The organism is Paenibacillus sp. LT-B23, assembly GCF_059417685.1.
The window spans coordinates 115,344-173,014 of record NZ_JBSQBM010000013.1 but is presented as its reverse complement, the minus strand read 5'-3'; the positions used below and the strand labels follow the sequence as shown (position 1 = coordinate 173,014).

Here is a 57,671-nt window from a genome sequence, read left to right as displayed (position 1 = left end):
ACAGCGATTGCCCCATTATCAGCAGCTTTGGGTGCAATTTCCACTCCTTTGAGGCTTAGCGCAAATGGCTGTGTTATATTCCCTTGAATTGGCGGAGAACCCTTGCGGACTGCGTTCACCTTGTGTGTTTCAGGCTCCTCTCCAAAGATCGGTAAGAAGGATGGGGTCCCATCAAAATAAGTTTCATACCATTGTCCGGCGGCTGCAAAATCCATATCCTTATTTAAGGCATCCGCGATAAACATTCTTAAATTGACCGCATAGGGAACATCCCAGCGAAATAATCCCCACACCAATCCAAACAGCACAGTAGCAAACACAGACCTGCGCCAAAAAGAAACCCAAAAAGACGGACGCCGGTTCTCCCCAAAAGATTGCTGCCAGCGTTGTCGTTCATTTTTCCATTCGGTTTCCGGGTCTCTGGGCCGGATCACTGCTGGCACCGGCTTCATTTCCCTGTTCCCGTGCCTGTCCTGATGCATGCCTGAGGAATATTCTTCAGCTTTGTTTCTCGCGATCAGCTGCTGTATGCGTTCTTCTCTGCGCTGCTTGATTCCGGAGTTTTTATTCATCCTGTTTCAGCCCCCCAGCGAGGTATGTTTGGTACATCTTATGAGGACGGGCTTCAACTTATGTTGTCCGGTTCGGGATTACGTATCTGAAAATGAAAAAAACCGGCGCAAGCGCACCGGATGTGATTGAATATATAGCAGCTATGTAGTGAGCATTATATTAAGAACTAGGAATTATAGAAGTCAAAAAGACAAGCCAAAAACACTTAAATAAGTTTATTACTTATTTAAGTGTTCGTAATTAAGATGAAAGGACTAAGAAGTTTTAAAAAAGCCTGCAATTCTTCGTACGTATCTTTCCTCTACATCCATTCTCTCACTTAAAAATAGTTTAGGAATTTTGCGCTGGCAGTAGCGAAGCGGGTGATTTGAATCTGAAGAAGCGAAGCGTTCGCCTTTGCCACGGGATTCTTACCACTAAATGTTTTACAAATAAAGAATCCCGTGGCAACAGCGATCATAGATCAAATCACACGCGGAGCCGTCTCCCAGCCATAATTCACTGTTTTCTTCATCCACCCATACCAAAGAATTTCTTAAACCGTGTCATCACGCTTTTCTTCTGATCCAGTTGCATGAGTGGCACTGTATCACCCAGAATCCGTCTAGCAATGTTACGGTAGGCAATCGCTGCCTGTGAATCCGGATTCATGACGGTAGGCTCTCCTGTATTGGCTGCCTTGATTACCATTTCATCGTCCGGCACAATCCCGATAAGGTCTATGCTAAGCACTTGTAAAATGCCGTCAATATCCAGCATATCCCCGGATTTGACCATGCTGTTGCGGATGCGATTAACCACCAGTTTTGGTGAAATCACATGCGAGCTTTCCAGCAATCCGATAACCCGGTCAGCATCGCGCACAGCAGCATTTTCCGGTGTCGTTACGACAATCGCCTGATCCGCTCCAGCAATAGCATTTTTGAAGCCCTGCTCAATACCCGCAGGACAATCAATCAATATATATTCAAAATCCTTTTTAAGCTCCAAAATAATATCCTTAACCTGCTCCGGCGTTACGGCACTCTTGTCCTTAGTTTGAGCAGCAGGCAGCATATACAGCTCCTCAAAGCGCTTATCCTTGACCAAAGCCTGATTTAAACGGCAACGACCTTCCGCTACATCGACCAGATCATAGATAATCCGGTTTTCCAAACCCATAACAACATCCAGATTACGCAAGCCGATATCCGTATCCACTAAGCACACCTTTTTGCCGAGCAGTGCCAGCGCTGTTCCTATATTGGCTGACGTCGTCGTTTTGCCGACGCCGCCTTTTCCTGAAGTGACGACGATAGCCTCTCCCATGTGCTACACCCCTTTGAACACGTTAAAATCGCGGCCCAGACGCACAATATTACTCATTTTATCTATTTGCATGGCGCCGTCCTTGAGATACGCAAATTCCATTCCGGATTCACGCGTCTCCCATTCATCGGGCGGACGACTGATCATTTCGGAAATTCGCAGCTGTGTTGGTGCAAAATAGGAGGCCGCGATAATTGCCTCGCCATTTCCCTCCATCCCCGCATGCGCCATACCCCGCAGGGCACCGAGCACGTAGATATCACCAGTACACGTTATAATCCCACCGGGGTTCACATCTCCCAAAAAGAGTAAATTCCCGTTATGATGAAGCACCTGGCCTGAACGGATAATCCCTGTCACGGTGTGAATGGGAGCTTTCCCCTGCACCTCCGAAGGCAGTCCGGGCGATTCGACGGACCGTATGAGCAGATTCCCCTTCTGTCTCAAAATATCCAGAATACTTTCCTTTTGTTCCTCCGTCACTTCCCGGCTTCCCAGCTTAATATCCACATGAATAATCGGTCCGGTTAAAATATTTTGATGACTGTGCTCCAGCTTGAAACGCAGCTCGCCCAGCAAATCCTCAAACTCACATTGATCGTCCAGAAGGAATACCAGGCCGTCTTTGATGCCTTTAATCGTGACATGATTCGATTTCACCGCCATTAGCCTGTCCCTCCTATCTCAATCATTTCGTCCCCGGAACGTGAAATCCCTGCTAACCCGGACAAAATGTGTGTAAAAAGACCTAGACTTTCTCTTCCTTTTTCACACGAATACCCAAACGCTGCAATTGCTTGCGAACGGGGACGTAAATGATGAGGGCGAACAGAAAATGGATAAATAAATCAGGGATCATATATTGAGCCAACGCCCAGTCGAAAGTCTGATGGTTCAACTGGAACAGATGATCAATGGCAAAAAGCATCGAATCCAGCAGAAAACTGCCGATCAGCACAGCTCCCATCATAATAGGCATCGGCGCACGTCGAGCTGTAAATACCAGCCCCAGCAAATAAGCCGACAATCCCATTGCAAAAGAGTAAGGTCCGATAATAAACCCGTAATACACAACGTCATGAATAAGTCCAAAAACAACACCCAGTACCAATGCCGTATGGCGACTATAATACACGGATACAAACAAAATGACGACATACACGAGATTCGGAACCATTCTTGGATGCCAACTATCCGGAAGAAGCCACGGAAGAATCGTTCCTTCAGCTATAAACAGTACAAACAGCAGCAGTATTAAAACCTGACCGCGTATCTTCATTATTCCGGTACCTCAGGAGTGTAAAGAACGAGCAATTCTTTCCAATCCACGAAGCTGGCTGCGGGTTTGATAATCGCTGTACGTGTTTGTCCGAACTCGCCAACCTGGATTTTTTCTACCGTACCGATCAACAGATTTTTACGGAACTTCCCGCCTGCTCCGGACGTAATGATCTGATCACCTTTTGCGATTGGATCATTTTCCTCAATGCGAGTCATTTGAAATCTGTTCGTAGCCGGATCATAGCTTTCAATCATACCGAACGAATTATTTTCCTTGCCCAGTGCTGTCGCTGCGATAGCATAAGAATTTGGATTTTTAGGGTCTAATGTAGTCAATAGCGTAACCGTAGAAGTGAAATTCGCTGTGCGACTAATAACCCCCACAAACCCTTCAAGTGATCTGACTTCCTGACCAACCTTGGCCCCGTCCTTTTCACCAATATCAATGACAAGCGTTTTGGAATCATTACTGACGCTATTTACCTGTGCAATACGATAATCATATTGATTTTTGGACTTTTGCGTTTGGGTGAATTTCAGTTCTTGCTCCAGTCTGGCGTTTGTCTCTTTCAAGTTAGAAGTCTGAATCTGCTCAGCGGTTAACTGCGCTACGGCAATTTTCAACCGTTCATTTTCACTATAAATGCTCCGCATATTCCCGATATCTTCAAAGAAGCCCGCTATTGCTGAAGCGGGCCTGTAGAAGATACCTTGCACAAAGCCAATTGAATCTCTGGCGAACTTTTCCGGCCAGGTTAAGGAATTTCTCTGTCCAAGTGTGATCCCCATAAGGGCAATAAACAGAACGATTCCGATCAATAGAATAAATAGTCTTTTATTGCCAAACAGCTTAAACAGTTCCTACACCCCCGATTCAACGTTTGGAACGGACGGCAGAACTGCTGCGCGATTTGAACAAATGGATATTTTCCAGCGCTCTGCCTGTACCGATTGCCACGCAATCCAGAGGATTTTCCGCTACGATAACCGGCATCCCGGTTTCAGCCGCCAACAACTTGTCCAAGTTGCGCAAAAGTGCTCCGCCACCAGTCAATACAATACCTCTGTCCATAATGTCTGCCGCCAGCTCGGGAGGACATTTTTCCAGTGTCACTTTGACTGCTTCCACAATTGCATTCACTGTATCGGACAATGCTTCACTGATTTCATCTGACGTAATCGTAATCGTCTTCGGCAAACCTGTTACCAGATCACGTCCACGAATTTCCGACGTCTCCACTTGTTCCAGCGGCATTGCAGAACCGACTTCCATTTTCAACTGTTCCGAAGTCCGCTCACCAATCATCAGATTGTATTGACGCTTCACGTATTGGATGATGGACTCGTCCATTTCATCACCAGCCACACGCACGGAACGGCTCGTCACAATCCCGCCCAGGGAAATAACCGCTACCTCCGTTGTACCTCCGCCGATATCGACAACCATGCTGCCCGTTGGCTCCCATACGGGAAGATCAGCGCCGATTGCAGCCGCAAACGGCTCCTCAATCGTGTACGCTTCCCGCGCGCCCGCTTGCTTTGTTGCATCTTCAACAGCACGCTGCTCCACCGCAGTAATTCCTGAAGGCACACAAACCATCACATTGGGATGACGCGGAAACAAAGAACGTTGAGCTTGCGCCTGACGGATAAAATATTTGATCATCGTTGCTGTCGTATCAAAATCCGCAATAACGCCATCCTTCATCGGACGGATCGCACGGATATTCCCCGGTGTGCGACCGATCATTTTTTTTGCAGATTCACCAACAGCTTCAATGGTTTTTGTGTCTGTACGCAAAGCCACTACAGAAGGTTCACGAACCACAATCCCTTTTCCTCTTACGTATACCAGCGTGTTTGCCGTCCCCAAGTCAATTCCTAAATCTTTTGTAAAGCCACCCAGCATGATGTTAATCTCCTTTTCTCTTCCCTGAAATCTGTTATCCATGTATAAACGGTTTATTCAGGCCGGCCTAGCCGGTCGGATTTAAATGTTTGATTTAAATAGTATATTATATCAGACCTTGTTCCTTCAAACTTACGAAGGTTCCGTCCCCGATCACGATATGATCGAGCACGTCGATGCCCACGATGTTGCCCGCTTCCATCAGGCGACGGGTCAACTGGACATCCTCCGGGCTTGGCTTCGGATCACCGCTCGGATGGTTATGAGCGCAAATGATCGAAGCACTGCTGCATTTGATCGCTGCCCGAAATACTTCACGAGGATGTACGATGGCGGAATTCAGGCTGCCCATGGATAGCGTTTCCTGGGCAATGACATGATTTTTAGTATTGAGAAACAGGCATACAAAATGCTCCTTCTGCAAATAACGAAGCTGCTCAAACAGCAGATCTGCCACGTCCCGCGGGCAACTGATCACCGGGGTCTCCAAATGGCGTGACAATGCCAGCCGTCGCCCAAGTTCAATACCCGCTTTGAGCTGTATCGCCTTGGCATTGCCAATGCCTTTAATCTGGGTCAATTCGGTCAGACTCATATCCACCAGTTGGCGCAAGTTCCCCGCCTGCTGCAAAATACGCTGCGCTAAATGCACCGATGACTCATTTTGTGTTCCCGTACGCAGCAATATTGCCAGCAACTCCGCGTTGCTTAAAGCTTCTGCCCCATATGTCATCATGCGCTCTCTTGGTCGTTCTTCATGAGGGAGGTCGCGAAGCATCAGTGTTGGCGACTCTAACATATGTTTATCCCCTTTAAGGTTGCAACACGCTCACTCCGAATTCGGACAACATGTCCGACAGCAGGGAAAGCGGCAATCCTACGACGTTAAAATAACAACCCTGAATAGATTCCACCAGCGTAGCACCCAAACCCTGAATGCCGTACGCTCCCGCTTTGTCAGAAGGTTCACCCGTATTCACATATGCCACAATTTGCTCATGGCTCAGAGGCTTCATCGTAACCTCCGTTTGGCGGTGTCTGACAAGCGTTTTGCCGGTTACGGTATGTATGCAGGCCACCCCGGTGAATACACGGTGGGTTCTTCCCTGCAATGCTGTCAGCATGCGAACCGCGTCCGCATGGTCGGCAGGCTTACCCAGTACCAAACCATCCAGCACGACTATGGTATCACTGCCAATTACCAATCCATCTTCTTCGGACTGGCTGGCAATGTTCACGACCGCTTCGGCTTTGCGTACCGCAAGGGCCTCCACAATTTGCTGAGGCGTCCAGCTCTCAGGCGTGCTTTCATCCGCATGACTCGGCATCACGTCAAAGGGCAGTCTAAGAAATGAAAGCAATTCCTTCCTTCTCGGTGAAGTCGATGCCAGAATAATGCGGGGCGTAATTTTCCCGTCCATAAGGGAAGCTCCTTTTCATCAGTTAGAGCCTGCGGTACAGCCAGAACGCGGCGATGATGCCGATCAGACTAAGCAGGCTCAATTCAAAATTTATCGTTATGTTGTAGCTGATAATATCCAGATCCGCTCTCGGCGACCAGGATATCGTAGTGGGGTGGGTCAGAAAGGAAAGGAACTTGATCGATTGAAGAGCTTTGGCAATCCATGCACCCAAGAGCCAACCGAGCAACAAAAACAGTATAAGCATTCCTACATTTTTTTTCATCCTGATCTTCCCTCGCCATTTTTTGACACCTTCATTATTATACGGTGATTTCAACCGCAATACAAACAGAAATCCGGCATGGGGAACTATTTCCAGTTCCTTGCCGGAAAACATTGAGAATCTATTGTTTTATGAATTGTATAAATTCCTTCTCATGCAAAACATATTCCATCATCGAAGACTGAATTTCCCAAATGTGCTCCTTGGCTGTGTTCTTGTTATATTCTCCAAGTGCCGAGACTGCACTGTTCATCGCCTTTTCCAGCGTGGATACGGAATCAGCCGCTTCCTTCGGCAGACCGGAGGGAAGCGCTGCGATATTTTGCGTCCACTGCTGGTGAAGATCGTTCAGTTCCTTCATTTCGGCGGCATTCGCCTTACCTGATCCGTCTGCTTCAAGCAAGGATGAGGAAAGCCCGCTCAGCTTGCCGACCAATGTGCTGCTTAGGTGAAAAAAGGTAGTGAGCTTTTCACCTTCGCCCCCATAAGCTGCTTTTTCGAATCCAGGTAGTTGGAGCTCACGGACATACAACTCGACTCCTTGTGTTTTCAGTTGATTGCTGAGCAACTTGGCCTGTTCCCTGTCCGGCGATATCCCTGCATAGACTCGGTTCTGATCCTCTGTGTCCCCACCAGCGGCAATGCCTGCCTTCAACAGCTCTTCCTTTGCTTGCAAAGCCCGTTCAGGGGTACTGAATACTCCGTATTGCAGCAGGTAATAGGTTTGGGAAGGGACCTGAGCCGATACAACTGTGACAGGAGCAGAATTCTCTTTTACAGATGGTGTATCTGTACTAACAGATTCTTTAAAGACCGGAATAGCCTCCTCTGTTGACGGAACTGATCCCGGGACAGCTCCACCTCCGTTAAAAAGCAACAACATGATATATCCAAACATTCCCCCGGTCATCAACGCACTGGCTACTGAGCCAATCAGCTTCCATCTGGAGGGATGGGGCGGGCGCTTTCGGTACTCTTGACTGGAACGATGAGTTTCTTCTTCATCCTCTTCCGTACCATCTGGGAGAAAATCCGTATCTGACCAGGAAGCTGCTGACCGCCCAAACGGATCATCCCATCCTTCCTGCACGATGGGAGCGGGAGCAAAACGCCGCCTCGTGCCAGGTCTATTCACGCCCGGTGGCTCGTTAATTTCTGAAATTCGTTCAGTCCCGCTGTTTGCACCTATGCCGCTAATTCTTTCTGTTCTTTCATGCTGGTTAGCAGCTTGAGGCTGTTTCTCGCTTTCATACTGTTCCGCTTCTTTATTTGTTTCACGCTGCTGGCTAGTTATCGGCCCGGTTTTGTACGGAAGCACCTGTAGCCTTGCCTCCGACGTCTGTTGATCGAACCGGAATGTCATCTTTGCTTTGTTCACGGATGCACTCCCTCCTTGTCCCATACTTCCTCATAATCTGTTGTATGAGTCAGGAAGTGAAAATATGCCCCGGGCACTACAAAAAAGGGTATCCCGAGGACACGTTTCGTGTTCGGGATACTCTTGAATGGTTGTATTTCATAGGCATAACCTTATGGATACTTATTAAACTTGCCGTTCGCGCAGATGGCGTGCCAGTGTGTCGCCCACTTTCCAGATATCTCCCGCGCCCATTGTCAGCACAAGATCACCCGGCTGAAGGCGATCCTTCAACTCATTGATAACAGCTTCCTTGGTTGGCAGATAAATGGCATTCGCGTTGCTGTTCTGGACGATTAAATCCACGAGCTTGGAAGAATGCACACCTTCAATTTGTTTTTCTCCCGCCGGAGAATAAATGTCGGTAATAATGACTTCATTCGCCTCGCTGAAAGCACGACTAAACGCATCCAGCAGGAAAAAAGTACGGCTGTAGCGTTGCGGCTGGAACACGGCAATAATACGCTTGCCAGTCACTGTAGCTGCACTAATCGTCGCCTCAATCTCTGTTGGATGATGGGCATAATCATCAATAACAAGAATGTCATTGCTTTCGCCAAGCACCTGAAAACGACGCTTTGCTCCGTGAAACTCCACAATAGCTGCAGCAATTTGCTCAAATGGGATGCCTGCTTCCAAGCAAGAAATCACACTAGCCATAGCGTTGTACAGATTATGTTTACCCGGTACAGACAATTCGATGGTTCCAAGCGCCGTCCCTTTGCGGTTCATGGTAAAGCTTAATCGACGGTCGCCCAACTGGATATCCGTTGCCGTATAATCTGCTTCATGCTCGACTCCATAGGTAATGACTCGAGTCTGAATCTGAGGCAGCATTTCCCGTACGTTCTGATCATCAGCACATACGATAGCCGCGCCATCCGGCCGGATTTGGCTCAAGAACTGTACATAGGCACTTTTCAGACGATTAAAGTCGCCATCATAATTTTCCAAATGGTCGGCTTCAATGTTGGTCACGATACCTTGCCAAGGATGATATTGCAGGAAAGAACCATCGCTCTCATCCGCCTCGGCAACGACAAACTCGCTTTTGCCTGCTTTGGCATTCGTCCCCAAATTCGTGATTTCGCCGCCAATAATGTATGTTGGATCGACATTACATCTCTCCATGACCAGAGCGATCATCGAGGAGGTTGTCGTTTTGCCGTGCGCTCCCGCAACAGCTACTCCCTTACGCTCGTTAAGCAACCTTGCGAGCATCTGGGAACGATGCAGGGTCGGAATATTCAATTCCTCTGCTGCCACCCGCTCCACATTGTCACGGGACAGTGCCGTCGAATAAACGACGATGTCCGCCCCTGTAACGTGCTCAGGCGTGTGCCCGAGGTATATTTTTGCGCCTTTTGCCGCCAGTTTTTCTGTCAGCTCCTGTGATGCCACATCTGAGCCTGTCACGGTATATCCCATCTCCAGCATAACCCGAGCAATCGCACTCATCCCGTAACCGCCGATACCGATAAAATGAACATGTTCCGAAGTAATCAACAAATTTCACCAACCTTTTTCCGAATCGGTTTGATACATAAGGGTAGCCCGTACATCCGCAATGAGATACAGTGTTCCGGACACCACCCCCAGATCCTCCGCTTCCGTATGTGACTGAAGCAGGCGAAGAGCCTTTTTCCAGTCACCTTCTACAATAATTTTTAAATCCGTTTTGGCATAGGACGGCCGCAGCTTCTCCACGAGATGAGCCAGTTCAGCGGCATTCATTTTGCGGCGGAAATCGGGCTCGGTCAGGATAAGCGTATCCACTAGTGGCAGTATATGCTGCAAGTATGCTTCATGATGCTTGTTTGACAGCATACCCATCATTAAAACCATTTTTCGGTACGAATACAGTTGGGGAAGACTCTTTGCCAGCGTCTGCGCCCCTTCTGGATTATGAGCACCGTCAATAACAATTCGCGGCGAACTGCTGACCTGTTCTAGACGACCTGCCCAGGCCGCTTCTCTAAAGCCCTCCAGTAGTTCAGCGTCATCCAGCACAAAAGCCATATACTGACGAAGCACCTCAAGTGTCATCAAAGCTCCTGCCGCATTAGCACATTGATGCTCGCCTAACAACGTGATGCCGATTTCCATGTGTCGGAAGGGTCCCGCAAACGAAAAAGTCTGTCCTGTTTCGTCCCCATTCAGCCGTTCATACGTAAACTGTTCTCCTGCCAGATACAGGGTTGCTCCCTGCTTTGCCGCCGTTTCCCGTATAACCTGAATAGCCTCTGGCTGAGATACACAGCTAACAACAGGTACGCCCGGCTTGATAATTCCAGCCTTTTCGCCTGCGATCTGTTCGAGTGTATCCCCTAAAATATCCGTATGGTCATAGCCTACATTCGTAATGACCGAAACGATAGGACTCACGATATTAGTTACATCCATCCTTCCCCCGAGGCCTGTCTCCCATACCACAACATCTGGAAAAGTCACCGTTGCATAATATAAAATAGCCAACGCTGTCGATACCTCGAACATCGTGGGTGATCCCAAATCACTGACTGCGATTTCCTTGACCAACGGATACAAACGATTGGCAAGTAAGACCAGTGTATCATCGGGAATATCCGTCCCGTTGAATTGGAATCGGTTCGTAAACCGGGTGATATACGGAGACGTAAAGGTTCCCACATCATAACCGCATTTCAGCAGGACAGAGGTTAAGAAAGCACAGGTCGAGCCCTTGCCATTGGTTCCCGCAATATGCACAAATTTAAGATGCCGTTGCGGATCACCCAACATGCTCATTAACTGCTCAATCCGTTCCAGTCCGGGTCTGATTCCAAACGGAATCAAACCGTTAATCCATTCCACTGCTTCATCATAGCTTTGTAAAGGAGCTACTCCCCCGCCCCTGATCGTATCTGACATTCTCTTCACCTTCAGGTCATTTTATAGTTAGTGGAATTATCCCTTGAGTTCTTCGATCCGTGCGATAACTTTGGCGCGCTTATCCGAATAATCGGCTTGCTTGGCCTTCTCTTCCTCGATGACTTTGGCTGGTGCCTTCGCCACGAAGCCTTGGTTGGACAGCTTTTTCTCCACGCGCTCCACTTCACTGTTCAAATGCTGAAGCTCTTTTTCGAGTCTGCTAATTTCCTGGGCAATATCAAGCAGGCCGGCTAACGGCAGGTACAACTCTGCTCCACTGACTACAGAAGTCATGGCTTTATCTGGAACAGATAGCTCCAATCCCGCGTCAAATTCAGACGTATTACAGAATCGACGTACATATTCCCCATTACGGCTAATGATATCGAGAACGGCTTGATCGCCGGGTTTTACGAGCAATTCGATCTTTTTACTCATCGGCACGTTCACTTCAGCGCGGATATTCCGCACAGCGCGAATCACGTCGATCAGCAAATTCATTTCAGCTACCGCATCCTTGTCCTCGAAAGCCGAATCATAGACAGGCCAAGCGGCCAGTGTAATCGTTTCGCCTTCATGCGGAAGATGCTGCCATATTTCCTCGGAGATAAACGGCATGAACGGATGAATCATGCGCAGTGTCCGGTCCAGCACATACGCCAGTACGGACTGTGTTTTCTTTTTCGCCTCTGCGTTTTCGCCATACAGGGAAAGCTTCGCAAACTCAATGTACCAGTCGCACAAGTCATCCCAAATAAAGTTATACAGAAGGCGGCCTGTCTCGCCAAATTCATAAGCATCTATTAGACGCGTGATATCGCGTGAAGTTTCGTTCAAACGATGCAGGATCCAGCGGTCAACTGTGCTCAAGTCACCAGTAATGTCGATATCCGCCGCAGTAACCCCTTCCAGATTCATCAGCGCAAAGCGTGACGCATTCCAGATTTTATTGGCAAAGTTACGTGCCTGCTCTACCCGTTCCCAACGGAAACGAAGGTCCTGTCCAGGCGTGCTGCCTGTAGAAACCATATAACGCATGGCGTCCGTACCGTATTTGTCGATTACGTCGAGCGGATCTACACCATTGCCGAGGGATTTGGACATTTTCTTTCCATCCGCATCACGAACCAGTCCGTGCATCAACACATCCTTGAACGGAATTTCCTCTGTGAACTCCAGGGCTGTAAAAATCATCCGCGACACCCAGAAATAAATAATGTCATAGCCTGTAACCAAGACATTGGTCGGGTAGTAGCGTTTGAGATCCTCAGTCTGCTCAGGCCAGCCCAGTGTCGAAAACGGCCACAAGGCAGAGCTGAACCATGTATCCAGTACGTCCTCATCCTGTTTCAGCTTTCTGCCAGCATATTCAGGCAAGGTTGTAGGGTCCTCCACCGATACAATAACTTCTCCGGTTTCTTCATCGTACCAGGCAGGAATACGATGTCCCCACCACAATTGACGGGAAATACACCAGTCACGCACATTTTCAATCCAGTGCAGATAAGTACGCTCAAAGCGATCCGGGACAAAGTTTACGCCATTGCCAGCCTTCTGCACTTCAATCGCTTTGGCTGCCAGAGGCTTCATTTCCACGAACCATTGTGTAGACAGATAAGGCTCTACAACCGCACCTGTACGTTCGCTGTGGCCCACCTGATGCACATGCTCCTCGATACGGATCAGGACGCCCTGCTCTTTCAGATCAGCGACGATTTGCTTGCGGCAATCACTGCGGTCAAGGCCCTGATATTTGCCTGCTTCGGCATTCATCGTACCTGTTTCATCCATAACAGTAATCTGTGGCAACTGGTGACGTTGGCCCATTTCAAAGTCATTCGGATCATGAGCAGGCGTGATTTTAACCGCACCGCTACCGAAGTCTTTTTCTACGTAGTCGTCCGCAATAATCGGAATTTCCCGTCCGATAATCGGAAGTACGAGTGTTTTGCCGATCATATGCTTGTAACGTTCATCCTCAGGATGTACGGCTACCGCTGTATCGCCCAGCATGGTTTCAGGACGCGTGGTGGCTACAGTGATAAATCCGCTGCCATCTTGAAGCGGATATTGCAGGTGATACAGATTGCCGTTCACCTCTTTGTATTCCACTTCAATATCTGACAAAGCCGTACGTGCAGCAGGATCCCAGTTAATGATACGTTTACCGCGATAAATCAGGCCCTTCTTGTACAGCTTGACGAATACTTCGCGAACAGCTTGAGACAATCCGTCATCCAGCGTAAAACGCTCACGTGAATAGTCGAGGGAGAAACCCATTTTTTCCCATTGATTATGGATATTGTCCAGGTAGAGATCCTTCCATTCCCATACCTTCTCCAAAAATTTCTCGCGTCCCAGATCGTAGCGCGTCAAGCCTTCCTCGCGCAGCTTCTGCTCTACCTTCGTCTGGGTGGCAATACCCGCATGGTCTGCTCCTGGCAGCCACAATGCGTCATAGCCCTGCATCCGCTTGGTGCGGATAATAATGTCCTGCAAAGTAAAATCAAGAGCATGTCCAATGTGCAGCATGCCTGTAACATTCGGCGGTGGAATAACGATCGTAAAAGGTTCTGCCTCTGGAAGTCGCCCAGCGCGGAAATACCCCTTCTCCATCCACGTTTTGTACCATTTTTTCTCTGTTGATTTTGGATCGTACGTTGTCGGCATTTCCAAGGTTGTCTTGTTGTCTTGTTCTGACATATCAGGATACCTCCATGATTTTTCAATTGGCAAATAAAAAAGCCCTTCATCCTCAAAGGACGAAAGGCTGTTCTCTCGCGGTACCACCTTTGTTTCACCCCTAGTGTATGTATCCACTGATCCATTACACATGGTGTGACACTTATGCAGATAACGGCTGCGGACCGGCCTTATTCTACCGTGAACCTCGTACCTTCCGTTGGGATTAAATGAGGGACCGTTCGAACAGACGACTCCCGGGTGACTTCGGCCAGTAGCTTCCTGCGGAACCTCACAGCGCTGCAATTCCACTCTCTGAAGGGCTTGCTGCCTACTCTTCCCGATCTCAGTCTTTCAATAGCTATACCACATCATACATTTCCCATTGACTATAGTCAACACCCGTTGCTCATTTTCCAATGACCGGGTTAAGGGATGTACAATACCTGCCCTTCTTCCACATGTTGCTCTGCCAGCCTGTTATACAATTGAAGCTCCCGTGTGCTGAGTTGGTAGCGATCAGCGATGGTTTCCAGCGTATCTTCACGCTGCACGATGCATAGTCGGACCTTGCGGAAAGACGTTTCATCCTGTGTATGGAAAAAAAGGTTTTTCCACTTGGCATCCTCACGCTCTTCTTCGGCCTCCTGCGCTTGGCCCTGCGGTTCTTGCTCCAGTTGCTGCTGGTATTCCGCTTCCTTCACCGAACGACTGGATTGGAGCAAAGATGAGTAGACCACCGGGTCCGGCTCGTCTGCCTTTTCGTCCTTTTTGCTGTTCAACGCCACGCGCATCTCCGGCTTATCGTCGGAAACAGTATCATGGAACGCACCGTCCACCTGCTCTAATGTCTCAGGTCTAAAATCATTCACCTGACCTGCTTCAAGCTGCGGCTCCAAATAGATCTCCGATTCCGTAGCATGATGCGGTTCAGCAAGCAAAGGATCATAGACCACATCAGGAGCGGTGGAGGATATTTTCGGGTCACTTCCCGTCCATGCTTCCTCTTGCTGAAATCCCCATACTTCCGGTGTCTCATGCTCATGCTTTACCCCGGAAGTGCTATCTTCAACAGCTTTACTCGCCCAAGGCTCATAGATCCGGTTCGGGTCTACAGCAGGCTCATAACCTTGCTGTTCCGATGATGACTTCTGTTCCCCATACTCCTGTGACGGCTGTTCCCAGGAAGCGTACTCCTGCTGAGCTGATACCCTGTATGAAGATTCAGACTCCGTCGTGTGATTGAATACAGAATCCTGGGTGGCATAAGTTTCTTCCTGACGCTGCTCTCCATTCGTGGAAAAGGGTTGAGCGGGATGTTCAGGTGCATGCACCACCGTAAATTCCTCATCCAGCCAAACCGCTGTCTCCTCCGCATGGGAGCTTTCCACCCCGTGCAGGGAGAGAACACCAGTAATATTCAGACTACGTAATGACAGCAGGTCCACATCAAAATTCTCAATCTCAACAGAGATGTCTTCCAATCTTCCTACCCGATTCAGTGGAATCGTAATTTCCACAGGGATCAAATGATGAAGCTCGTTCGTTACCTGTTCAGGTGTGCGGTACACGCCCTCCAGCAGCAAATGCCCTCGCAAAGCGGCATGGTCGCCGTGGGTTACAACCTGAATGCGTGGCAGAAGCTCAATTTCCTCCAACTCAGCAATCCCGGCAGCTTCCTCCGTCAAATGAATGCGTTCATAAATATCAAAACGCAAGCCTTGCGGCTGATCATTCTGTTGTTTGTTCAAGGATGGCATCCTCCTTTGGGCAGCCTCCGCACATCCTCTGACTCCTGTCAGGCGCACGGAAACTCCATATTGCAAACCGTTTCTAGGTTCAAGTATATGCGCCAAAATAGAAGGCATGCCATCTTTTATAGCTGTTTATGCAGCTTTTGAAAATCATCCGGCCAAGCATCTTCCACAGTAATCGTTTCTCCGCTCAGCGGATGACGGAAGGTAAGACGCTCTCCGTGCAGCGCCTGCCTGTCAAAATCAGTAGCCCGTCCCCCATATAATACATCCCCCAATAACGGATAGCCCGCATGGCTAAGATGAACGCGAATCTGGTGCGTTCGGCCTGTTTCCAGTGTTAAATATACGATGCTAACCGCCTTTTGACCGCTCCCCCACACTTCACCAAGTTCCACATGGGTAACTGCGCTCTGTCCGGTCGGAGAAACACGGCGACGCTGCTTGTGGTGCCTGTCCTTGCCAATCGGCCAATCCAGCGTCCGCAGTGATGAAGGGACTTCACCCCGTACCAAAGCCACATAACGGCGACCGATATCCTTGGCCCGCATCTGCTCGTCTAGCTTGAGCAACGCGAATTCATTTTTGGCATACAGCACCGGTCCTGTCGTATCCGTATCCAGACGATGCACATGCCGTACTGCCGCATGGATGCCATTCATCTCATAATACGATGCGACCGCATGATCCAACGTCAGTGGACCCTCTTTTACAGCTCCGTCCGGGTGTATCGCCATACCCGCCGGTTTGTGTGCGACCAGGCAAAAATCATCCTCATACAACACCTTCAAATCGTACCAGCGAGGGGTCACGCCAAGGTCCATAACGGGAAAAAGGGCCAGCCGCAGCCGGTCCCCCGCAAGTTCAATCTGCTTTTCGTGTCGCAGTCTGCGCCACAGCTTATCCGGTAGCTCCAAACGGTTCAGCAACCAGCGATCTACAGCATCGGTGCGATGTTCACCCTCTGTGATTTCCCGTCCCGGTGTGACTTCCAGCCACGGTCCCCGTCTTTTCCAGCCGCCTTGCCAGCTCATAGACGTTTGAGCGCGCGATAGTTCGCTTCAATGGTAGCATCAATATCTTCCACCGTATGCACACCTGATACAAACATGCCCTCAAATTGGGATGGCGCCACACTGACTCCCTCGTTCACCAATTCGGTAAAGTAACGACGAAAGTGGTCCTGATTACTTGTTTTAGCTGTATCAAAATTGACAACCTTCTCTTCCGTGAAAAATGGACAAACCATGGAACCTACACGGTTGATCGTGACAGGTATGCCTAGCTCACGTGCATTACGTTCAAATCCGGCCTGAAGCCGTGCTGCCCGTTCTTCCAGTCGATCATATACTTCTGGCGTCAGCAATTGAAGCGTCGAGTAGCCTGCTGCCATAGCCAGCGGATTTCCGCTAAGCGTACCAGCCTGATAGATCGGGCCAGATGGTGCAATCTGCTCCATAATATCGCGACGTCCACCATAAGCACCGACAGGCAGTCCACCACCAATAACTTTGCCCAGGCATGTGAGATCCGGGGTTACACCAAAGCGACCTTGAGCTGAATGAAGTCCTACCCGGAATCCGGTCATGACTTCATCAAAAATCAGCAGGCTTCCATACTGCCGGGTCACTTCGCGCAGTCCTTCCAAAAATCCGGGCTGGGGCGGTACGACTCCCATATTTCCAGCGACCGGCTCGACAATAATTGCGGCAATTTCCTCGCCGAATTTTTCAAAAACCAGTTTCACCGAAGCCAAATCATTGTAAGGAACGGTGATCGTATGTGTAGCCACGACCTCGGGTACACCGGGGCTATCGGGCAGACCCAGTGTTGCTACACCAGAGCCTGCTTTAATCAGCAGGCTGTCCGCGTGACCATGATAAGAGCCTTCAAATTTAAGGATTTTGCTGCGGCTCGTAAATCCGCGTGCAAGTCGAATCGCGCTCATCGTGGCCTCGGTTCCCGAGTTGACCATACGAACGATATCCATGGAAGGAACACGCTCACAAACAAGCTTCGCCATTTCGGTTTCCGCCAACGTTGGCGCTCCGAAGCTGGTTCCTTTGACCACAGCAGCCTGTAGAGCCTTAATGACCTCAGGATGTGCATGTCCCATAATGAGCGGTCCCCATGAACAAACATAGTCAATATAGGATTGACCGTCGATATCATATACCCGCGATCCTTCTCCACGGTCGATGTAAACGGGCGTAATGCCGACGGATTTAAAAGCCCGTACCGGACTGTTTACGCCACCCGGAATATATTGCTTTGCCTCATCAAAGGCTGCTTTGGAGCGCGCATCTTCACGCACTGTTCGTTGTTCGTTGATCATTTTGATCACTCCTGTCTTCTGAAAAATCGGTTATTGCTTCAACCATCTTGCTGCATCCTTGGCGGAATAGGTAATAATCATGTCTGCACCCGCACGTTTCATGCTCGTCAAAATCTCCAGCACCATTGCTTTTTCATCAATCCAGCCTTGAAGAGCTGCCGCCTTGACCATGGCATATTCACCACTTACGTTGTAAGCCACCATAGGCAGATCAAATTGATCCTTAATCGTGCGCATCACGTCTAGGTAAGAAAGAGAAGGCTTCACCATCAGCATATCCGCACCTTCCAGCACGTCGGATTCTGCTTCTCGCAATGCTTCACGCGCATTAGCAGGATCCATCTGATAGGACTTGCGGTCACCGAATTGTGGTGCAGAATCTGCCGCTTCCCGGAAAGGCCCATAAAAAGCAGACGCATATTTGACGGAATACGACATAATCGGAATATGCGAAAAGCCTTCCTCATCCAGCCCTTGTCGAATCGCTTGCACAAAACCGTCCATCATATTGGATGGCGCGATAATATCAGCGCCCGCTCTGGCTTGAGAAACGGCTGTACGTACCAGCACCTCCAGAGATTCGTCATTAAGCACTTCACCACATACCTCACCATCATGCTCATGCATGTGGACCATACCGCAGTGCCCATGATCCGTAAACTCGCACAAACAAGTGTCAGCCACAACCAGCAGCTCGGGATAACGCGACTTGATCAGACGTGTAGCTTCCTGAACAATCCCATCGTCCACAAAAGCCGAAGTACCCAAGCTATCCTTCGTCTCCGGTATGCCAAACAGGAGCACGGCAGGAATGCCAAGCTCACTAATTTCTTTCAGTTCTTCTTCCAGTTGATCCAGAGAAAAGCGATACACACCGGGCATGGAGCTAATTTCCTGCTTCACTCCTGTACCGAATGTTACATAGATCGGCTGGATAAAATCAGCCGGATTCAATACCGTCTCACGCACCATACTACGGATGGCAGCAGATTGACGCAAACGGCGATGTCTGGTAAAAGGAACACTCATGATTGCAAACCTCCAGTTTTTATACATTCATTTGGTAAAATAAAATTATGATGTCACAGCATTCGATTGTTTCCAGTCACATAGCGATTGGATCAGACTTTCAATGGTTGCCTTTTCCGCCATGAAACTGACGGTCAGACCAACCTGGGTCGCTGTTTCTCCAGTGAGAGGGCCAATCACAGCGATCGTCACTCCCTCCAGCAGCGACAGCGGATCTTCGACTCCCATCTGCCTGAGTGCTTCCAGAAAAAAGGTGACTGTTGAGGAACTGGTAAAAGTAATCGCATGGATGGCACGTTCCTCAAGCAGCTTGAGCAGTTCATCATCCTGTGCGTTTGCTGCCAGCACGGTTTGATACAAATCGGCCTCGGTCACCTCAAGTCCCAGCTCTCTCAGCTTCTCCGGCAGCCAGGACCGAGCGAGATCGCCTCTTGGCAGAAATACGTTCTGACCTGCCTGCAAATCCTGCTCAAACGCTTCGAGTAAGCCCTCTGCCTGAAAAGGGCCTTCGATCTGCTCCGCTTCAATTCCGTGCGTGCGAAGTGCCGCCGCTGTAGCCGGTCCGACTGCGGCAATACGCGCCTTAAATAGCGAACGAACATCCTTGCCTTGTTCCTTCAGATGAGTGAAAAAGTATTCCACTCCGTTAACGCTGGTAAAAAACACCCAGTCGTATTCAGGCAATCGTGCAAACGCCTCAGTAATTTGCCGTTTCGTTGGCTCGTCCGTAGGGACAACCGTCTGGATGACGGGAAATTCATAAGGCTCGCCGCCAAGCTCTTCAATCCGATGAACCAAACTGCTGGCCTGTGCGCGCGCACGTGTAACCAAAATCCGCTTGCCGAACAAAGGCATATCCTCAGCCCATTTTAACTGTTCACGCTGATTAACCACTTCTCCAACGACGATGACGGCGGGAGGCTGAAAATTCGCGGCCTTCACCTTGGCCTCAATATCTGCCAGCGTACCCACCAGTGTATCCTGCTCCGCACGGGTTCCCCAACGGATCAAAGCAACGGGTGTGCTAGGCGGCTTGCCGTGCTTCATCAGTTGCTCACTAATATAGCCGATCTTCGCCACACCCATCATAAAGATCAGTGTGCCCGTTGCGTTCGTTACTTTATCCCAATGAATACTCTTGTCGAGCTTGTCTGGACTTTCATGACCCGTAATGATAGACAACGATGAGGCCATATCCCGGTGTGTGACCGGAATGCCCGCATAGGCAGGTACACTGATCGCTGATGTAATGCCGGGTACGATTTCATAGGAAATACCGTGTTTGCGCAGCAGTCCGGCTTCTTCGCCGACCCGCCCAAAAATGGTGGGGTCCCCGCCTTTGAGCCGGACGACCGTTTTTCCTTCCAGAGCCAGATCCACCAGCAACTGATTGATTTCCTCTTGCTTCATGGTGTGACGATCCGGCAACTTGCCGACATATATTTTCTGAGCACCTGGCTTCATCAAACCTAAAAGTCGAGGGCTTGCCAGTCTGTCATAGACAATCACATCACCCAGTCGAATGCATTCCCAGCCCTTGACCGTAATCAGTCTTGCGTCTCCAGGTCCTGCGCCTACTAAATATACCTTTCCCGCCATTCCATCATCCCCTCACCTGCGCCAGAATCTGTTCCGCTCCTTTGGCGATCAAGCTAGCCGCCACCGCTTCTCCCAGCTTTTGCGGATCATTTCCCTGGAGCGTTTCCTTCAAAATAACCTCGCCATCCGGCGAGCCTACCATACCCGTGAGGCGGATCTCTTGATCAACCCAGACTGCGTGGGCCCCGATCGGCACCTGGCATCCCCCGTTCAGCACGCCAAGGAAGGTTCGTTCTGCCGCAACTGTAGCCGAGGTATCCCAGTCGTTGTATAGATGCAGCAATGCGAGTAGCTCTTCATCATTGGCGCGACATTCAATACCGAGCGCTCCCTGCCCAACTGCCGGCAAACAGTCTTCCTCTGGTATATAGGACGTAATTCGGTCTTTCCAGCCCATCCGGTGCAAGCCTGCAGCCGCCAAAATGATGGCGTCAAAACCTTCAGTCTCCAGCTTTTTCAGACGGGAATCAATATTACCGCGCACAGGCTCCAATTGAAGATCAGGTCGTAATGACTTGATTTGACTGGCTCTGCGCAAGCTGCTCGTACCGACCTTTGCCCCTTGCGGCAGGTCGTCCAAGCTCTTGGACCCCAGAGTAACGAAACAATCCCGCGGGTCCTCCCGACGCGGTACCGCGCCGTTCACCAGCCCTTCGGGCAATTCTGACGGCATATCCTTCATACTATGTACTGCCATATCAATTTCACCTGCCAACATGGCCTGTTCAATTTCTTTGACAAACAGCCCTTTGCCACCCACCTTGGACAACGTTACATCCAAAATCCGGTCGCCCTTGGTCAATATTTTTTTTACGACAAACTGCATATCCAGCCCATGCTCCGCGCACAGCACGTTCAAATCCTCAATGACATGCCCGGTCTGAGTTAGCGCAAGCGCGCTCTGTCTGCTACCTACCACAATTGTTCGCATGCTATTCCTCCTGATTTTGCGCAATCCATATGTCCATCTCTTCTTGCGTCCATGCCGTAAATTCCTGACGTCGTATTTGCTCCAAAATTCCGCTGCTCGCCAAACGTCTCAGCAGTTTCGCCCTTTGCTGCGGGGAAGATACGGTACGCTTAATCGCCTGCCGCATATCGTACATGAAATCCAGATACGGCTCGTATTCGCTACCAAACAGCGTATCCAAAGCCGATGTAATTTCGGACGTAACTGCCGGACCCGCACCTGCAGTGGATACGCTGATCGTTAGCCTACCCCGTCGGATGATGCCCGGCGTTATAAAGTCCGCATCTTCCGAGCGGTCCGCCACATTTACCAGTATACCCCTTTGCATAGCCTCATGCGCAACCGCATTGTTCACTTCTCTCCGGTCGGTCGCCGCATATACAAGAAAGGCCCCCTGGAGGTCACCCTCGCGGTATACGCGATTTACCCAGTGGAGCTGCTTATGATCGGCCAGAACCAGTAAATCCGGCGTTATATTCGGACTGATGACGGTAATGAACGCCCCGCTTTCCATCAGTCCCTTTACCTTGCGTTCCGCTATCCTTCCTCCGCCCACAATACAACAGATCTTATTTTTACAATTCAACGAAATCGGCACAAAATGTTGCAAATGGCTATTCACTCTCCCGTCCACTGATGAAATACAGACCAGGAATTCAGCAAAAAGTTAAGAATCAATAGCGTGTAGCCCACCAATGCCCACTTCGCCATCACAAGGCCCGACTTCTGATTGAATCTTTTGCTCACTAAAAATACAATATACACGCACAGAGCTATCGCTGTCATCAATACTTTCGTATCCAGTAGCAGACGCCAGCGTTCTTCAGCAATAATAGAGATGACGGCAACTACAATGGAGACCCCAAGCAAAGGAGTACCAATCAACAGCGCCATATGGGTATACCGATCCATCATTTCCAGACTCGGCAGACGCCGGATCGTATCATTCCATTTCTTGACTTTCAATTTACGATGCAAAAACAGATAGAGCCCCGAAAATACAGCCGCTACCGTCATGGCTACAAAGCCAAGATTAGCCAAAGCGATATGGATGAGAAGCAGCCCATGCACCGTATGCCAATTTCCAAGCGGATTGTCAGTGGGCTCCATCCATATATTATTAAGCACAAGAACCGCAAAGCTAATAATGTTAAGCAGCAATACCGCAAATTCCGACCGCTGATAGCGTGAGAGAATTAAAGAAATCAGGACCAAAATAAATGAAAACAGAAATAGAAAATCGTAGGTTACGAAAATAGGAAGATGTCCTTCGTTCCAGGTTCTTATCCCCATATATATAAGCTGGAGCACTAGAACGACAGCAAGAAGCCCTGTACCTGTCCGTTTGGCACTCGCATTACGGCGAATGCCATCCGAGAATACAAACAGAAGGCTCAGGGCAAAAACGTAAATCATCGAATCATATATAAGCGCGCTTAAAGCCACGTCCACTCACCCGCCTTTACAGGCCAGCCGGCGCAAACGACGCTGGCGAGGCTTGGGCCTGACCAGATTTTTCATGAATACCGGTCTCCGGTTTCATTAACGCGGATGCATCGCTTTTATCTACTTTCTGAGCGGCGTCATCCAAACGATCCTCGAGAGCAAAAATGTGGCTAAACAGTTCAAGCGCCTCATTCCCCTGCTTTTGGACAGCCAGTTCCTTCACCGAATTGATCGGATCATGCATCATCTGGTTCAGCATGCTCTTCGTCAAGCGGCTAATCACTTTGCGCTGTCGTTCATCCAACTCGGGAAGCTTGTTGAACAAGCTTTCCAGCGTATCCTGATGCACGGACTCTGCTTTTTCCTGTAAAGCACGAATCACCGGACGCACTCCCATCGTTTTTAACCATTGATAAAACTCGCCAAGTTCTCCTTCGATCATATGCTCAATTTTGACAGCCTCAGTACGGCGCATTTCCAAATTGCTCTCCACGATGCCTTCCAGATCATCAATATCGTAGAGAAAAACATTCTGCAATTCACCAATAGCCGGGTCCAAATCACGTGGAACCGCAATATCAATCATAAATAAAGGACGGGACCGACGACGTTTCATACTGGCTTCAACCCGGTCGCGATCCAGAATATATCCTTGTGCACCTGTGGAGCTAATGACAATGTCCACATCCGCCAGCCGATTCATACCTTCCTCCATCGTGACCGGCGTTCCGTGAAACTTGGAAGCCAAATCTTCCGCTCTGGATAAAGTCCTGTTCGCCACAATGACCTCGGCTGCTCCCCCGCTGTACAAATGCTTAACGGTAAGCTCACTCATTTTACCCGCGCCGAGAATCAGCACTTTTTTATCGGTAAACATCCCGAAAATTCGTTTGCCCAGTTCAACTGCTGCATAGCTGACGGATACGGCGCTTTCTCCAATGGACGTCTCCGAATGGGCACGCTTGCCCAATGTGACGGCCTGCTTAAACAGCATATTAAACCACGTTGCCGTAATTTTCTGGGATTGAGCCTGAAGAAAAGCGTTCTTCACCTGTCCCAAAATTTGTGTTTCCCCGATTACCATAGAATCCAAACCACAAGTCACACGGAACAAATGCCGGATGGCCTGCTCGTCCTCATATATATATAAATGCTGTGTAAATTGATCGCGAGAAATGCCGAACCATTGCTCCATAAAACTGCGTATAAAATAACCGCACATGTGAAGGCGGTCCACCACGACATATATTTCAGTCCGATTGCAGGTTGCGACAATTACGCCCTCCAACACACTTTTGGTGAGTTTGAGTTGTTCCAGCGCTTTTGGCAAATCTTGTTCTGCAAATGTAAAACGCTCTCTGACTTCCACAGGCGCCGTACGATAATTCAACCCAACAACGACGATGTGCATTGCAAGTTCACCTGCCTAAACTGTAATAAGAATAACCACTGTTATCATAAACTATGTTAATTATATCACAGAAGTCCAAATCTCCTCCGGCTGTTTTATGAATTGTTTATGAAAATTGGATGGCAAGCTCGAACATCCAAAATGTTCTCTATCGTTTGATATAGTTTGAACCAGTCTTAAAACAAATAACCATGGAATACATCCATGGTTATTCTTCACATATATCTTTTCCGATAGAGCGCCCTCCATGGACGTCCTTCTTCTTAGATTTCCGTTTGTTCCTCGTCTTCGTCATTCTCAATATAGCTGGAGATGACTGACCATAGCTCGTCCTTACCCATGCCTTCTTCAGATGAAAAGGGGATAAACAACCCCCCTGGAAGTATTCCGAGTTCCTGCTTGATTACTTTATAATGCTTTTCTCGCCGTGTTTTTGGGATTTTATCTGCCTTCGTGCCTACAACGCATACCGGAAGCCCATGATGGCGCAGCCAGTCATGCATCATAATATCATCCTTGGACGGCGGATGGCGCAAATCGACCATTTGAAGCACCAGCTTGAGCGGCTCCCGTTCCAGCAAATACGACTCAATCATTTGTCCCCAGGCTTTGCGAGACGTTTTCGATACCTTTGCGTAGCCATAACCCGGAAAATCGACGAAATAGAGATCATCATTAATCCGGTAATAATTGAGTTGCTGTGTTTTCCCCGGCGTAGAGCTGGTGCGCGCCAAGTTTTTACGACTAATCAACCGATTAATCAGTGACGACTTCCCTACATTGGAACGCCCTGCCAGAGCAATCTCCGGCAAAGCGTCCACAGGGAACTGATCGGGGCCAACCGCGCTAATAATAAATTCTGCTTTTGTTACTTTCATCGTGTCCTTAATTCCTCTCTAATGTACCCTTGCCTGCTCAACCAAAGCATGCTTTAGCACCTGATCCATATGGGCAACGGGAACAAATTCAACATCCTGCCTGATACTGTCGGGAATATCCTTTAAATCCCGTTCATTATCCTTGGGAAGCAGAATTTTTTTATAGCCTGCCCGGTGGGCTGCCAGCGACTTCTCTTTTAATCCACCAATCGGCAGCACGCGGCCACGCAGAGTAATTTCCCCCGTCATAGCCACATCCTTGGATACATGACGGTTGGTCAGAGCTGAAATCAACGCTGTAGCAATGGTAATTCCCGCCGATGGTCCATCCTTAGGAATCGCTCCCTCCGGAATGTGGATATGAATATCATTTTTCTCATAAAAGTCCGTATCAATGCCCAACTCAACCGCTTTGGAGCGAGTGTAGCTAAATGCGGCCTGCGCGGATTCCTTCATAACGTCTCCCAGCTTACCTGTAAGAATCAGCTTACCGCTACCGGGTACGACCGTCACTTCAATCATCAGCGTTTCACCGCCAACCTCTGTCCACGCCAAGCCTGTAACCGTACCAATCTGGTCTTCCAGTTCCGCTACACCGTAACGGAATTTGGCGACGCCTAAATAATCTTTCAGATTGTCCGGTGTAATTTGAATCGGGCCTTCTCCACCGGATACCACCGACTTCGCAGCCTTTCGGCACAGAGAAGCCATTTGCTGTTCGAGATTCCGCACCCCGGATTCACGGGTATATTCACGGATAACATGCAGCAGCGTATCCTCCCCGATGTCCAGTTGCTCCTCTTCCAAGCCGTGCTCTCTCTTCTGCTTGGGCAGTAGATAACGATTGGCGATTTCGAGCTTCTCCAGCTCAGTGTAACCCGGAATGTACAATGTCTCCATCCGGTCCATCAGCGGACGCGGAATATTATGCGCGGCATTGGCTGTCGTCACGAACATCACATTGGACAAGTCAAAAGGCAGCTCGACAAAATGGTCACTGAACGTATTGTTCTGTTCGGGATCAAGCACCTCCAGCAGTGCCGCCGAAGGATCACCACGAAAATCCGAAGCCATTTTATCAATCTCATCTAGCAAAAAGACTGGATTAGACGTTCCAGCCGTCTTCATTCCCTGAATGATGCGACCTGGCATCGCGCCTACATAAGTCCGGCGATGACCACGAATTTCCGCTTCATCCCGCACGCCCCCAAGCGAGATGCGGACAAATTCTTTCCCCATGGACTTCGCGATGGAACGAGCCAATGAGGTCTTGCCCACCCCCGGTGGACCTACGAGACACAGAATTGGCCCCTTAATGGTCTTCACCAGCTTGCGTACAGCCAGATACTCCAGCACCCGTTCCTTTGGCTTATCCAGTCCATAGTGGTCATCATTCAGTACCTCTTCAGCCTTGACGATATCCAGGTCATCATCCGTAAATTTGTTCCATGGCAGACTTAACAGCCAATCGACGTAATTACGGATAACCCCGCCCTCGGCAGAGCTTGCAGGCATCTTCTCCAGACGGTCGATTTCCTTCTCGACCTTCTCCTTCACAGGAGCGGGCAGCTCCAGCTCACTTAACTGATTGCGCAGCTCTTCTACTTCTCCTGCGCGACCTTCCTTCTCGCCAAGCTCTTTCTGGATCGCCTTCATTTGCTCACGCAGGTAATACTCCTTCTGCGTTTTCTCCATCTGTTTCTTCACGCGCTGGTTAATTTTACGTTCCAGCTCCAGTACCTCACGCTCGTTATTCAAAATATCCAGAAGCTTCTCCAGACGTTGAGTTACGTCGATCGTCTCCAGAATATCCTGCTTTTCCTTAATTTTGAGCGTCAGATGGCTTGTAATCACGTCAGCCAGCCGTCCGGGCTCCTCAATGTCGGATACCGCAGCGAGAGTTTCGGGGGTTACCTTTTTGGACAAGTTGATATAATGCTCGAACTGGGTCAAAACAGTGCGCATGAGCGCATCCGTCTCGGGATGCACGTTTTCTGCCTCATGCAGCTCCTTCGCCAGTACCTCGTAATATTCCTCATTGTCCGTATATTGAATAATCTCGGCACGTTCCAGCCCTTCCACCAGCACCCGAATCGTTCCGTTGGGAAGCTTGAGCATCTGGCGTACTTTGGCTACCGTGCCGACTCGAAAAATATCCTCTTGTGCGGGTTCTTCAATATTCACTTCTGATTGAGAACACAGGAGAATCAAATTATCTTCAACCATCGCTTTTTCCAAAGCCTTGACCGATTTTTCCCGGCCCACATCGAGATGCAGAACCATGCTCGGGTAGACCAGAAGTCCTCTTAAAGGCAGCAAAGGAAAACGACGACCTTTTGTCTTGTTGGGTCCCATCGCTTTCGCACCTCCAGTGATTCTCAGGTTCCGGATTTTACAATCCTTCACGTTGTTATCTTTCATATTTTATCAAATGTTTTATGAAAAAACCAATGAAAGGGTAGTTCATTAGCAAGATCCTGTGTCCGATATCGTCCCGTTATGCGTCCCATCGGCCTGCAACAGGGAAGATTGGGATGGGCGAAAAGTCTCAATTGGCGTGTGTACAGGTAAATCTGACGTCAATTCCTCTCCAAATACGTGCCGGAATACTTCCGTAACCGACTGCACCGGAATGACTTTCAAGCCTTCAATGCTGTCAAAAAGAGACTGCCAGTTGTCCTGCGGAATGATCACCTTTTTAGCTCCTGCCTGAAAAGCAGCCTCAACCTTGGCTAATACGCCGCCAATCGGTTTAACACGCCCGTGAATGCTAACCTCTCCGGTCATCGCAATTTCGTGATCCACCGGAATTCCCCGCATTGCGGAAGCAATAGCTGTTGCCATCGCAATACCTGCCGACGGGCCATCTACTGGTGTTCCTCCGGGGAAATTAATATGCAAATCGTAATTCGACGGCGATAAACCGAGTGTACGCAAAACGGTCAACACATTTTCCACAGAGCCTTTGGCCATACTTTTACGCCGTAGCGTACGGGAGCCACCGCCAATCTCTTCCTCATCAACTACACCCGTAATATTATAGGTTCCCTTTCCCGCAGGAACCGGAACTGCTGTAACCTCAATCTCCAGCAGCATACCCATATTCGGGCCATATACGGCCAAACCGTTAACAAATCCGATTTGTGGAAGACCCGGTATTTTCCGGTCAGGACGCGGTTGAATTTGGCTGCTGCCTGCTACCCATTCCACATCCGAGGCGTTTAGACGTTCCCGTTTCTCCGTAAGTGCCAATCCAGCAGCAAGCTGAATCATATTGACGGCCTCCCGGCCATTTGTGGCGTAACGCTGTACAACTTCAACCGCCTCCGGGCAAGGACCAAAGCCCAGCTTGTGGACGGCATCCTCAGCAATACGAGCAATTTCCTGCGGCTGGAGAGCACGGAAATAAATTTCCATGCACCGGGAACGAATGGCAGGCGGCAGCTCATGCGGCGAACGGGTCGTCGCACCTACCAAACGGAAATCGGCAGGCAAACCATTTTGAAAAATATCATGGATATAAGCAGGAGTATTCGAATCCTCCGAGTTGTAGTATGCGCTCTCCAAAAATACTTTACGATCCTCCAATACTTTCAACAGCTTATTCATCTGTGTAGGGTGCAGCTCGCCAATTTCATCAATGAACAGCATGCCACCATGTGCCTTCGTTACAGCTCCGGGCTTGGGCTGCGGAATACCCGCCACCCCCATCGCTCCAGCACCCTGATAAATCGGATCATGCACCGAACCAATCAACGGGTCTGCAATACCCCGCTCGTCAAAACGGGCAGTCGTCGCATCAATCTCCGTGAATTTGGCGTCTCCCTTGAACGGGGAGGACAGGTTTTTCTTGGCCTCTTCCAGCACCACGCGCGCAGCAGCCGTCTTGCCCACTCCTGGTGGGCCATAAATAATAACATGCTGTGGATTCGCACTGCATAACGCTGCTTTGAGCGCTCGCAATCCGTCCTTCTGACCGACAATATCCTGTAATGTGGCAGGACGAGTGCGTTCAGCCAGCGGTTTGGTTAATGAAATGGAGCGCAGTTTGCGCAGCTTATCCAGTTCCTTGCGGGATTCCCGGTCCACTGCGCTGCGGTTCGTCTTTTGGCTCCGCAAAAGGTTCCAGAAATACAGACCGATGACAATCCCAAAAAACATTTGCACCAACAACAAAATCATAGTAAAGTCCATCGTATTTCCTCCGTTTCTCATCTCAGCATTTTGAAAAATGCTGCTAAAATGCCGTCTATGAAAAACAGTATTTCCTTTTCCCCAATAGCTAAACGGCAGTCTTCCAAAAGATCAGAGAGAAAATAAAAAAACACCGCGAAGAACAGTTCTGTAGCAGAGCTGCCCTCCACGGCGTTTAAATGATGGCAATAGAATATGATTATGCCTCTTTATGGGAATCGATTTTGCCTATACCTTCTCGGCTGTATGACGTTCCTCGCGACCCGGAATTTTACCCGTCTCTTCATACGCCTTGACGATGATGTCAATTTCTTTTTTCAATTCGTCAACCATGTCAGCCTCAGGAACTTTGCGAATCATTTTTCCGTAACGGAACAGAAGTCCTTCCCCTCGCGCTCCGGCAATACCGATATCGGCTTCCTTGGCTTCCCCCGGGCCGTTCACCGCGCAACCCAGTACCGACACTTTAATCGGCACCTTGAGTTTTGCAATATAATCTTCGACTTCGTTGGCAATTGAGAACAGATCAATATCCAGACGTCCACAAGTCGGACAGGAAATCAAAGTCGCAGCATTCGTGATCAGCCCAAAGGTTTTGAGCAGTTCCCGCGCAACCTTCACTTCTTCCACTGGATCGGCACTCAGCGAAATACGCATGGTCGAGCCAATGCCCGCTGCCAGCAAGGCACCCATTCCCGCTGCACTCTTAACGGTTCCGGTAAAGAGGGTACCCGCTTCGGTAATACCCAGGTGTAGCGGATATTTGATGATTTCGGCTGCCTTCGTATAAGCAGCAATCGCCATAGGCACATCAGAGGCTTTCAGCGACACGATAATATCGTGAAAATCAAGCTCTTCCAGTATACCGATATGATACAGTGCACTTTCTACCATCGCTTCCGGCGTAGGATAGCCGTACTTATCCAGCAAATGCTGTTCCAACGACCCGGCATTCACACCAATCCGAATCGGAATTCCCTTTTCCTTGCATGCCTCAACGACAGCTTCCACTTTTTCACGACGACCAATGTTGCCGGGATTGATACGAACCTTGTCAATTCCGTTTTCAATCGCCAGCAGAGCCAGCTTGTGGTTAAAGTGAATATCCGCTACGAGCGGAATATGGATCTGTTTTTTGATTTCCTTAATGGCTGCGGCTGCTTCCTCATTGTTGACAGTGACCCGTACAAGTTGGCAACCCGCCTCTTCCAAACGGAGAATTTCAGCGACGGTAGCTTCCACATCTGCTGTTTTGGTCGTACACATGCTTTGGATGATGACTTCATTGCTGCCGCCAATCGTCAGATTCCCGACTTTAACGGGACGTGTGTCTTGTCTTAAGAACATGTACTTTTCTCTCCCATTAACACCAAACCTCCACCCCATAAAACCTCATATGGGTTTAGTGAAGTGGAGATCCGGCTTCTCATGTTTTAGAGATCGCGAAGTATCAATCCTTAGGCGCTCTCTTCTTGTTTTTTATCCTTATCTGTACCACCGAGTTCCGGTGCGATTTTATCTTTTACAACTTGCTCATTGATGACGCAAGTCGTGATATCATCACGGGAAGGAACCTCATACATCACATCCAGCATAATGCCCTCAATGATCGCACGAAGACCACGGGCACCCGTGTTACGCTTGATGGCTTCACGGGCAATGGCTTCCAGAGCATCTTGCTTAAACTCCAAAGTAACATTATCCAGTTCAAGCATCTTCTGATACTGCTTGACTAACGCATTTTTCGGCTCAGACAAAATACGAACCAATGTGTTCTCATCAAGCGGCTCCAGCGTAGAAATAACCGGCAAACGTCCTACAAACTCCGGAATCAGACCGAATTTCAAAAGATCCTCAGGCAATACCATAGAAGTATATTCACCCGGTTTCAAATCCTTTTGATCTGTAGTCGCATTAAAACCGATGACTTTCTTGCCAACACGACGTTTGATCATTTGCTCCAGACCGTCAAAGGCACCGCCGCAAATGAACAGGATGTTCGTGGTATCAATTTGAATGAACTCTTGATGAGGATGCTTACGACCACCTTGTGGAGGTACAGAAGCAACCGTGCCTTCCAAAATTTTAAGCAATGCCTGCTGTACACCTTCACCCGATACATCACGTGTAATGGATGGGTTTTCGGATTTGCGGGCTACTTTATCAATTTCGTCGATGTAGATAATGCCACGTTCAGCTTTTTCCACATCATAATCGGCAGCTTGAATCAATTTCAGCAAAATGTTTTCAACGTCTTCGCCCACATAACCCGCTTCCGTAAGGGAAGTAGCATCTGCGATGGCAAAAGGAACGTTCAAAATTTTAGCCATGGTTTGCGCAAGCAACGTTTTACCTGAACCTGTAGGTCCAAGCATCAAAATGTTACTTTTTTGCAGTTCCACATCATCAATTTTGTTTTGCGTATTAATACGTTTGTAATGGTTATACACCGCTACGGACAATGATTTTTTCGCTTGATCCTGACCAATTACATATTGATCGAGAATGTCACGGATTTGCATTGGCTTCGGAATGTCTTTCAGATCTACTTCTTCCTCATGACCCAGTTCCTCTTCCACGATTTCCGTGCACAACTCAATGCATTCGTCACATATATATACGCCTGGTCCGGCAACTAGCTTGCGAACCTGATCCTGAGATTTACCGCAGAAGGAACATTTCAGTTGTCCTTTTTCATCATTAAATTTAAACATAGAGCCACCCCTTTACAGATTAATCGGTCTAGACAGCACCTGGTCAATGATACCGTATGCTTTTGCCTCTTCCGCTTCCATGAAGAAATCCCGGTCAGTATCACGTTCGATTTTTTCGAGGGGCTGACCCGTACGCTCTACATAGATTTGATTCAGCTTGGCACGCGTTTTGATAATCCAGTCCGCATGGATCAGCATATCGGAGGCTTGCCCCTGAATGCCACCTAACGGCTGATGGATCATGACTTCGCTGTTGGTAAGCGCATATCTCTTGCCTGGAGCACCTGCTGTGAGCAGCAAAGAGCCCATACTTGCAGCCATGCCTACACAGATTGTCGATACATCCGGCTTAATGAATTGCATTGTATCATATATACCCATGCCGGCAGTTACAGAACCGCCCGGCGAGTTAATGTACAAATTAATGTCCTTCTCCGGATCTTCCGCAGAAAGGAACAATAGCTGTGCAATGACGAGATTGGCGACATCGTCATCAATCGGGCCACTCAGGAAAATGATGCGATCCTTAAGCAACCGCGAGTAAATATCGTAAGATCGTTCTCCTCGATTCGTTTGTTCCACAACCATAGGGACGAGACTCATCACGACCAACCTCTTTTCTTTATTAAAATGAACACCAGTATTCATCCACTTCCTTAAGTCCCATTAAAACGGAAGCAGCAAGCATGAAACGGGAACACCTTACAAAATATTTTAACATGTTCAGAGTCTCGTGTCATATTTGCATCCGCTCATATATGCAGTGCGGGGCTGTTATACAACGTACTTAGCCGAGACCTTCTCATATTTAACCATGTTTCGTATGTATGTGCAAATGTACAGCAGTGACTTATGTACAACAATAAAGCGCAACTCACATCATTTTCCATAAACGACTAAAATATGGATTGCCCAAGGTAAAAATAAGGCACGTAACTTTCACTACGTGCCTTATCCCTATCTAATTGCTACGTTGCAGCCTGTTCAGCATACCCCGTATATTTTATCGTTTGAATTACTCGGCAGCTTCAGCTGGCGCTTCAACTTCTTTGCTGTTTTCCAACAACAAAGCGATCGTTTTGCGCAGTGAAATTTCTTCTTTCAGGTTTGCGAACGAGCCGTTACCTTCCAGAATACCACGAATTTCTTCAACCGAACGTTTGTAAGCTTCAGCCATGTTTTTCAGCTCTTCATCAATTTCCGCTTCGGAAACTTCGATGTTTTCCGCTTTTGCCACATGCTCCAGCACGAGGTTGTTGCGTACACGCTTCTCAGCATCCACTTTCATTTGCGCTTCCAGATCTTCCTGGCTTTGGCCGGAGAATCCGAGGAACATTTCAAGATTCATGCCTTGGCTGCGCAGACGGTTGTCGAAATCGCGAACCATGTTTTGCACTTCACTTTTGATCATGGCTTCAGGAATGTCGATTGTTGCGTTCTCAGCAACTTTCTCCACTACCGCACCCTCACGGGCAGCTTTAGCTTCGTTTTCCTTACGCTCCAGCAGTTGCTTTTTCAAGTCTTCCTTGAATTCAGCCAGTGTGTCAAATTCGCTTACGTCTTTAGCAAATTCATCATCCAGCTCAGGAAGAACTTTGCGTTTCAGTTCATGAACTTTCACTTTGAAGACTGCTTGTTTGCCAGCGAGATCAGCCGAATGGTAGTTCTCAGGGAACGTTACTTCAACGTCCTTGGAATCGCCTGTGTGCAAACCGATCACTTGCTCTTCAAAGCCAGGAATGAACGTATTGGAGCCTAGCTCCAGAGAATACTTCTCAGCTTGTCCGCCTTCGAATGGAACGCCATCCACGGAACCGTCAAAGTCGATAATAGCCGTATCGCCGGATTGTGCAGCATCTTCATCAACGACAACCAGCTCGGCATGACGTTGTTGCAAACGCTCCAGCTCTTGAGCCAGCTCTTCGTCAGTTACTTCGAGTTTGCTTACAGGCACTTCTACACCTTTGTACTCACCCAAAGTCACTTCAGGCTTAACAGTAACCTTGGCTTTGAATTTGAAAGATTCGCCTTTAGCGAATTGATCAATTTCAACGTCAGGGCTGTCTACCGGGAAAATATCCGTTTTTTCTACAGCTTGGCTGTAGGCTTCTGGCAGCAGGAAGTCAATTGCATCCTGATACAAGCTTTCAATACCATAACGCTTTTCAAAAATAGGACGTGGTACTTTACCTTTACGGAATCCTGGTACACTTACTTGTTTAGCCACTTTATTAAAAGCTTTGTCGAGTGCAGCGGCTACACGATCCGCGTCAACCTCAACTTCAAGAACCCCAAGGTTCTTCTCTATTTTCTCCCAAGTTGCTTTCATTTTATGCTTTCCCCTCCAACAAAATCTTCACTTAGTTTTCATACGATCAACGCACACAAAATAACCACTATAGTATATCTAACATTACTATCTTTTTCAAGGGCAGCCCCTTGAATGCTTCACAAGTAACCGTTTCCGGCCGTTATGGAGTGTTCATTCCCGCCGCTACGAATAGACGCATTGACCGATATACCTGCTCAAAACGGAAGCGCAACGCATCGGTAATGCCATATATAGCACGGGTTTCTTCCTCATCCTTGTTGCCGCTCAGACTCTCCGATACCGTCTGATGGAGTGCTGCCGCCCAAATATCCGGCATCCCGTCCTCCTCCACCAACATTGACCTGTAATCTTTCGTACCGTACACAGCCATCACAAACTGCGACCATAGCTCCTGCGCAAAATAGAACAGCGTAGGCTCATGCACTTCAGTCTGATCGGCCACCCGCTCCAGAATACGCATAATCGGTTCAGGAAATTCATCCGGCCGCAACGGAATAGACTCAATCTCTATTTCTGCCTTCTCATCTCCCCGGCTGATTTCGATCGTCCCTTCCATTCCGCGTCGTCGTAGTGTCTGCAAAACACGGAATTGAAGCAGAGGGTGGATTTCCCGTTCCTTAATCCAGTTAAGCAGCGCATCGTCGATTTCCGGCAGATCCAGATAAGACAGTTGTTCCAGCGCTAAAATCGTCTGTTCCGACAACGGTTCATCCATAGCCATACGTAGTAACTTGTTGCCGTAGCCTGCATCCTGCTCCTGCTTGAAGCGCGCATTTCGGCGGGCCAGCTCTGCTTCACTGACCTCATCTTCTTCCGCAGCGTCCGTTTCCGCCCCTCTGTCGGCATATTGTGGAAATGCGGCTTCCAGCCATTGTAAAAGGGCATCCCACTCTTCGTATTGCTTCTGTTCCTGTCCCTGACATTGCATCAAAAAACGCAGCATCGCCATCGCCTCTCCGTAACGTTCGTTTTCAAGCATTACAGTGAGTTGAATTTGATAGTAATCCAGTGTCTTCGGAAACAAAACAATATTATTTTCTTTTGTCGTCACCTTGGAGTCCTTTATTAAAGGCACCCCCTCTCCACTGCAAGCTAAAGTATTTGTAGATTATATGAGAAACAGCGGCCGAAGTCCAACCTCTCGTCTTCCACATATTCACCTGTATTCTAACATACCCTTTTATGAGGCAAAAAAAACGATAGCTACTTTGATTTTTATGCTAAAGAAAGCCTGAATACCGGATATATGCGAAATAAAGCTTGAATCTTTTTTATCCATGTGATATATTAATCTTCGCTTGAATTTTATGTCCCAGTAGCTCAGCTGGATAGAGCAACGGCCTTCTAAGCCGTCGGTCGGGGGTTCGAATCCCTCCTGGGACGTTATCGTGAGAAGCTTCCGTAAGGGAGCTTTTTTTCGTTTCACAACCCTCGCACAAAAAAATATATTCTATTCTAATGTAGAAAAGTTCGTATCCATTCAAAAAAACGCTGAGAATGCTATCATCTAATGTTAAATATTTTCCGACGAGCATGAACTGACGAAGTGCCACAGAAATAAAGCAGTATGCTTACATGTTTGGTACGGCAAGGGAGAATTAATAAATGAAAATCATATCTTGGAATGTCAATGGTTTAAGAGCTTGTGTGACCAAAGGATTTTATACCTATGTAAAAGAAACAGATGCCGATATATTTTGCGTGCAGGAAACCAAGCTTCAAGAGGGACAAATTGTCATGGAGAACATGGACGAATACACGCAGTATTGGAATTATGCCGAGAAAAAAGGATATTCTGGCACCGCTATTTTCACCAAAATCAAACCGCTTTCCGTACATTATGGCCTGGAGGAAAATGAAGAGCCGGAAGGTAGAACCATTACTCTGGAATTTGAAAAGTTCTATCTGGTCAATGTGTACACACCGAATACCAAACGGGATTTGTCCAGACTGCCTTACAGACTGGAATGGGAAGACCGATTCCGCAGCTATCTGCAACAGCTGGATACGTTGAAGCCTGTCATTGTTTGCGGCGATTTGAACGTGGCTCATCAGGAAATTGACCTGAAAAATGCGAAAGCCAACCACGGAAATGCCGGATTTACGCCTGAGGAACGTGACAGAATGTCGCAGTTGCTGAGCGCTGGGTTTATAGATACTTTTAGACACTTTTATCCCGACCGAACGGATGTTTATTCCTGGTGGTCCTACATGCCGAAGGTGAGAGAACGGAATATCGGCTGGCGAATCGACTACTTTCTCGTCTCGGACAGACTTCGCCCGTTGTTGTCAGATGCGAAGATTGATTGCCATATTACAGGCAGCGATCACTGTCCCGTTATACTAGAATTGCAGGATATTTGAGCGTAATCACTCCAGCTTCAATACCGGAGGCTTATGGAATTGGAATAGGCCGCCAAGCTGATATTACAGCAATGGCGGCCACTTTTATGATCACAAAACAAAGTGCAAATAAGAGCTACAGCCCTAGGTACACCTCAATACGCGAAACCAACCCATTTCTCACGTCCTGTGCCTCTTGTTGTTCCAACACTGATCTGTTTATGGTCTTTCTCTCTCCGCTGGCGTAATACAGTAAATACTTGGCCACCTCGCTGTCCGGCGAATAGGTATCCTTGCGCTCCACGTTGACATAAGTCACCTGACAGCTTCCGAGAAAGCAGAAAGACAACTCACCCGCATCTGTAAACAGCCAGCCCGGTAGCTTAGGCTCCAGCTTCAAGGAAAGGCCCCTATGATCATAGCCAAACGGTTTCCCGCCCGTCATCATCCATATCCACATATGAATAAATTCTGCTGTAGATTCACTCAGTCTCGCAATATATCCCGTTCCATGCAAACTCGCGTCCGGATTAGCGCTACTAGAAATAAATGAACTATTCTCCAACGTATTTCTTCCATAGATCTCAGGGTCCATAAAAGGGGGCATCGCCTTTTTCATATCAGCGAAAAATTCAGAGTAAAGTCCCGACCTTAAGCACTCCAATAAATATTTATATTCCATATGCATAAATATGGATTCATTTTCCAGCCAACCCGGCGTAAAGGCTCTGGAACGACCGAGTTCAAACGGCTGCCCCGTCAGACTTTCATTTACCTTGTACATACCCAGCTTCCCGTCATAAAGCTCGCTATGTCTGATTCGTTGGTACAGCTTCCTTCCGTCTGCAATGTCACCGATAACCTTCATAGCCCGAGTCGGTCCTTCCAGAAAATAAGGTATATCCTTGCGTTCAAAGGAATGTATATCTACGAGCTTGCTCCCGTTCTTATCGTCCTGTACTTCAAACTCTCTGGCTTCATAAAAAAAGAAGGTTGGGTATATCCCCTTTCCTATAAGCAGAGCCCTGTCCATCCCCTGTTGAAGCTTGCGTTCAGCTTGATGTAAAAAGACCACTACACTGTTAAGCGATAATAGCGTTTCTGTTCCTTCAAAGCCAAAACGAACCGCCTCTCGGTATGCCTCTCGGGCATCTGAAATCCGTGACCAGAACTGATAATCCTTACGTACATTTCCAGCCCCAGTCTCATCAGAGTCGAGATTGTACTCCTCAACTGCGGATTGGAGTTGCCCGATCAACTCAGCGACCTCTTGTGGCACTCGCAACACAGAATCTCCCGAAAGCTTCTCCTGTGCGCCAATTAAAAATCGGACGACCCGCTGTAATTCACACAGTTCACTGAAACCGGAAGCAAACAGCCCCGGGAGTCCGTTCATGGAATCATTCCACCCCGGCTTGCCCGCTTCCATCTCAATTCCCAAGCCCTCCGGGTCGAGCGTGGACAGCTTAATAGCAACCAAGGACAGAAGCTTTTCATATAAATTGGACTTGTAAATCTCGCCGCTTCCCAATCTGGTTCGCACCCAATGGACATCGCGCTCCCTTGCGCGAAGCTGTGCTTCCTTCTCCTTGCTTTCTATAACTGCCCCGTGCTGGCGAATGCGCCCATCAGACATCTGCACATATTTATTTCGCCGCGGCTGGACCCATGCTGGACTGTCATAATACATATACTCCCTGGTGGTGAGCAACAGTTCCTCCAACTTGTCCGGAAAAATATTTAGGTAGCTTTCGATCAAATCCATGTTATAAGTCCAGTGGTCGATCCAGTAGCCTTCACCAAAATCAGCCTCATAGGATTGCTGCGAATGCTTGAGAGCTTCGATCATAAACGTCTCCATGCTTTGCTTAAGCCCTATATTACAGTGAATAATATGATGAATCAGCTCTCCCGGCGTGTATGACGATTGGAAGAATGTACGCATGGAAGGATGATCGATAGCCTCTACCTGTTCCAGCAACGGTTCGACTTCCCGCACTTGAAAGCTGCATCCCTTAACAACAAGAGGATTATAACCGTCCGGCTGAATCAGGCACATGAACATTCGTATATTGAAATCTCCCACACCGGGATTAAACCAAACATCATTTCTCCGGTTCTGGTTGGCATCGCGAAAGTTGCCATTCCCCTGAGAATAGTATCCCGCCTGGAGCTTAAAGAAATTATAGTCTCTTTCCAGGTCCCCATGCTTGCGTGAAAATACATGATACACAAAGGGATGTTCCTTGCCATTGTCGAGCAACAGGGGATAACCACCGCGCAGCAGGTTGTCCAGATAGTTCTGGCGACAGTATTCGTCAAACAACGGAATCGACGTCTGCGTTGCCATAGGGTCCGTCAATCCCTCGGTAAGTGCTGCGGCTTCCTTGGCCTTCTGCTTGATATACGGCATGGTTGCAATTTCCCTAATACGTTCATTTAAAGTTTGAATAGCTTTCACATGTCCGATGACGGTGCAGTGGTTTACGGCTGTACCTGCCGCCAACCGAGCTGTATACCCGTTAAATCCGCATGGCACTTTGTTCGTCGTTACAGGATGCTGTGAAACCAGTTCTTCCACAGAGGTATGGATAAAGTGAACAGGGAAAGTCAGGGACGTATTTTCACCAAATATAATAGACGGGTCAACAATCGGACTCAATAGCCTTGTCTCACCCTCCTGTTCCACAAAGCTATACATAAAATGGCCCGCTTCAATTTGATGAACCTCACTTGTATCCGCTGTACTTCCACGCACCTTATAATAAGGAATACGGTGCTCCAGATTATATACGTCCATCCAGCTTTTCAGAGTATGTCCAAGCTCCTTATACGCCGCATTGTCAATGCCGAAAGGCAATACGGCAGGCATACCGTCCAGTACCTCAAGTTCAAGCTCCTGTTCGGAATGATTGACGATCTCCACCTTTCGCGCCATTGCAGCGTGGCTTTCATTGGGAATTGTGAAATATTGCACTCGTATCTCCAGCCCCGTGTCCGGGTCTATGCTGTGAATCTCCAGCATGTGACGAGAAATCAACATTTTTTGCCGTTCACGTTCCAATGGACGCAAAGCCGAGAAAGGTTCGATATAGTCCCACTCTCCCTGCCTTTTCACCTTTAAAAACGTTCGGAAACCGTGTATCGGCACAAGACTGTAGCTGCGGTTGGCTGGAAAAAACTCCATAATGGCTCCGTTTTTATCTTCCACACCAAAGCTTGCGATTCCTTGCCCACGGTTAACATAATAGGCCCACATCGGAATCCCCTGAACACCGGCAATACCAGGTAAAAAACTGGAAAAGGGCTTGGCTTGCGCATAATTTTCAATCACAAAACGCCCCTGATCGTCAAAATAATACTTTTGCATCGTATACCCCTTTTCTGTTAAAACCCGTTACTTGCCATCACCTGCTTAAACCATAGCGCACTTTGTTTGGGTGTCCGTTCCAACGTTTCGTAATTGATATGTACGATACCAAAGCGCTTGCTGTAGCCCCAAGCCCATTCAAAGTTATCAAGGAATGACCAGACAAAATAACCTTTGAGCTGCCCCCCCTCCCCGATAAAGCGATGACATGCCTTCAGATGCTCCTCAATATAGCGCTGACGCCCCGTATCCTCGATCCTTCCATTTACCAATTCGTCCTTCATTGCGGCTCCGTTTTCCGTTATTATAATCGGTAAGCCTTTGGTAAAATCCTTTTGAATCCGGGTCAGCAGCTTATACAAGGATTCAGGATGAATCTCCCAGCCCATATCTGTTACTGGTTCCTCTATACGAACTTGCTCCAATTGAAGAAAAGAATCATCCGTAGCCGCGCGAATGACGCTACGGGAGTAGTAGTTGATCCCCAGAAAATCTCCTGGTTGCTTCATCAGCTCCATATCACCAGGCTGTATAAAATCCAATCCGTTCAAGTGTTCCCCATACCACTTCACCATATCTTCAGGGTACTGCCCGTTAAACAATGGCTCGGCAAACCAGCGGTTAATGAAACCATCACGTCGAATGGAAGCTGCTACGTCCTCAGGCCGTTCGGAAGCTGTGTCCACATGTTCCATGTTCAGCGTAATACCAATACTGCCCGTCAAGCCCTTTTCCTTGTGCAAATTGATGGCAATGCCATGACACAACAGGACATGGTGAGCGGCAGTAAAGGCTTCGTTCCAGTTCTCATGGCCGGGAGCATGTTCACCTGTACCATAGCCCAGGATAGAGGCACAATAAGGCTCGTTCATCGTGTTCCACCAGTTTACGCGTTGTCCAAACCGATCCATTAGTAAAGAGGCATAAATTTTAAAATGCTCAGTAGTCTCACGGTTCGTCCAGCCACCCTTGTCCTCGATCCACTGCGGTAGATCCCAGTGATATAGCGTCAGCATCGGAATCAGCCCGGCCGCCTCAATCTCATCCAGCAAGTTTTCGTAGAAGAGTAACCCCTGTTCGTTAACCACACCCTCTGCAGGAATAATACGAGGCCAGGCCACAGAAAAACGGTAATGTAAAAAACCTAGCTGCTTCATCAGTTGCACGTCTTCCTTGAAGCGGTGAAAGTGATCGCAGGCTATATCTCCGTGGTCACCGCCGATCACCTTCCCCGGTATTTGACAGAAGGCATCCCAAATGGAAGGCGTCTTTCCTTCCTCAGCCATGCCCCCCTCAATTTGATACGCAGAGGTCGAGGTCCCCCATACGAAGGAGGTTGGAAATGCAAAACTTTTATCATTCATATTCGATGTCATCCTTTCATCAATTAAGACTTAATGGCTCCTGCCATCGCTCCGCTGACGATAAAACGCTGGAGGAAAATGTACAGAATAACAAGCGGAAGCGTAACAATCAGAATACCGCAGGCCAGCAGTGGCCAGTTGTTCATGTATTGCCCGTAGAAGGAGAACAATCCCTTGGTTACCGGCTGATACGCGGGATCAGACAAATAAATAGTAGGGCCTATGATATCGTTCCACACTCCGATGGCAGTCAAAATGACGCCTGTTGCCAACACCGGCTTCATCAGTGGCACCAAAATCGTAAACAAATAGCGTACATATCCAGTTCCGTCCATTGCAGCCGCTTCATCCAGTTCGCGTGAAACAGATTTTATATATCCAACAAACATCAGGAACGCAATTCCTGTTCCCGTCGTTTTCAGCAAAATAAAACCAAGCTGTGTGTTGTACAGTCCCATGCTATTAATAAGCGCAAATTGTGGAATCAGCGGGTTAGGCAGATACATGGAGATTAGAAAAAATACGTAAAAGAAGTTACTGAACTTAACGTATCCTCGCGCCAGCGGAAAAGCAGCAAACACGGATAACACCAACGTCAATAGGGTAGATACGCCCGTATACAAAATACTGTTCCACATATATTGAGAAAAATTACCTTTTTCCCATGCATCCATGAAATTCTCGAACCGAAAGCCCTTGGCCAGAGCCACAGGATCAATCAGATATTCACTTTGGGTCTTCATTGACACATTAAAGAGATAAAAAAGTGGAAACAAATATAATGAAAGCATGAGCAGTACGATGATGTAGCTCAGCATTTTTGTTCCTTTAGTACTGCTCATTACATTTCCACCTCTCTTCTACGCAAGTAATATAAAGCAATCATAGATACCGTAAATACGAACAGAAACTGTATCATAGCTACTGCGGAAGCAAGACCATAATCAGACGTTCCCGAGCCAAAGGCTGTTGCGTACACATCGAATGCAAGTGTTGTCGTATTGAATTTACCGCCTGTCAGCACATAGATGATGTCGAAGGTTTGGAGCGCTCCGATAATGGACAGTAACATGTTGACCGTAAAGGACGGTGCAATCATAGGAAAGGTAATATTTTTGAAGGCTTTCCAACCGGAAGCTCCATCCATATATCCAGCTTCATACAAATCTTTGGGAATAGATTGAAGGCCCGCTAAAAAAATAGTCATCGAATAGCCCATATACATCCATACTTGAACAAAAATAATCAATTCAAATGCAATATTATAATCACCGAAAAAATTGGAACTTGTTCCGAAAAAGTTCATAATGGTTTGCGCAGGACCGCCCAGCGGATTGGCAATCAATTGCCAGATCAGACCGGATACGGTCACTCCCAGCACAACCGGCAGGAAAAATACAGCGCGGTAGAATACATCACCCTTGAGCTTCTTATTAATAAGGATGGCCATGAACAGACCCACCGCATTTTGAATGATTACCACTGCTACGGCAAAATACAAGGAACGACCAATGGAAGCAATCCGATCCCCGGAGTCAGAGGAGCTAAAAAAGGTCATATAATTATCAAACCCCACAAAATTCCACGTTTGTCCCGGTACCCCTGTAGCATTCGTAAAGGAAAATAACACCGTTACCATGGAAGGTCCAAAACCAAGAATTAAATATATCAGCACCGGAATACTCAGTAAAAAATATGGCATTAACCGGGGAGCTCCCTTTCCGAAGGGATACATGGGCCTCACACCTTTTTTTCATTATTTACAGGAGGCTTACAGCTACCTGACAAGATCATAATTCGTGTGCCGGAACCTTGAATCAGGCCCGACACACAGGTAAAATGTATCATTGCGTTGATGCAGATTTTACTGATTTATTTAGGAGCCGCCGCTTCCCAATCCGCCTGAGATTTTTGCGCAAGCTCTAAAGGCGTCTTCAAAGGACCAGCAGGCGTCAGAAATTCTGCGTGTACGCTGGCATCCTTGATGTACTGTCCAACATTTTTGCGGTTGATGAACAACTGGTCCCAAGAGAGCTTGAAGTCCTTCAGCGAAGGCTCGATTTCATTAATGAATGCACTACTTAACTTCACATCAGGCTGTGTTGGTAAAAATCCCGCAGCGTTCACAAAATCCGTATAGTTCTGCTTTTCGGAGAGCATTTCAAGCCATTTGATCGCATATTCCTTGTTTGGTGACTTTTCCAATACCATCCAGGTCATATCGTACTTGCCTGCAAGATTTTTATTTTTAGCGGGATCATTACTGCCGGGAATCGGGAAATAACCAAATTTCAGATTTGGATTTGCCGTCTGGATGGTAGCTGCATCCCATGTACCGTCTGCGATCATAGCTACACGACCTGTTGCAAACAAACTTGGCAAGGTTCCGTAATCAATTCCCATGAATCCATTGATAGCGTTATTCATTAGAATCTGCGTTTTTTCCAGCACCTCAAGCTGGGAAGCATCTGTTAATTTCGTCTTGCCTGTCCACAGTCCTTTGATATATTCCAGTTGATTATCGTGGATGGAAGCTTGGAGCCCCTGAACAGCGAGGTTAATCGGCCATACGTCCTTACCCCCGAAACCAAGAGGCTCTACGCCGTTCTCCTTAAGCACCTTCATGACATTCACCAGTTCATCCCATGTTGTAGGTACGGTTAGGTTATACTTCTCAAAAATTTCCTTGTTATAGAATAGACCCGTCAGAGCCACTTTCCCCATATTCACACCGTATACCTTGTTGTTATAGGTCATAGCATTTTTGACATCCGTAGGATTATAATTCTTCATAAACGCTTGATCTGAAAGATCTGCAATTAATCCTCCATCAATCCACTGTTTCCACATCGGATCAGCCGCTCCCTTAGACCATTCCTGCGGTGCGCCTACAAAGCTGAATTTCAAAGGGATAATGTCTGCATCACCGGATGAACCGGCGTTCATGCGCGTTTGCATCAATTGATCATACGTGGAGTCGGCAGGAACGGTCGTGTACTCTACCTGAACATCCGGATATTTCGCTTCAAACTTTTTATTAAATTCCTTAATATAATTATTAATGTTTTCCTGTTGCCAATGAATAATCTTTAATGTGATCTTTTTATCCCCGTTCTGTACAGCTTCGTTACCTTTACCGCAAGCGGCCAATACCACGATTAAAGCGGTTACAATAAGTAAAGAAATACTCTTTTTTAGCATTGCAGAATCCCCCCAAATAATCTTAGAATAAATGCTTTTTCATTTTACGAAAGCAGTTTCGTTATTCACATTTACCATTATGTAACGATGATCTGTATTTGTAAATAGAGATTTGTGAATTATCAAAAAAAACATAAAATACCTTTAAATTAAACTTATTTTCCCATAATACATTAAACTACATCCTAAATAGCACTGTTGACTCTCCTCTATGAGGTAGCATAGAATACGAGTAATCATTAAATTTAGAATGCAAAGTCAATTCAACTAAACCAGTTTAGTTTCGGAGGATTTCATGAATATAAAAACAATAGCGAGTATGGCAGGCGTTTCGGTAGCAACGGTTTCGAAAATCATAAACAATTACACTGATATCAGTGAGGAAACCCGGCAGCGAGTGCTTAAAATTATGGAGGAAACAGGCTATAGACCCTCCTCCTCGGCTAAAACGCTTGCTACCAAAAAATCAAATCTGGTTGGCGTTATATTCGCTGGCAAGCTGAATGTCGATTTTAGCCATCCTTTTTTTGTAGATATCATTAATGTCTTCAAAAAACAGATTGGCTTGCTCGGTTACGATTTGTTGTTTTTTTCGAATGAGAAATTTTTGGATAATGGGGAGGACTATTTGGCTCGCTCGAAATATTTTTCAGTGGACGGGTGCATTATTATTGCTGGAGATGAAGTGGAGAAGAGCGTTTTTGATCTCGACGCCAGCCCCATCCCCTGCATCGGTGTCGATATTGAACTAACCGGAGCCAGTTCCTGCTACATTATGTCCGACAATCAGAAGATCTCAATGAAGGTTGTTGAGCATTTTTACATGAATGGCTACCGCGATATGGGTTTTATAGGCATTGAACGCCCATCCTTGGTTATTAAAGAGAGAGAAGAAGCCTTTATCACTTCACTAAAACGGTTTAGTCTTGATGTCAGACCTGAATGGATAGTGTATGGTAAGGACTACGCGGCGGAAGATGGATACCAGATAGCGAAGGCATGGATACAGCAAGGAAATTTACCAAAGGCTATTTTTGCGGCTACCGATCTGCTTGCCTTTGGTGCCATACGTGCTTTCAAGGAGAGCGGCTTGAAAGTACCCGAAGATATTGCTGTGGTGGGATGTGATGATATAGAAGCCTGTCGTTATACCGACCCTCCACTGACTACTGTAAAACAAGACAAACAAAAAATAGGCCGTCTAGCCGCTATGGTGCTGTTTGACCTGATGAATAAACAAATGGAAACGAAATGTATTAAAGTAGAGCCGGAACTAGTCATTCGTAGCTCCTGCGGAGCCCGGCAAAATTGGAACCATACGCTGGTCAAGGGTTAACACACACCAGCCTCTCAGCGGTTACCACTGGACGTGTGTCCAAATCCGTACCCGGTAATTGGGCTAATAACACATCAGTATTACATGAACTGTGACCCGCAAGATGGACACTTTGAAAAAAATGTTCAACTTGCGGGTTTTAATCAGAGTAACAACATGGGCCTAAAAAAAGATGACTCCTGATCAATTCAGAAGTCATCTTATTGCTGCGCATCGTTCAGAAGAGACCCTTCGTTTAAGCTATTACTTGTAGGCCATCGTCGCGTTCACGGCCTTTTTCCAGCCCTCATACAAACTGCTGCGCGTTTCTTCATCCATAGCGGGGGCAAAAGATCGCTCCACCCTCACACGCTTGCGCAGTTCATCCATGCTCTTCCAATATCCAATCGCCAAACCTGCCAGACATGCGGCTCCCAGTGCTGTCGTCTCATGGATCACTGGTCGCTCTACTGTGGCATCGAGAATATCGCTCTGGAATTGCATCAGAAAATTGTTCAGCACGGCTCCTCCATCCACCCGCAACGTCTTCACGGCAATGCCGGAGTCAATTTCCATCGCTGCAAGCACGTCCTTCGTCTGGTAAGCAAGTGCCTCCAGTGTTGCACGGATAAAATGCTCCTTCGTGGTGCCACGTGTCAGGCCAAACATCGCTCCACGCACCTCACTATCCCAGTATGGACTGCCCAGGCCAACAAAAGCTGGTACCAGATACACCCCTTCCGAAGAGGGAACGCGGGCTGCATAGGCTTCACTGTCTTTGGCTTCACGGAACATGCGCAGACCGTCACGAAGCCACTGAATCGCCGAACCCGCTACAAAGACACTCCCCTCCAACGCATATTGCACCTTGCCTTCCTCCAGCCCCCAAGCGATGGTCGTAATAAGTCCGTGCTTGGACTCCACCGGTTGATCGCCCGTGTTCATCAGCATGAAGCAACCTGTGCCGTAAGTATTCTTGATCATCCCTTTTTCGTAACAAGCCTGACCAAATAGAGCCGCCTGCTGATCACCCGCTGCGCCTGCAATCGGTATATTTTGACCAAAGAAATGATAATCCACCGTATGTGCATATACCTCGGAAGAAGGCCGTACCTCAGGCAGCATGTTTTTTGGCACACCGAGAATGTCCAACAGTTCTTCGTCCCACTTTAGCTCATAAATGTTATACATCAGTGTTCTGGCTGCGTTGGAATAGTCGGTCACATGCGCCTTGCCGCCGGATAGCTTCCAGATCAGCCACGAATCAATCGTACCGAACAGCAAGTCGCCTCGCTCTGCCTTTTCCCGCGCACCTTCTACATGATCCAGTATCCACTTCACTTTTGTGCCTGAGAAATACGGGTCAATCAACAGCCCTGTTTTACTGTGGAATAGCTCCTGATGCCCTTGCTGCTTCAGTTCCTCGCAGATCTCGGAGGTTTGGCGCGACTGCCATACAAGTACGTTATACACAGGAAGTCCTGTATTTTTGTCCCACACGGCTACCGATTCACGCTGATTGGTAATGCCGATAGCGGCAATTTGGTTCGCTTTTACACCGGATTCGGATAGACAGGATGCAATGACCCCAAGAATGGAACTCCAGATTTCATTCGCATTCTGTTCTACCCAGCCGGGATGAGGAAAGTATTGCGGAAACTCCCGCTGAGCCGAGTACACCACATCCCCTTTACTGTTAAATAAAATCGCTCTTGAGCTTGTCGTTCCCTGATCCAGTGACAAAATATATTTTTCCATCGTTGGTCTCTCCCCCTGTAATCCGCTCATTTTATGCTGTTATTTTATTAGCTTTATAACTTTTATAAGTACGGCTGAAACGAAAGGTAATCATAAGTACCACTACAATCATACCCAACACAATCCAGAAAGCTGGAGTCATATTCCCTTTAAATACGGTCTGGTAAAACAACCCTCCGAAAGAGCCCCCCAGCAACGGACCTACAATTGGCACCCAGGCATATTTCCAGTTAGATGTGCCTTTACCGGGAATCGGAAGCAACCAGTGCACAAGACGCGGGCCCAAATCTCTAGCCGGATTAATAGCATAACCTGTCGTCCCGCCCAAGGACAAGCCGATACTGACAACCAGAAAACCCACAATAAGTGGTTTCAGTCCCTCAGTAAAGGAGTTGGCACCGAATGACTGCAAAGCAAGAACAAAGATGAAAGTACCTATCATTTCACTAAGCACGTTGGCGAACGGATGATCCATAGCCGGTCCTGTAGCAAATACACTGAGTTTGGTTGCTGTGTCCTCCGTCTCTTTCCAGTGGGGTAAATAATGCAGAACCACGATCACGGCACCCGCCATGGCCCCAAGAAGCTGTGCTGTAATATAGCCCGGAACATCCCTCCACGGAAAAGCTCCCTGAAATGCAAGCGCCAGCGTCACCGCCGGATTCAAATGTGCTCCGCTGATCTGGCCAACCGCATATACCGCAACGGCGACCGCGAGCCCCCATCCGAATCCGATCACAATCCAGCCAGAGCCGTGGGCAAATGATTTTTTCAGGGACACCCCTGCGCACACTCCGCCACCTAGAGCAATAAGGATCATTGTCCCTACGAATTCGGCTGCGTATGGCGACATACAACCTACCTCCTCAATAGATCAACCGATTTTTAATCGCTTTCACCGCGCACAAAAAAAGAAAAGCCATCACAAACCGCCCCCTGTGCTCTTGCATGGGATGTCTGCGTGGCTCTCTTGTCTCCGTCACGATTATTAACTTAAATTTGATATTATATAAGCTTGTAAGCGATGTCAACTGCGGATTTACGTTTTCTTATGTACTAAAATAATCGTTGACCGTGTCAGATTTCCCGATTTATGATGTAAAAAATGGGCAACCCAGTTTTTGGGTATATGACCAAACTCATAGTTATGAGCTAGAAAGCGAAAGGAAAGAGATCCGCTTTGCGGTTCTTTTTTGTTGTCCAGTAAGAATTTCAGGATGGTACGACGCTTCCAAACTCGACGAAGAAGGGAAGAATGTTATGCTGAAATTTCTGCAAAAAATCGGCAAGTCGTTAATGCTTCCAGTAGCCACACTACCCGCCGCAGGGATTTTACAAGGATTGGCTCTGATTAACTATGAAACGGATATACCACTTGGTTCCGCAGTGGGCGGATTTCTGAATCATTATGTCACTCCTTTTCTGAACGAGGGGGCGGGTGCTGTCTTCGGCAATCTGGCGTTAATTTTCGCCATCGGTGTTGCTATTGGCCTGGCCGGGGATGCTGTAGCCGCACTATCAGCAGTCATTGCCTACATGGTGCTGACCCGCATTTTGGCGGCAGTACCGGGCATATTTGCATATATCCCGGATGACGTCAAACTGGACATGGGGGTATTGGGTGGTATTTTTATCGGCGGATGGTCTGCTTTTCTGTTCAAAAAATATCACAGCATCCAGCTTCCAGATTGGCTCGGTTTCTTCTCGGGCAAACGTTTCGTCCCTATGATCACGGCCTTCACGACCATGATTCTGGCCATTCTGCTCGGTATGATTTGGAGTCCAATACAAGACGGGATTGCAGCCTTCGGCAACTGGATTGTCGGCTTTGGCGGAATCGGGTCGATGGTATTCATGATCGCTAATCGGCTGCTGATTCCGCTCGGTTTGCATCATGTATTGAACGCTATCGCGTGGTTTCAAATCGGTGACTACACCAATGCGGCAGGCGAGGTCGTTCACGGTGACCTGACGCGTTTCTTCGCAGGCGATAAATCGGCAGGAATGTTTATGTCCGGCTTCTTCCCCATTATGATGTTCGCTCTGCCTGCGGCTGCCCTCGCCTTTATTCATACGGCCAAACCGGAAAAACGTAAAGCGGTCGCTTCCATCTTCATCGGTTCAGCGCTGGCATCGTTCCTGACCGGAATTACCGAGCCCCTCGAATTTTCCTTTATGTTCGTAGCACCGTTGCTTTACGGCATCCATGCACTGCTTACAGGTCTGAGTGGCCTGATCATGTACCTACTGGATGTCAAACTCGGCTTTTCTTTTTCAGCAGGACTCATTGACTATCTGGTCAATATGAAGCTCTCCACCCACCCATGGCGAATGATCCTGGTCGGGCTTGCTTTTGCCGTCATATATTACTTCCTGTTCCGATTCATCATTCTCAAATTCAACCTAAAAACCCCTGGGCGTGAAGACGATGCAGAAGACAGCCTCATGCCTGACACTAACGAACCCAAACCCAATGATAAGGCGGGTGCCACATCCAACAGTCAGTCCAGTCATGCAGGCAAGGTGCTGGCCTATCTCGGCGGTTCGGACAATATCCAAAGCATCGATGCGTGTATCACACGGCTGCGTCTCGTCGTCAAAGACGACAAAGCGGTTAACGACCAAGCTCTCAAGCAGCTCGGAGCGTCGGGAGTCATCAGGCTTGGCAGCGGTACGGTACAGGTTATTTTCGGTACGCGATCCGAAATTCTGAAAGATGAAATACAACGGTTGATGTAGTAAGTTCAGGTTCGATAAGCTCTTGAATTTCTCCGCCGCTTCTTTACACAAAAAGGGTATCTCTTCAATCATCGAGATACCCTTTATGATTGCCGTCAATCTGCCAATAACTTAGATACACCTAAATTATAGTGTCATATACACGATGTTACATGTATTGTTTATTTTTAAGCACTTATCTTAGCGATTGGTGCTGTGCGCTCCTTTCTGTCTCAGAAATACCCCCTCAGCCCACACCTTTAACTGCGCAAAAGCAAAGACGACGCTGAAGGAACATGCTACAGTCGATAGATAAACCAAGAGTAGCCCCACGAAGAAAGGAAGCTGGCCTATCAAGTCACCAAACAAGCGCAGCACGATGACCAGAATGAACACATTCGCTGTAAAGGCTCGATACTCGTAAGTAGATAACCATTTGTAATAGGGAAGTGAACGGGAATTCACGCTAATCAGATGCCTTGCGACGGCTTCAGATAAATCAGATTTCCGAAGGACATATCCTCAAATCCAAAACCGAAAAATTCGTGATTTGTCCAAATGAGAATAAGCAGCATTACCGGAATGAGTATGAACTGAATCCTGCGAAGCACTCCGTCGAACTGTTTCTTATATACCCAAGCGATTCCACCTAGTAAAGCATAAATAAAATAACTAACGAAAAAGCGGTCAAGGTAACGCAGACTAATCGCATATGCTCCTTGGAATACGAAGGTATCGTACATCCATAGCCACTCTCCGAAGATCACGAAGCTCACAATAAGCAGCGGAATGAACCGCTTAGGCTTAGCCAGATATTTGTAGCAGATGAAAATAAGGACTGGCATCAGCAATTGAAATTGCAACATCATCACCGTATACCAAAACTGTGATGATGCATTACCAAGCACAAATGACTCGATGAGTGTCCAGGAAATTGGAATGTGGCGCTCCCTATTCTACATCCTGCGTTCGCATTTCTCGGCGCATTCACCTTCATAGGAGCATCGAATGATTATTTATGGCCGTTAATCGTATTAACCGATGAGCGCAAATTTACGCTCCAAATTACGCTGTCCCAGTTAAACGGTATTTACCAAAGATTAGATTTACTGAGCCAGCTTTATCCTGCTCTATAATGCAAAAAGGGAGTGTTCTCCCAGCCTGTAATGCTGAGGGACACTCCCTTTCGTTATCCTGGCAAATGATCTTGCAGATTCAATATTCTTAAATTCGGATATATCGGACTTTACGAGCTGACTGTTTGTCCTTTTTCTTCTATGTCTATGGCTGCTCCTGCACTGGCACCTGCGAGTATTCCCTTTTTCTTGTTGGGATACAGGGAATCCATATAGGTACGGGTTTCTGCTACTACAATTCCCGACAAGCCAAGCAGTGCAATCAAGTTCGGGAAGGCCATCATTGCGTTAAAAATATCTGCCAGTAACCAGATCGCATCCAGCTTAATAAACGCGCCTCCGGCAACCAGCGCAATGAACAGATAACGGTACGGTTTAATCCATTTGACACCCAGCAAATATTCAACACAGCGTTCTCCGTAGTAGTTCCAGCCAAGCATCGTGGTGAACGCGAACATAATCAGAATGATTGTGAGCAGTTCTGCACCAAGCGGGAATGCGCTGGAGAAAGCTTGCTGCGTCATCAAGCCCGCATCGGTAGGACCGCTCCATACTCCGCTAACCAGCAGCGTTAGCCCGGTCATCACACAAATAATCATCGTATCTATAAACACACCTGTCATGGAAATCAACCCCTGCTCCGCAGGCCATTTGGTTTTGGCGGCTGCGGCTGCAATCGGTGCGCTTCCCAATCCGGCCTCATTGGCAAAAATCCCTCTGGCTACCCCGCTGCGCATCGCCAGCATAATCGTAGCCCCGGCAAATCCACCCGTCGCAGACGTCGTGGAAAATGCCGAATGCAGCACAAGTGCGAGTGCGGCAGGAATCTGATCGGCGAACCGAATCAGTACGATCATACAGATCAACACGTACAAGCCTGTTTTGAAAGGGACCACTTTGGTCGATACCTTGGCAATGCTCTTGAGTCCTCCAATGGTAACGAGTCCCGTAAGGGTAGCAATAATCAATGCCGTTACAATTGGCGGAACACCGAAGCTGTTTTCGGTTGAGGATACAATCGCTTTGACCTGAGGAAATGTTCCAATCCCGAACAGCGCTACCAGCATCCCGGAAAAAGCAAACAGCATCGCCAACGGTTTAAAGCGGCGTCCAAGCCCTTTTTCAATATAATACATCGGGCCGCCGGAAAATTGTCCATTCCGATCCTTCACCCGGTATTTTACTGCAAGCACACCTTCTGCATATTTCGTCGCCATCCCGAAAAAGGCTGCAACAACCATCCAGAACAGAGCACCCGGTCCGCCCAGTTTTATCGCTGTCGCGACGCCGACAATACTTCCTGTACCTACTGTAGCCGCCAGCGCCGTACTCAGGGCCGCAAAGCTGCTGACATCCCCGCTACCTTCATTTGGGGCCTTGCCGATCAGCTTGATCGCCAGAGGCAGGCGGAAAACCTGCAACATTTTCAAACGTATGGTCAGCCACAGACCTGTTCCCATGACGAGAATGATCAGAGGGGCACCCCATATCCAACTGCTAATTGTCTCTAACACATGTACCAAATTCATTTCAACCCGCTCCTCCAGCATATTAAAAAACAAAAAAGAGTCAAATCCGCTGATTCGACTCCTGGAGAGGTTAAAGGCACGAAAAAATACAACCATCTTGTGCAGGATTCAGCCACTAACAGCTCATAAAAAAGCCTAGGGCATACCCTGTCACAGGTTATTCGCGTCTCTGTCCTTTTGCCTGAGAGTTTAAGCAGATGATATCTGCGGTGCACCTTCGGCGCCCAATTAAGGGTCTCTCCAGAGTTCTGTCCGTTTACGGTCCCGCTTGTTGCTGTTATCAGCCCAAGCACCTGAGAGTTTTGCCCCTTCGGTCGGAACTTACGTTCCATCTCCCGCAAACATCAACCAGACATATGAAATTGTTTTTTATTATACAGAAAACTTTCAGCTTTTTACAAGTGAAAAATTTGTGAAGTCGTTTGGTTATCTTAAGATGAGCCTATAAAATAAAGGCGGGCGCAGCCAAATTCATCCTCATGATGTTCTCTGCTGCACCCGCCCCCAGGCCATATTGGGTTATATTCAGTTAGCTTGAATTACAGTTCTTCGCCGTTAGTGGCAATTACATTTTTGTACCAGTCAAAAGAATCCTTCTTGGATCGCTTCAGTGTTCCATTACCGTCATCATCCAGATCAACATAAATAAACCCGTAACGCTTGGACATTTCGGAAGTCGACATACTCACAAGGTCGATAGGTCCCCAGCTAGTGTAACCAATCAGATCCACACCGTCCGCAATCGCTTCCTTCATTTGTGCGATATGCTGGCGCAAATAATCAATGCGATACGTGTCGTGAATGGAGCCGTCTTCTTCCACCTTGTCATATGCACCTAAGCCGTTTTCCACGATGAACAGCGGCTTTTGATAGCGGTCATATAATGTGTTCAGCGTAACACGCAGGCCGATCGGATCAATCTGCCAGCCCCAGTCAGAGGATTGTAAATACGGATTTTTCACGCCGCCAATCAGGTTCCCCGCTGCCTTCTCGCCTTCCGGTCCTGCAGAGACGGTCAAGGTCATGTAATAGCTGAATGAGATGTAATCGACCGTGTTGTTTTTCAGAATTTCGGCATCGCCGGGTTCTGTGTGCAAAACAATATTATTTTCTTCAAAATAACGGTTCATATAATTTGAATATTCCCCACGGGCATGTACATCCGTAAAGAACAGATTCATCTGGTTTTCATGCTGACTTTTCAGCACGTCCTCCGGGTTACACGTATGTGCATAGCTTTCCATACGAGCCAGCATACAGCCGATTTGAGAGCCCGGAATAATCTCATGGCCTCGTTTTGTCGCCAATGCGCTCGCCACAAACTGGTGATGCAGGGCTTGATAGATCGCTTGTTGCTTGTTATCTACACGGTCAATGACCACACCGCCACCTGTGAACGGACTCATCGTCATCACGTTGATCTCATTAAAAGTCAGCCAGTATTTCACTTTATCTTTATAACGTGTAAATACCGTCTCTGCATAATTTACGTAGTGCTGTATGACTTCGCGACCCAACCAGCCATTATATTTATGTGTCAGACCTAGCGGTGTTTCATAGTGGGACAATGTCACAAGCGGTTCAATGTTATACTTGCGCAGTTCATCGAATACATTGTCATAAAATTGCAGGCCGGCTTCATTCGGCTGTGCATCATCGCCATTCGGGAAAATACGGGACCAGTTAATCGACATACGAAACACTTTAAATCCCATTTCCGCAAACAAAGCGATATCCTCTTTATAATGATGAAAGAAATCTACGCCTTCACGTTTTGGAAAACGCGCGTTTACCTTACCTGCCAAGACATCTTCAAGCCGCTGGGACGAAATGTCCATAGCATGATCGTTTGTTCGTTGATCCTTGGGAATATAAGCTATCACATCCGCACTGGACAGTCCTTTTCCATCTACGTCAAAAGCGCCTTCCAATTGGTTGGCTGCGGTTGCCCCGCCCCACAGGAAATTCTTCGGAAATCCTTTTACAGTCTTGGTCATAATATAAACATCTCTTTTCTTAGTTTATATGTTAATACTTGTGGAGCATTCCCGTCAGGTGTTGCAATGGAAATCCCCCGCTTGCTGTGTTCACAACATTAACGTTTCAGGCTTTGTCCGTTCGTGCTGATGACTTCTTTGTACCAATGGAACGATTTTTTGCGGTATCTTTCCAGTGTGCCTGAACCATCATCATGACGGTCTACGTAAATGAAGCCATAGCGTTTTTTCAGTTCAGCGGTAGATGCGCTCACCAGGTCAATACAGCCCCATGAAGTGTAGCCCATCACTTCTACGCCATCGGCAATGGCTTCGCCTACTTGTACCAAATGGTCGTTCAGGTATTGGATACGATAGTCATCCTCAACTGTCTTTTCTCCTTGCTCGTTCGTGATGAGCTGATCGACAGCGCCCAGACCGTTTTCCACGACAAACAGTGGTTTTTGATAACGGTCATAGAACATATTCATCACATAACGCAGACCTTGCGGGTCAATCTGCCAGCCCCATTCGCTTGCTTTCAGGTACGGGTTGGTCACACGGCCGATCAAATTGCCTTCGCCGCCTTTTTTGGAATTATCGGCTGTTTCGCATGTGCTTACATAGTAGCTGAACGAGATGAAATCCACGGTATGCTTGAGAATTTCTTCATCTCCCGGCTCCATGTGAATCTCGATGCCATTCTCTCTAAAGTAACGCTTCATGTAGCCAGGATAGCTTCCTCTCACATGAACATCGCCAAAGAAGTAGTTCTTTTGCTCATAATCCATCGTTGCGATCACATCGTCCGGGTTGGGAGTCAGTGGATAGGTTGGCATACTGAGCACCATACAGCCGATCTGAGCATTTGGAGCAAGCTCATGGCCAACTTTTACAGCCGTCGCACTAGCTACAAACTCGTGGTGAATGGCTTGATACAGGTCTTGTTTGCTCAGTTCCTTCTTCGGTGTGTAAATACCGCCGCTCATAAAGGGTTCTTCCAAAATCGAATTGATTTCGTTGAAGGTCAGCCAGTATTTTACTTTATCCTTGTAACGTGAAAATACCGTTCTTGCATAACGCTCATAAAAACCCACCAGCTCGCGGTTAACCCATCCATTATAATGCTTGGACAAATGCAGCGGTGTTTCATAATGGGAAATGGTAACGAGCGGCTCAATGCCGTATTTATGGCATTCGTCGAACAGATCATCATAGAATTGCAGACCTTTTTCATTCGGTTCCAGTTCATCACCGTTCGGGAAGATACGGGACCAGGCAATGGAGGTTCGGAACACCTTGAAGCCCATTTCGGCAAACAGCTTGATATCTTCTTTGTAACGATGGTAAAAATCAATACCTACCAACTTCATATTGTCCTCTGTAGGCACTTCTGTAATAGGGCCCTTGATTCCTTGTGGCGAAACGTCCTGAGTGGACCAGCCTTTACCATCCTCGTTGTAAGCACCCTCACACTGGTTGGCAGCTACTGCTCCGCCCCACAAAAATCCTTCCGGAAATGGAGAACTCATAAATAGATTCCCGCCTTTTGAGTTATTTTTGTGCATCATTCCGAGCTTCATTATGGCATAACTTCCTTTCTTGATGGCAAGTCTATCGCCGGAAATCAACGATGGACGGGGAAGGCTGCTTAAAGCCGTTTTCCAATATTTCAATTGTCAGCAAAATCTCCTCGTCCTTCACCAGCTTGGGTGTGCCGTTCACGATAGACGCATACAATGAGTCATACAGTTGTCCATAATCTCCTACCGGTGTAGGAATGGTTTCTTCAATAGCTTCAATAGCTTCACTGCTACCGGGTAGCACGTATTTAAGCTTGCCATAGGAAGACGGATCATCCAGTCCGAAACCTTCCGTATCCGGGGTCTTGCTGGCTTTCAGCCAGGTTTCCTGCTGATCGTCCCCCCATTTGACAAAGCTGCCTTTCGTCCCGTGAATGGTGAACTGCGGGTAAGGCAGGCACACCACAAGAGAGGTTTTGACAATCACTTTTTTGTCCGGGTAATACAATATGGTTTCGTTGTAATCATCAGCGCCCTGAGGAGTACGAATGGACTTGATGTCATACCCGACTTGCTCCGGTCTGCCAAATAAGGCGATGAGCCTGTCCAATGTATGAACACCGAGTCCGTAGTACATTCCGTTGACAGGATTGCCGCCGGGCATACTGGCATCGGGACGGAAATAATCGTAATGGGATTCAATTTCGACGATGTCGCCCAGTTTTCCGGAATTGAGAGCTTCCTTGAACGCCAGATAATCGCTGTCAAACCTACGGTTTTGATAAGGCATAATGATGAGATTATGTTCCTTGGCGAGTTGGGTCAGTTCCCACGCTTGCTCAAGGTTTTCACAAAAAGGCTTTTCCACCAGCACATGCTTGCCATGGGATAGTGCCAATTTTGCATATTCATAATGCGTAGAGGAAGGCGTACATACAACGACAAGTGATATTTCCGGGTCGCCCAGAACGTCCATAATTTGGTCCGAGAACTGAATGTCCGGGTAAGCCGTTTCCATGTCCTCCCTCACT

Annotated in this window: 46 protein-coding genes, 1 tRNA gene, 1 pseudogene and 2 riboswitches (2 of these 50 cut by a window edge); of the genes and pseudogenes, 5 read left to right on the top strand and 43 right to left on the bottom strand. The window is 47.8% G+C overall.

Annotation, left to right across the window (positions count from 1 at the left end; all coding sequences use genetic code 11):
- The 30 genes from ACWXW9_RS17725 to ACWXW9_RS17580 all read right to left on the bottom strand — a co-directional run.
- Nucleotides 1-572: the 5' portion of a peptidoglycan DD-metalloendopeptidase family protein gene (locus ACWXW9_RS17725; RefSeq protein ID WP_494930462.1), read on the bottom strand. The gene continues 268 nt to the left of window position 1, outside the view; 572 of the gene's 840 nt are visible here — the first part of the coding sequence; its start codon is at nucleotides 570-572; its stop codon lies off the left edge, out of view.
- A 511-nt stretch (nucleotides 573-1,083) separates the two neighbouring features.
- Nucleotides 1,084-1,881, bottom strand: a complete 798-nt coding sequence (minD, locus tag ACWXW9_RS17720) for a septum site-determining protein MinD (RefSeq protein ID WP_013311596.1) — start codon at nucleotides 1,879-1,881, stop codon at nucleotides 1,084-1,086.
- A 3-nt stretch (nucleotides 1,882-1,884) separates the two neighbouring features.
- Nucleotides 1,885-2,547, bottom strand: a complete 663-nt coding sequence (minC, locus tag ACWXW9_RS17715; protein WP_134913039.1) for a septum site-determining protein MinC — start codon at nucleotides 2,545-2,547, stop codon at nucleotides 1,885-1,887.
- A gap of 82 nt (nucleotides 2,548-2,629) precedes the next feature.
- Entirely contained in the window at nucleotides 2,630-3,160 is a 531-nt protein-coding gene (gene mreD, locus ACWXW9_RS17710) for a rod shape-determining protein MreD (protein ID WP_494930461.1), read from the bottom strand.
- A complete protein-coding gene (mreC, locus tag ACWXW9_RS17705; protein ID WP_327204664.1) occupies nucleotides 3,160-3,987 on the bottom strand; it encodes a rod shape-determining protein MreC in 828 nt (275 codons plus the stop codon). Before mreC ends, mreD begins: the two co-directional genes overlap by 1 nt.
- A gap of 49 nt (nucleotides 3,988-4,036) precedes the next feature.
- Entirely contained in the window at nucleotides 4,037-5,071 is a 1,035-nt protein-coding gene (locus tag ACWXW9_RS17700; RefSeq protein ID WP_283652998.1) for a rod shape-determining protein, read from the bottom strand.
- A gap of 106 nt (nucleotides 5,072-5,177) precedes the next feature.
- Entirely contained in the window at nucleotides 5,178-5,870 is a 693-nt protein-coding gene (gene radC / locus ACWXW9_RS17695) for a RadC family protein (protein WP_494930460.1), read from the bottom strand.
- 13 nt (nucleotides 5,871-5,883) lie between these two features.
- Nucleotides 5,884-6,492: a Maf family protein gene (locus ACWXW9_RS17690; protein WP_134913035.1), complete on the bottom strand. Its 609-nt coding sequence runs from the start codon at nucleotides 6,490-6,492 to the stop codon at nucleotides 5,884-5,886.
- A 22-nt stretch (nucleotides 6,493-6,514) separates the two neighbouring features.
- Complete coding sequence (locus ACWXW9_RS17685; RefSeq protein WP_044645689.1) at nucleotides 6,515-6,757, bottom strand: DUF4321 domain-containing protein; 243 nt, start codon at nucleotides 6,755-6,757, stop codon at nucleotides 6,515-6,517.
- Nucleotides 6,758-6,878: 121 nt separating this feature from the next.
- Nucleotides 6,879-8,135: an SPOR domain-containing protein gene (locus tag ACWXW9_RS17680; protein ID WP_494930459.1), complete on the bottom strand. Its 1,257-nt coding sequence runs from the start codon at nucleotides 8,133-8,135 to the stop codon at nucleotides 6,879-6,881.
- Between the two features lie 165 nt (nucleotides 8,136-8,300).
- On the bottom strand, nucleotides 8,301-9,680 hold the full coding sequence (gene murC / locus ACWXW9_RS17675; protein ID WP_494930477.1) for a UDP-N-acetylmuramate--L-alanine ligase: 1,380 nt from the start codon (nucleotides 9,678-9,680) through the stop codon (nucleotides 8,301-8,303).
- 6 nt (nucleotides 9,681-9,686) lie between these two features.
- The gene (locus tag ACWXW9_RS17670; RefSeq protein ID WP_494930458.1) at nucleotides 9,687-11,063 is read right to left on the bottom strand and encodes a bifunctional folylpolyglutamate synthase/dihydrofolate synthase; all 1,377 of its coding nucleotides are present in this window, start codon (nucleotides 11,061-11,063) and stop codon (nucleotides 9,687-9,689) included.
- 36 nt (nucleotides 11,064-11,099) lie between these two features.
- Complete coding sequence (locus tag ACWXW9_RS17665) at nucleotides 11,100-13,766, bottom strand: valine--tRNA ligase (RefSeq protein ID WP_494930457.1); 2,667 nt, start codon at nucleotides 13,764-13,766, stop codon at nucleotides 11,100-11,102.
- 407 nt (nucleotides 13,767-14,173) lie between these two features.
- Complete coding sequence (locus tag ACWXW9_RS17660) at nucleotides 14,174-15,496, bottom strand: LysM peptidoglycan-binding domain-containing protein (protein ID WP_494930456.1); 1,323 nt, start codon at nucleotides 15,494-15,496, stop codon at nucleotides 14,174-14,176.
- A gap of 125 nt (nucleotides 15,497-15,621) precedes the next feature.
- Complete coding sequence (locus ACWXW9_RS17655; protein WP_494930455.1) at nucleotides 15,622-16,533, bottom strand: RluA family pseudouridine synthase; 912 nt, start codon at nucleotides 16,531-16,533, stop codon at nucleotides 15,622-15,624.
- On the bottom strand, nucleotides 16,530-17,834 hold the full coding sequence (hemL, locus tag ACWXW9_RS17650; protein ID WP_494930454.1) for a glutamate-1-semialdehyde 2,1-aminomutase: 1,305 nt from the start codon (nucleotides 17,832-17,834) through the stop codon (nucleotides 16,530-16,532). Before hemL ends, ACWXW9_RS17655 begins: the two co-directional genes overlap by 4 nt.
- Nucleotides 17,835-17,864: 30 nt before the next feature.
- Nucleotides 17,865-18,863, bottom strand: a complete 999-nt coding sequence (gene hemB, locus ACWXW9_RS17645; protein WP_452511834.1) for a porphobilinogen synthase — start codon at nucleotides 18,861-18,863, stop codon at nucleotides 17,865-17,867.
- Between the two features lie 45 nt (nucleotides 18,864-18,908).
- Entirely contained in the window at nucleotides 18,909-20,462 is a 1,554-nt protein-coding gene (gene cobA, locus ACWXW9_RS17640; RefSeq protein ID WP_494930453.1) for a uroporphyrinogen-III C-methyltransferase, read from the bottom strand.
- A gap of 4 nt (nucleotides 20,463-20,466) precedes the next feature.
- Entirely contained in the window at nucleotides 20,467-21,393 is a 927-nt protein-coding gene (hemC, locus tag ACWXW9_RS17635; protein WP_494930452.1) for a hydroxymethylbilane synthase, read from the bottom strand.
- A 1-nt stretch (nucleotide 21,394) separates the two neighbouring features.
- Nucleotides 21,395-22,042 (bottom strand): precorrin-2 dehydrogenase/sirohydrochlorin ferrochelatase family protein, encoded by a 648-nt coding sequence (locus ACWXW9_RS17630; protein ID WP_494930451.1) that lies wholly within the window; start codon nucleotides 22,040-22,042, stop codon nucleotides 21,395-21,397.
- An 8-nt stretch (nucleotides 22,043-22,050) separates the two neighbouring features.
- Nucleotides 22,051-22,878: a cytochrome c biogenesis protein CcsA gene (gene ccsA / locus ACWXW9_RS17625; RefSeq protein ID WP_494930450.1), complete on the bottom strand. Its 828-nt coding sequence runs from the start codon at nucleotides 22,876-22,878 to the stop codon at nucleotides 22,051-22,053.
- A 16-nt stretch (nucleotides 22,879-22,894) separates the two neighbouring features.
- Nucleotides 22,895-24,289 carry a glutamyl-tRNA reductase gene (hemA, locus tag ACWXW9_RS17620; protein ID WP_494930449.1) on the bottom strand — a complete coding sequence of 465 codons (1,395 nt, stop codon included), beginning with the start codon at nucleotides 24,287-24,289 and terminating at the stop codon, nucleotides 22,895-22,897.
- Between the two features lie 263 nt (nucleotides 24,290-24,552).
- Nucleotides 24,553-25,167: a ribosome biogenesis GTP-binding protein YihA/YsxC gene (gene yihA / locus ACWXW9_RS17615; RefSeq protein ID WP_494930448.1), complete on the bottom strand. Its 615-nt coding sequence runs from the start codon at nucleotides 25,165-25,167 to the stop codon at nucleotides 24,553-24,555.
- 18 nt (nucleotides 25,168-25,185) lie between these two features.
- Nucleotides 25,186-27,522 (bottom strand): endopeptidase La, encoded by a 2,337-nt coding sequence (lon, locus tag ACWXW9_RS17610; protein WP_494930447.1) that lies wholly within the window; start codon nucleotides 27,520-27,522, stop codon nucleotides 25,186-25,188.
- A gap of 111 nt (nucleotides 27,523-27,633) precedes the next feature.
- Complete coding sequence (gene lonB, locus ACWXW9_RS17605; protein WP_283653014.1) at nucleotides 27,634-29,361, bottom strand: ATP-dependent protease LonB; 1,728 nt, start codon at nucleotides 29,359-29,361, stop codon at nucleotides 27,634-27,636.
- A 228-nt stretch (nucleotides 29,362-29,589) separates the two neighbouring features.
- A complete protein-coding gene (gene ispG, locus ACWXW9_RS17600; RefSeq protein ID WP_494930446.1) occupies nucleotides 29,590-30,708 on the bottom strand; it encodes a flavodoxin-dependent (E)-4-hydroxy-3-methylbut-2-enyl-diphosphate synthase in 1,119 nt (372 codons plus the stop codon).
- 110 nt (nucleotides 30,709-30,818) lie between these two features.
- Nucleotides 30,819-32,075 carry an ATP-dependent protease ATP-binding subunit ClpX gene (gene clpX, locus ACWXW9_RS17595; RefSeq protein ID WP_025684004.1) on the bottom strand — a complete coding sequence of 419 codons (1,257 nt, stop codon included), beginning with the start codon at nucleotides 32,073-32,075 and terminating at the stop codon, nucleotides 30,819-30,821.
- A 12-nt stretch (nucleotides 32,076-32,087) separates the two neighbouring features.
- Nucleotides 32,088-32,678 carry an ATP-dependent Clp endopeptidase proteolytic subunit ClpP gene (gene clpP, locus ACWXW9_RS17590; protein ID WP_354451547.1) on the bottom strand — a complete coding sequence of 197 codons (591 nt, stop codon included), beginning with the start codon at nucleotides 32,676-32,678 and terminating at the stop codon, nucleotides 32,088-32,090.
- A gap of 412 nt (nucleotides 32,679-33,090) precedes the next feature.
- The gene (gene tig / locus ACWXW9_RS17585; protein ID WP_494930445.1) at nucleotides 33,091-34,404 is read right to left on the bottom strand and encodes a trigger factor; all 1,314 of its coding nucleotides are present in this window, start codon (nucleotides 34,402-34,404) and stop codon (nucleotides 33,091-33,093) included.
- Nucleotides 34,405-34,546: 142 nt separating this feature from the next.
- On the bottom strand, nucleotides 34,547-35,482 hold the full coding sequence (locus ACWXW9_RS17580) for a hypothetical protein (protein WP_192512862.1): 936 nt from the start codon (nucleotides 35,480-35,482) through the stop codon (nucleotides 34,547-34,549).
- Nucleotides 35,483-35,716: 234 nt separating this feature from the next.
- Between ACWXW9_RS17580 and ACWXW9_RS17575 the strand changes: the two genes are divergently transcribed.
- Both ACWXW9_RS17575 and ACWXW9_RS17570 read left to right on the top strand, forming a co-directional pair.
- Nucleotides 35,717-35,790: transfer RNA gene (locus ACWXW9_RS17575), tRNA-Arg, on the top strand.
- 222 nt (nucleotides 35,791-36,012) lie between these two features.
- Entirely contained in the window at nucleotides 36,013-36,771 is a 759-nt protein-coding gene (locus tag ACWXW9_RS17570; protein ID WP_494930444.1) for an exodeoxyribonuclease III, read from the top strand.
- Between the two features lie 115 nt (nucleotides 36,772-36,886).
- Here the strand turns inward: ACWXW9_RS17570 and ACWXW9_RS17565 are convergent, their stop codons facing one another.
- From ACWXW9_RS17565 to ACWXW9_RS17545, 5 genes are all read right to left on the bottom strand, one after another.
- Nucleotides 36,887-40,120 (bottom strand): cellobiose phosphorylase, encoded by a 3,234-nt coding sequence (locus ACWXW9_RS17565; RefSeq protein ID WP_494930443.1) that lies wholly within the window; start codon nucleotides 40,118-40,120, stop codon nucleotides 36,887-36,889.
- 17 nt (nucleotides 40,121-40,137) lie between these two features.
- Nucleotides 40,138-41,484 (bottom strand): GH1 family beta-glucosidase, encoded by a 1,347-nt coding sequence (locus tag ACWXW9_RS17560; protein WP_494930442.1) that lies wholly within the window; start codon nucleotides 41,482-41,484, stop codon nucleotides 40,138-40,140.
- Between the two features lie 23 nt (nucleotides 41,485-41,507).
- Complete coding sequence (locus ACWXW9_RS17555) at nucleotides 41,508-42,326, bottom strand: carbohydrate ABC transporter permease (RefSeq protein ID WP_494930441.1); 819 nt, start codon at nucleotides 42,324-42,326, stop codon at nucleotides 41,508-41,510.
- A complete protein-coding gene (locus tag ACWXW9_RS17550) occupies nucleotides 42,326-43,219 on the bottom strand; it encodes a carbohydrate ABC transporter permease (protein ID WP_494930440.1) in 894 nt (297 codons plus the stop codon). The genes ACWXW9_RS17555 and ACWXW9_RS17550 overlap by 1 nt, the downstream gene beginning before the upstream one ends.
- 137 nt (nucleotides 43,220-43,356) lie before the next feature.
- Nucleotides 43,357-44,685 carry an ABC transporter substrate-binding protein gene (locus ACWXW9_RS17545; protein WP_494930439.1) on the bottom strand — a complete coding sequence of 443 codons (1,329 nt, stop codon included), beginning with the start codon at nucleotides 44,683-44,685 and terminating at the stop codon, nucleotides 43,357-43,359.
- Between the two features lie 295 nt (nucleotides 44,686-44,980).
- Here ACWXW9_RS17545 and ACWXW9_RS17540 point away from each other — a divergent pair, with 295 nt between their 5' ends.
- The gene (locus tag ACWXW9_RS17540; protein WP_494930438.1) at nucleotides 44,981-46,021 is read left to right on the top strand and encodes a LacI family DNA-binding transcriptional regulator; all 1,041 of its coding nucleotides are present in this window, start codon (nucleotides 44,981-44,983) and stop codon (nucleotides 46,019-46,021) included.
- Nucleotides 46,022-46,264: 243 nt separating this feature from the next.
- Here ACWXW9_RS17540 and glpK read toward each other — a convergent pair whose 3' ends face one another.
- Nucleotides 46,265-47,758, bottom strand: coding sequence for a glycerol kinase GlpK (glpK, locus tag ACWXW9_RS17535; RefSeq protein WP_483872648.1), 1,494 nt, complete (start codon nucleotides 47,756-47,758; stop codon nucleotides 46,265-46,267).
- Nucleotides 47,759-47,789: 31 nt separating this feature from the next.
- Nucleotides 47,790-48,611: an MIP/aquaporin family protein gene (locus tag ACWXW9_RS17530; RefSeq protein WP_494930437.1), complete on the bottom strand. Its 822-nt coding sequence runs from the start codon at nucleotides 48,609-48,611 to the stop codon at nucleotides 47,790-47,792.
- Between the two features lie 407 nt (nucleotides 48,612-49,018).
- Between ACWXW9_RS17530 and ACWXW9_RS17525 the strand changes: the two genes are divergently transcribed.
- The gene (locus ACWXW9_RS17525) at nucleotides 49,019-50,497 is read left to right on the top strand and encodes a PTS transporter subunit EIIC (protein ID WP_494930436.1); all 1,479 of its coding nucleotides are present in this window, start codon (nucleotides 49,019-49,021) and stop codon (nucleotides 50,495-50,497) included.
- A gap of 180 nt (nucleotides 50,498-50,677) precedes the next feature.
- On the opposite strand, the gene ACWXW9_RS17520 is transcribed toward ACWXW9_RS17525, so the two are convergent.
- A complete protein-coding gene (locus ACWXW9_RS17520) occupies nucleotides 50,678-50,941 on the bottom strand; it encodes a hypothetical protein (protein WP_494930435.1) in 264 nt (87 codons plus the stop codon).
- A 5-nt stretch (nucleotides 50,942-50,946) separates the two neighbouring features.
- Entirely contained in the window at nucleotides 50,947-51,345 is a 399-nt protein-coding gene (locus tag ACWXW9_RS17515; RefSeq protein ID WP_494930434.1) for a hypothetical protein, read from the bottom strand.
- Between the two features lie 66 nt (nucleotides 51,346-51,411).
- Between ACWXW9_RS17515 and ACWXW9_RS17510 the strand changes: the two are divergent.
- A pseudogene (locus ACWXW9_RS17510) lies at nucleotides 51,412-51,570 on the top strand (carbohydrate ABC transporter permease); the annotation flags it as partial.
- A gap of 152 nt (nucleotides 51,571-51,722) precedes the next feature.
- Here the strand turns inward: ACWXW9_RS17510 and ACWXW9_RS17505 are convergent.
- The 4 genes from ACWXW9_RS17505 to ACWXW9_RS17490 form a co-directional block, all read right to left on the bottom strand.
- The gene (locus ACWXW9_RS17505) at nucleotides 51,723-53,141 is read right to left on the bottom strand and encodes an alanine/glycine:cation symporter family protein (protein ID WP_494930433.1); all 1,419 of its coding nucleotides are present in this window, start codon (nucleotides 53,139-53,141) and stop codon (nucleotides 51,723-51,725) included.
- A 159-nt stretch (nucleotides 53,142-53,300) separates the two neighbouring features.
- A riboswitch (glycine riboswitch) is annotated at nucleotides 53,301-53,395 on the bottom strand.
- A gap of 17 nt (nucleotides 53,396-53,412) precedes the next feature.
- A riboswitch (glycine riboswitch) is annotated at nucleotides 53,413-53,489 on the bottom strand.
- Nucleotides 53,490-53,680: 191 nt separating this feature from the next.
- Nucleotides 53,681-55,138: a glycoside hydrolase family 1 protein gene (locus tag ACWXW9_RS17500; protein WP_494930432.1), complete on the bottom strand. Its 1,458-nt coding sequence runs from the start codon at nucleotides 55,136-55,138 to the stop codon at nucleotides 53,681-53,683.
- A 98-nt stretch (nucleotides 55,139-55,236) separates the two neighbouring features.
- Nucleotides 55,237-56,649, bottom strand: a complete 1,413-nt coding sequence (locus ACWXW9_RS17495) for a glycoside hydrolase family 1 protein (protein WP_494930431.1) — start codon at nucleotides 56,647-56,649, stop codon at nucleotides 55,237-55,239.
- A gap of 82 nt (nucleotides 56,650-56,731) precedes the next feature.
- Nucleotides 56,732-57,671, bottom strand: partial view of an oxidoreductase gene (locus ACWXW9_RS17490; protein ID WP_494930430.1) — the 3' portion only. Its footprint extends 110 nt past the window's final position; only the last 940 of its 1,050 coding nucleotides appear in the window; its start codon lies beyond the right edge, outside the window; its stop codon occupies nucleotides 56,732-56,734.

What these genes read in the sequence shown, in the direction of transcription:
- ACWXW9_RS17525 (WP_494930436.1), top strand. Translation starts at nt 49,019, where the DNA reads ATGCTGAAATTTCTGCAAAAAATCGGCAAGTCGTTAATGCTTCCAGTA.
- ACWXW9_RS17505 (WP_494930433.1), bottom strand. Translation starts at nt 53,141, where the DNA reads ATGAATTTGGTACATGTGTTAGAGACAATTAGCAGTTGGATATGGGGT.
- hemC (WP_494930452.1), bottom strand. Translation starts at nt 21,393, where the DNA reads ATGCGAACAATTGTGGTAGGTAGCAGACAGAGCGCGCTTGCGCTAACT.
- minC (WP_134913039.1), bottom strand. Translation starts at nt 2,547, where the DNA reads ATGGCGGTGAAATCGAATCATGTCACGATTAAAGGCATCAAAGACGGC.
- hemA (WP_494930449.1), bottom strand. Translation starts at nt 24,289, where the DNA reads ATGCACATCGTCGTTGTTGGGTTGAATTATCGTACGGCGCCTGTGGAA.
- ACWXW9_RS17565 (WP_494930443.1), bottom strand. Translation starts at nt 40,120, where the DNA reads ATGCAAAAGTATTATTTTGACGATCAGGGGCGTTTTGTGATTGAAAAT.
- ACWXW9_RS17670 (WP_494930458.1), bottom strand. Translation starts at nt 11,063, where the DNA reads ATGTCAGATACGATCAGGGGCGGGGGAGTAGCTCCTTTACAAAGCTAT.
- yihA (WP_494930448.1), bottom strand. Translation starts at nt 25,167, where the DNA reads ATGAAAGTAACAAAAGCAGAATTTATTATTAGCGCGGTTGGCCCCGAT.
- ACWXW9_RS17570 (WP_494930444.1), top strand. Translation starts at nt 36,013, where the DNA reads ATGAAAATCATATCTTGGAATGTCAATGGTTTAAGAGCTTGTGTGACC.
- ACWXW9_RS17665 (WP_494930457.1), bottom strand. Translation starts at nt 13,766, where the DNA reads ATGTCAGAACAAGACAACAAGACAACCTTGGAAATGCCGACAACGTAC.
- ACWXW9_RS17500 (WP_494930432.1), bottom strand. Translation starts at nt 55,138, where the DNA reads ATGACCAAGACTGTAAAAGGATTTCCGAAGAATTTCCTGTGGGGCGGG.
- ispG (WP_494930446.1), bottom strand. Translation starts at nt 30,708, where the DNA reads ATGTTCTTAAGACAAGACACACGTCCCGTTAAAGTCGGGAATCTGACG.
- minD (WP_013311596.1), bottom strand. Translation starts at nt 1,881, where the DNA reads ATGGGAGAGGCTATCGTCGTCACTTCAGGAAAAGGCGGCGTCGGCAAA.
- ACWXW9_RS17555 (WP_494930441.1), bottom strand. Translation starts at nt 42,326, where the DNA reads ATGAGCAGTACTAAAGGAACAAAAATGCTGAGCTACATCATCGTACTG.
- ACWXW9_RS17560 (WP_494930442.1), bottom strand. Translation starts at nt 41,484, where the DNA reads ATGAATGATAAAAGTTTTGCATTTCCAACCTCCTTCGTATGGGGGACC.
- ACWXW9_RS17700 (WP_283652998.1), bottom strand. Translation starts at nt 5,071, where the DNA reads ATGCTGGGTGGCTTTACAAAAGATTTAGGAATTGACTTGGGGACGGCA.
- ACWXW9_RS17655 (WP_494930455.1), bottom strand. Translation starts at nt 16,533, where the DNA reads ATGAGCTGGCAAGGCGGCTGGAAAAGACGGGGACCGTGGCTGGAAGTC.
- mreD (WP_494930461.1), bottom strand. Translation starts at nt 3,160, where the DNA reads ATGAAGATACGCGGTCAGGTTTTAATACTGCTGCTGTTTGTACTGTTT.
- ACWXW9_RS17540 (WP_494930438.1), top strand. Translation starts at nt 44,981, where the DNA reads ATGAATATAAAAACAATAGCGAGTATGGCAGGCGTTTCGGTAGCAACG.
- cobA (WP_494930453.1), bottom strand. Translation starts at nt 20,462, where the DNA reads ATGGCGGGAAAGGTATATTTAGTAGGCGCAGGACCTGGAGACGCAAGA.
- radC (WP_494930460.1), bottom strand. Translation starts at nt 5,870, where the DNA reads ATGTTAGAGTCGCCAACACTGATGCTTCGCGACCTCCCTCATGAAGAA.
- ACWXW9_RS17690 (WP_134913035.1), bottom strand. Translation starts at nt 6,492, where the DNA reads ATGGACGGGAAAATTACGCCCCGCATTATTCTGGCATCGACTTCACCG.
- ACWXW9_RS17495 (WP_494930431.1), bottom strand. Translation starts at nt 56,649, where the DNA reads ATGAGTTCTCCATTTCCGGAAGGATTTTTGTGGGGCGGAGCAGTAGCT.
- tig (WP_494930445.1), bottom strand. Translation starts at nt 34,404, where the DNA reads ATGAAAGCAACTTGGGAGAAAATAGAGAAGAACCTTGGGGTTCTTGAA.
- clpX (WP_025684004.1), bottom strand. Translation starts at nt 32,075, where the DNA reads ATGTTTAAATTTAATGATGAAAAAGGACAACTGAAATGTTCCTTCTGC.
- ACWXW9_RS17515 (WP_494930434.1), bottom strand. Translation starts at nt 51,345, where the DNA reads ATGATGTTGCAATTTCAATTGCTGATGCCAGTCCTTATTTTCATCTGC.
- ACWXW9_RS17685 (WP_044645689.1), bottom strand. Translation starts at nt 6,757, where the DNA reads ATGAAAAAAAATGTAGGAATGCTTATACTGTTTTTGTTGCTCGGTTGG.
- lonB (WP_283653014.1), bottom strand. Translation starts at nt 29,361, where the DNA reads ATGGACTTTACTATGATTTTGTTGTTGGTGCAAATGTTTTTTGGGATT.
- lon (WP_494930447.1), bottom strand. Translation starts at nt 27,522, where the DNA reads ATGGGACCCAACAAGACAAAAGGTCGTCGTTTTCCTTTGCTGCCTTTA.
- ACWXW9_RS17530 (WP_494930437.1), bottom strand. Translation starts at nt 48,611, where the DNA reads ATGTCGCCATACGCAGCCGAATTCGTAGGGACAATGATCCTTATTGCT.
- ACWXW9_RS17545 (WP_494930439.1), bottom strand. Translation starts at nt 44,685, where the DNA reads ATGCTAAAAAAGAGTATTTCTTTACTTATTGTAACCGCTTTAATCGTG.
- clpP (WP_354451547.1), bottom strand. Translation starts at nt 32,678, where the DNA reads ATGAGTCTCGTCCCTATGGTTGTGGAACAAACGAATCGAGGAGAACGA.
- hemB (WP_452511834.1), bottom strand. Translation starts at nt 18,863, where the DNA reads ATGAGTGTTCCTTTTACCAGACATCGCCGTTTGCGTCAATCTGCTGCC.
- hemL (WP_494930454.1), bottom strand. Translation starts at nt 17,834, where the DNA reads ATGATCAACGAACAACGAACAGTGCGTGAAGATGCGCGCTCCAAAGCA.
- ACWXW9_RS17550 (WP_494930440.1), bottom strand. Translation starts at nt 43,219, where the DNA reads ATGTATCCCTTCGGAAAGGGAGCTCCCCGGTTAATGCCATATTTTTTA.
- glpK (WP_483872648.1), bottom strand. Translation starts at nt 47,758, where the DNA reads ATGGAAAAATATATTTTGTCACTGGATCAGGGAACGACAAGCTCAAGA.